The 57,671-nt window shown below is 39.4% G+C and carries 56 protein-coding genes (1 of these 56 running past the window's edge); 31 read left to right on the top strand and 25 right to left on the bottom strand.

What is annotated here, in order from left to right:
* Both EBF12_RS06990 and EBF12_RS06985 read right to left on the bottom strand, forming a co-directional pair.
* On the bottom strand, positions 1-163 hold the start of the coding sequence (locus EBF12_RS06990) for a response regulator (protein ID WP_121727019.1). It extends 737 nt beyond the left edge of the window; the window shows 163 of its 900 coding nt (coding positions 1-163); the start codon lies at positions 161-163; the stop codon falls past the left edge of the window.
* A gap of 49 nt (positions 164-212) precedes the next feature.
* On the bottom strand, positions 213-1,382 hold the full coding sequence (locus EBF12_RS06985) for a bifunctional 2-C-methyl-D-erythritol 4-phosphate cytidylyltransferase/2-C-methyl-D-erythritol 2,4-cyclodiphosphate synthase (protein ID WP_121727018.1): 1,170 nt from the start codon (positions 1,380-1,382) through the stop codon (positions 213-215).
* Positions 1,383-1,560: 178 nt separating this feature from the next.
* Between EBF12_RS06985 and thiC the strand changes: the two genes are divergently transcribed.
* The gene (gene thiC / locus EBF12_RS06980) at positions 1,561-2,940 is read left to right on the top strand and encodes a phosphomethylpyrimidine synthase ThiC (RefSeq protein ID WP_121727017.1); all 1,380 of its coding nucleotides are present in this window, start codon (positions 1,561-1,563) and stop codon (positions 2,938-2,940) included.
* 18 nt (positions 2,941-2,958) lie between these two features.
* Positions 2,959-3,255, top strand: a complete 297-nt coding sequence (locus EBF12_RS06975; RefSeq protein ID WP_121727016.1) for a YciI family protein — start codon at positions 2,959-2,961, stop codon at positions 3,253-3,255.
* Positions 3,256-3,297: 42 nt separating this feature from the next.
* Here EBF12_RS06975 and EBF12_RS06970 read toward each other — a convergent pair whose 3' ends face one another.
* From EBF12_RS06970 to EBF12_RS06940, 7 genes are all read right to left on the bottom strand, one after another.
* Positions 3,298-4,059, bottom strand: coding sequence for an energy transducer TonB (locus EBF12_RS06970; RefSeq protein WP_121727015.1), 762 nt, complete (start codon positions 4,057-4,059; stop codon positions 3,298-3,300).
* A gap of 3 nt (positions 4,060-4,062) precedes the next feature.
* A complete protein-coding gene (locus EBF12_RS06965; RefSeq protein ID WP_244196438.1) occupies positions 4,063-4,995 on the bottom strand; it encodes a flagellar biosynthetic protein FliO in 933 nt (310 codons plus the stop codon).
* A gap of 31 nt (positions 4,996-5,026) precedes the next feature.
* Positions 5,027-5,377 carry a flagellar motor switch protein FliN gene (fliN, locus tag EBF12_RS06960; protein WP_121727014.1) on the bottom strand — a complete coding sequence of 117 codons (351 nt, stop codon included), beginning with the start codon at positions 5,375-5,377 and terminating at the stop codon, positions 5,027-5,029.
* Positions 5,378-5,406: 29 nt separating this feature from the next.
* Positions 5,407-5,811: a chemotaxis protein CheX gene (locus tag EBF12_RS06955; RefSeq protein WP_121727013.1), complete on the bottom strand. Its 405-nt coding sequence runs from the start codon at positions 5,809-5,811 to the stop codon at positions 5,407-5,409.
* A 66-nt stretch (positions 5,812-5,877) separates the two neighbouring features.
* A complete protein-coding gene (gene nth / locus EBF12_RS06950; protein WP_121727012.1) occupies positions 5,878-6,543 on the bottom strand; it encodes an endonuclease III in 666 nt (221 codons plus the stop codon).
* A 4-nt stretch (positions 6,544-6,547) separates the two neighbouring features.
* Positions 6,548-6,796, bottom strand: a complete 249-nt coding sequence (locus tag EBF12_RS06945; protein WP_121727011.1) for a FeoA family protein — start codon at positions 6,794-6,796, stop codon at positions 6,548-6,550.
* Positions 6,797-6,915: 119 nt separating this feature from the next.
* A complete protein-coding gene (locus EBF12_RS06940; RefSeq protein ID WP_244196437.1) occupies positions 6,916-10,047 on the bottom strand; it encodes a DUF3971 domain-containing protein in 3,132 nt (1,043 codons plus the stop codon).
* Between EBF12_RS06940 and mltG the strand changes: the two genes are divergently transcribed.
* The 13 genes from mltG to EBF12_RS06875 all read left to right on the top strand — a co-directional run bounded on the left by mltG (position 9,995) and on the right by EBF12_RS06875 (position 22,254).
* Positions 9,995-10,924 carry an endolytic transglycosylase MltG gene (mltG, locus tag EBF12_RS06935; RefSeq protein WP_121727009.1) on the top strand — a complete coding sequence of 310 codons (930 nt, stop codon included), beginning with the start codon at positions 9,995-9,997 and terminating at the stop codon, positions 10,922-10,924. The genes EBF12_RS06940 and mltG overlap by 53 nt on opposite strands.
* A 116-nt stretch (positions 10,925-11,040) precedes the next feature.
* Complete coding sequence (locus EBF12_RS06930; RefSeq protein WP_121727008.1) at positions 11,041-11,988, top strand: malate dehydrogenase; 948 nt, start codon at positions 11,041-11,043, stop codon at positions 11,986-11,988.
* 49 nt (positions 11,989-12,037) lie between these two features.
* Positions 12,038-12,349: a 4Fe-4S dicluster domain-containing protein gene (locus EBF12_RS06925; RefSeq protein ID WP_121727007.1), complete on the top strand. Its 312-nt coding sequence runs from the start codon at positions 12,038-12,040 to the stop codon at positions 12,347-12,349.
* Positions 12,350-12,358: 9 nt separating this feature from the next.
* Entirely contained in the window at positions 12,359-13,483 is a 1,125-nt protein-coding gene (locus tag EBF12_RS06920; protein ID WP_121727006.1) for a 2-oxoglutarate synthase subunit alpha, read from the top strand.
* Between the two features lies 1 nt (position 13,484).
* Positions 13,485-14,312, top strand: a complete 828-nt coding sequence (locus EBF12_RS06915; protein ID WP_121727005.1) for a 2-oxoglutarate ferredoxin oxidoreductase subunit beta — start codon at positions 13,485-13,487, stop codon at positions 14,310-14,312.
* A gap of 1 nt (position 14,313) precedes the next feature.
* On the top strand, positions 14,314-14,868 hold the full coding sequence (locus EBF12_RS06910; protein ID WP_121727004.1) for a 2-oxoacid:acceptor oxidoreductase family protein: 555 nt from the start codon (positions 14,314-14,316) through the stop codon (positions 14,866-14,868).
* A gap of 212 nt (positions 14,869-15,080) precedes the next feature.
* Entirely contained in the window at positions 15,081-15,386 is a 306-nt protein-coding gene (locus EBF12_RS06905; RefSeq protein ID WP_121727003.1) for an ATP-dependent Clp protease adaptor ClpS, read from the top strand.
* Between the two features lie 10 nt (positions 15,387-15,396).
* The gene (locus tag EBF12_RS06900; RefSeq protein ID WP_121727002.1) at positions 15,397-17,667 is read left to right on the top strand and encodes an AAA family ATPase; all 2,271 of its coding nucleotides are present in this window, start codon (positions 15,397-15,399) and stop codon (positions 17,665-17,667) included.
* Positions 17,651-18,430, top strand: coding sequence for a DUF815 domain-containing protein (locus tag EBF12_RS06895; protein WP_121727001.1), 780 nt, complete (start codon positions 17,651-17,653; stop codon positions 18,428-18,430). The genes EBF12_RS06900 and EBF12_RS06895 overlap by 17 nt, the downstream gene beginning before the upstream one ends.
* Positions 18,431-18,516: 86 nt before the next feature.
* Positions 18,517-19,182 carry a DUF305 domain-containing protein gene (locus tag EBF12_RS06890; RefSeq protein WP_121727000.1) on the top strand — a complete coding sequence of 222 codons (666 nt, stop codon included), beginning with the start codon at positions 18,517-18,519 and terminating at the stop codon, positions 19,180-19,182.
* Positions 19,145-20,107: a S1-like domain-containing RNA-binding protein gene (locus tag EBF12_RS06885; protein WP_244196436.1), complete on the top strand. Its 963-nt coding sequence runs from the start codon at positions 19,145-19,147 to the stop codon at positions 20,105-20,107. Before EBF12_RS06890 ends, EBF12_RS06885 begins: the two co-directional genes overlap by 38 nt.
* Positions 20,104-20,859 carry an SDR family NAD(P)-dependent oxidoreductase gene (locus EBF12_RS06880; protein WP_121726998.1) on the top strand — a complete coding sequence of 252 codons (756 nt, stop codon included), beginning with the start codon at positions 20,104-20,106 and terminating at the stop codon, positions 20,857-20,859. The genes EBF12_RS06885 and EBF12_RS06880 overlap by 4 nt, the downstream gene beginning before the upstream one ends.
* A 54-nt stretch (positions 20,860-20,913) precedes the next feature.
* Entirely contained in the window at positions 20,914-22,254 is a 1,341-nt protein-coding gene (locus EBF12_RS06875; RefSeq protein WP_121726997.1) for a class II 3-deoxy-7-phosphoheptulonate synthase, read from the top strand.
* 254 nt (positions 22,255-22,508) lie between these two features.
* On the opposite strand, the gene EBF12_RS12205 is transcribed toward EBF12_RS06875, so the two are convergent.
* From EBF12_RS12205 to EBF12_RS06820, 11 genes are all read right to left on the bottom strand, one after another.
* Positions 22,509-24,605 (bottom strand): methyl-accepting chemotaxis protein, encoded by a 2,097-nt coding sequence (locus tag EBF12_RS12205; protein WP_279629424.1) that lies wholly within the window; start codon positions 24,603-24,605, stop codon positions 22,509-22,511.
* Between the two features lie 200 nt (positions 24,606-24,805).
* Positions 24,806-25,858 (bottom strand): Holliday junction branch migration DNA helicase RuvB, encoded by a 1,053-nt coding sequence (gene ruvB / locus EBF12_RS06865; RefSeq protein ID WP_121726995.1) that lies wholly within the window; start codon positions 25,856-25,858, stop codon positions 24,806-24,808.
* A gap of 8 nt (positions 25,859-25,866) precedes the next feature.
* Positions 25,867-26,661: a 3-methyl-2-oxobutanoate hydroxymethyltransferase gene (gene panB, locus EBF12_RS06860; RefSeq protein WP_121726994.1), complete on the bottom strand. Its 795-nt coding sequence runs from the start codon at positions 26,659-26,661 to the stop codon at positions 25,867-25,869.
* A 22-nt stretch (positions 26,662-26,683) separates the two neighbouring features.
* Positions 26,684-27,025, bottom strand: a complete 342-nt coding sequence (locus EBF12_RS06855; RefSeq protein ID WP_104716782.1) for a DMT family transporter — start codon at positions 27,023-27,025, stop codon at positions 26,684-26,686.
* Positions 27,022-27,447 carry a DMT family transporter gene (locus EBF12_RS06850; RefSeq protein WP_244196435.1) on the bottom strand — a complete coding sequence of 142 codons (426 nt, stop codon included), beginning with the start codon at positions 27,445-27,447 and terminating at the stop codon, positions 27,022-27,024. Before EBF12_RS06850 ends, EBF12_RS06855 begins: the two co-directional genes overlap by 4 nt.
* Complete coding sequence (gene lgt / locus EBF12_RS06845; protein WP_121726993.1) at positions 27,444-28,334, bottom strand: prolipoprotein diacylglyceryl transferase; 891 nt, start codon at positions 28,332-28,334, stop codon at positions 27,444-27,446. The genes EBF12_RS06850 and lgt overlap by 4 nt, the downstream gene beginning before the upstream one ends.
* Positions 28,334-28,654, bottom strand: a complete 321-nt coding sequence (locus EBF12_RS06840) for a hypothetical protein (protein ID WP_121726992.1) — start codon at positions 28,652-28,654, stop codon at positions 28,334-28,336. The genes lgt and EBF12_RS06840 overlap by 1 nt, the downstream gene beginning before the upstream one ends.
* Positions 28,655-28,816: 162 nt before the next feature.
* On the bottom strand, positions 28,817-29,383 hold the full coding sequence (locus tag EBF12_RS06835) for a hypothetical protein (protein WP_121726991.1): 567 nt from the start codon (positions 29,381-29,383) through the stop codon (positions 28,817-28,819).
* Positions 29,355-30,953, bottom strand: coding sequence for a methyl-accepting chemotaxis protein (locus EBF12_RS06830; RefSeq protein WP_121726990.1), 1,599 nt, complete (start codon positions 30,951-30,953; stop codon positions 29,355-29,357). Before EBF12_RS06830 ends, EBF12_RS06835 begins: the two co-directional genes overlap by 29 nt.
* 73 nt (positions 30,954-31,026) lie before the next feature.
* Positions 31,027-31,614: a Holliday junction branch migration protein RuvA gene (ruvA, locus tag EBF12_RS06825; RefSeq protein ID WP_002955504.1), complete on the bottom strand. Its 588-nt coding sequence runs from the start codon at positions 31,612-31,614 to the stop codon at positions 31,027-31,029.
* 36 nt (positions 31,615-31,650) lie between these two features.
* Entirely contained in the window at positions 31,651-33,498 is a 1,848-nt protein-coding gene (locus EBF12_RS06820; protein ID WP_121726989.1) for a hypothetical protein, read from the bottom strand.
* A 76-nt stretch (positions 33,499-33,574) separates the two neighbouring features.
* Between EBF12_RS06820 and murJ the strand changes: the two genes are divergently transcribed.
* Together murJ and cysS are read left to right on the top strand one after the other, a co-directional pair.
* The gene (gene murJ / locus EBF12_RS06815; protein WP_121727047.1) at positions 33,575-35,059 is read left to right on the top strand and encodes a murein biosynthesis integral membrane protein MurJ; all 1,485 of its coding nucleotides are present in this window, start codon (positions 33,575-33,577) and stop codon (positions 35,057-35,059) included.
* On the top strand, positions 35,059-36,531 hold the full coding sequence (cysS, locus tag EBF12_RS06810; protein WP_208630963.1) for a cysteine--tRNA ligase: 1,473 nt from the start codon (positions 35,059-35,061) through the stop codon (positions 36,529-36,531). Before murJ ends, cysS begins: the two co-directional genes overlap by 1 nt.
* Here the strand turns inward: cysS and EBF12_RS06805 are convergent, their stop codons facing one another.
* From EBF12_RS06805 to EBF12_RS06795, 3 genes are read right to left on the bottom strand one after another with little or no spacing between them, the layout of a single operon-like run.
* Positions 36,532-37,398, bottom strand: coding sequence for a bifunctional riboflavin kinase/FAD synthetase (locus tag EBF12_RS06805; RefSeq protein WP_121726987.1), 867 nt, complete (start codon positions 37,396-37,398; stop codon positions 36,532-36,534). It abuts the gene before it with no gap.
* Positions 37,367-38,089, bottom strand: coding sequence for a 23S rRNA (cytidine-2'-O)-methyltransferase TlyA (tlyA, locus tag EBF12_RS06800; protein ID WP_121726986.1), 723 nt, complete (start codon positions 38,087-38,089; stop codon positions 37,367-37,369). The genes EBF12_RS06805 and tlyA overlap by 32 nt, the downstream gene beginning before the upstream one ends.
* Complete coding sequence (locus EBF12_RS06795; protein ID WP_121726985.1) at positions 38,089-38,631, bottom strand: hypothetical protein; 543 nt, start codon at positions 38,629-38,631, stop codon at positions 38,089-38,091. Before EBF12_RS06795 ends, tlyA begins: the two co-directional genes overlap by 1 nt.
* Before the next feature lie 81 nt (positions 38,632-38,712).
* Between EBF12_RS06795 and EBF12_RS06790 the strand changes: the two genes are divergently transcribed.
* From EBF12_RS06790 to EBF12_RS06760, 8 genes are all read left to right on the top strand, one after another.
* A complete protein-coding gene (locus EBF12_RS06790; protein ID WP_110558438.1) occupies positions 38,713-39,615 on the top strand; it encodes an aspartate carbamoyltransferase catalytic subunit in 903 nt (300 codons plus the stop codon).
* Between the two features lie 446 nt (positions 39,616-40,061).
* Positions 40,062-41,375 carry an outer membrane family protein gene (locus EBF12_RS06785; RefSeq protein WP_121726984.1) on the top strand — a complete coding sequence of 438 codons (1,314 nt, stop codon included), beginning with the start codon at positions 40,062-40,064 and terminating at the stop codon, positions 41,373-41,375.
* A gap of 130 nt (positions 41,376-41,505) precedes the next feature.
* Complete coding sequence (locus EBF12_RS06780) at positions 41,506-42,480, top strand: phosphatidate cytidylyltransferase (RefSeq protein WP_121726983.1); 975 nt, start codon at positions 41,506-41,508, stop codon at positions 42,478-42,480.
* Positions 42,481-42,489: 9 nt separating this feature from the next.
* A complete protein-coding gene (dxr, locus tag EBF12_RS06775; protein ID WP_121726982.1) occupies positions 42,490-43,596 on the top strand; it encodes a 1-deoxy-D-xylulose-5-phosphate reductoisomerase in 1,107 nt (368 codons plus the stop codon).
* Between the two features lie 10 nt (positions 43,597-43,606).
* Positions 43,607-44,797 (top strand): M20 metallopeptidase family protein, encoded by a 1,191-nt coding sequence (locus EBF12_RS06770; RefSeq protein WP_121726981.1) that lies wholly within the window; start codon positions 43,607-43,609, stop codon positions 44,795-44,797.
* Positions 44,798-44,906: 109 nt separating this feature from the next.
* A complete protein-coding gene (locus EBF12_RS11875) occupies positions 44,907-45,173 on the top strand; it encodes a hypothetical protein (RefSeq protein ID WP_244196434.1) in 267 nt (88 codons plus the stop codon).
* A 204-nt stretch (positions 45,174-45,377) separates the two neighbouring features.
* Positions 45,378-45,734 carry a hypothetical protein gene (locus EBF12_RS11870; protein WP_244196433.1) on the top strand — a complete coding sequence of 119 codons (357 nt, stop codon included), beginning with the start codon at positions 45,378-45,380 and terminating at the stop codon, positions 45,732-45,734.
* A 544-nt stretch (positions 45,735-46,278) separates the two neighbouring features.
* Positions 46,279-48,456 carry a TonB-dependent receptor gene (locus EBF12_RS06760; RefSeq protein WP_121726980.1) on the top strand — a complete coding sequence of 726 codons (2,178 nt, stop codon included), beginning with the start codon at positions 46,279-46,281 and terminating at the stop codon, positions 48,454-48,456.
* A gap of 209 nt (positions 48,457-48,665) precedes the next feature.
* Here EBF12_RS06760 and msrA read toward each other — a convergent pair whose 3' ends face one another.
* Positions 48,666-49,172, bottom strand: a complete 507-nt coding sequence (msrA, locus tag EBF12_RS06755) for a peptide-methionine (S)-S-oxide reductase MsrA (RefSeq protein WP_121726979.1) — start codon at positions 49,170-49,172, stop codon at positions 48,666-48,668.
* A gap of 117 nt (positions 49,173-49,289) precedes the next feature.
* Between msrA and selA the strand changes: the two genes are divergently transcribed.
* From selA to traF, 6 genes are read left to right on the top strand one after another with little or no spacing between them, the layout of a single operon-like run.
* A complete protein-coding gene (gene selA, locus EBF12_RS06750; RefSeq protein WP_121726978.1) occupies positions 49,290-50,705 on the top strand; it encodes an L-seryl-tRNA(Sec) selenium transferase in 1,416 nt (471 codons plus the stop codon).
* Positions 50,698-52,707 carry a selenocysteine-specific translation elongation factor gene (gene selB / locus EBF12_RS06745; protein WP_121726977.1) on the top strand — a complete coding sequence of 670 codons (2,010 nt, stop codon included), beginning with the start codon at positions 50,698-50,700 and terminating at the stop codon, positions 52,705-52,707. The genes selA and selB overlap by 8 nt, the downstream gene beginning before the upstream one ends.
* A 2-nt stretch (positions 52,708-52,709) precedes the next feature.
* Positions 52,710-53,798: a cysteine desulfurase gene (locus EBF12_RS06740; protein WP_121726976.1), complete on the top strand. Its 1,089-nt coding sequence runs from the start codon at positions 52,710-52,712 to the stop codon at positions 53,796-53,798.
* Positions 53,799-53,828: 30 nt separating this feature from the next.
* A complete protein-coding gene (locus EBF12_RS06735; RefSeq protein WP_121726975.1) occupies positions 53,829-55,064 on the top strand; it encodes a molybdopterin molybdotransferase MoeA in 1,236 nt (411 codons plus the stop codon).
* Between the two features lie 31 nt (positions 55,065-55,095).
* On the top strand, positions 55,096-55,512 hold the full coding sequence (locus EBF12_RS06730; protein ID WP_002955572.1) for a universal stress protein: 417 nt from the start codon (positions 55,096-55,098) through the stop codon (positions 55,510-55,512).
* A gap of 50 nt (positions 55,513-55,562) precedes the next feature.
* A complete protein-coding gene (gene traF / locus EBF12_RS06725) occupies positions 55,563-57,212 on the top strand; it encodes a conjugal transfer protein TraF (protein ID WP_121726974.1) in 1,650 nt (549 codons plus the stop codon).
* A gap of 40 nt (positions 57,213-57,252) precedes the next feature.
* Here traF and EBF12_RS06720 read toward each other — a convergent pair.
* A partial coding sequence (locus tag EBF12_RS06720) for a glycosyltransferase family 9 protein (protein WP_279629423.1) occupies positions 57,253-57,671 on the bottom strand: 419 nt, incomplete at its 5' end.

Here is a 57,671-nt window from a genome sequence, read left to right as displayed (position 1 = left end):
AGCCCTCATTAATTGTCCCAAATGAAGCTAAAATCACATCATAATTATCTTTTTGCACTTCTTTGAGCGAGTGTGCGATAACGCACTCTAGGCGTGAATCGCTTAACTTATTGGCGATGCTTTGAGCCAAATAAATTTCATTTTCAATGATTAAAACTTTCATTCTTTCTCCCTTTTAAGATATTTTTGCTCATTTTTCTCCCTTTTATTGATTAGTGCCTTGCTGAATGTGTGAAAAGATTCTGCCAATCCATAAAGCCCATACTTACACTTGCCTGAACACACACGCCCTCTTTTCTCCCCACAAAGCCAAGAGATTCAGTCGTGGTAGCCTTGATATTTACACGCGATTTTGGCAAATGCAAAATTGTAGCAATACATTCACGCATTTGCGATTTATATGGGGCAATCTTAGGTGTTTGTGCCATAATGCTTATATCCACATTATGTAGCTCATAGCCCACACTCAAGGCAAAATTATAAATTTGTTGCAGAAGTTTTTTAGAATCTGCATTTTTATATGCCTGATTAGAATCTGGAAACCACTGCCCTATATCGCCCCCGCCAATAGCACCCAAAATCGCATCACTTAACGCGTGAAGTGCCACATCGCCATCACTATGGGCTTTAAACCCAAATGAAGATTCTATTTTTACTCCACCAAGCCACATTTCTTTATCATTTTCAAAACTATGCACATCAATCCCATTACCGACAAAAACACGCTTTAAAGGAACTTTAAGAAAAGGTATATGGGCAAGTAAATCACTTTTAAAAGTGAGTTTATTCATAAGGGGGCTACCCTCCACAAAAGCCACCTTTTTACCGAGTCTATGAAGCGCGGAGCTTTCATCACTAGAATCTGGATACGATTCTAAAGCGAGTCTTAACTCCTTTGTTCTACTCATCTGCGGCGTTTGGATGAGCTTAATTTCATCGCGGTTAAGATACTCTCCATTATAAAAACTTGTATCACTTACCTTAATATAAGGCACAATACAAGCCGTGCTTTCATCAATCTCATTTAATTTAGCAAACAACGCTCTAAGCACAGAATCTTGAGCATTCCACCTTGCTACATCACTCACAAGCACAAAAGGCGTATCTACATATTCTAAGGCATTACGCAGGGATTGACTTCGGCTTTTCCCACCCTGCACAACTTTGAAAGGACTCATATCCTCCATATAGGCAAAATCACTTTGCGAGGCAGTGATAAGAATATTTCTAAAAGAAAAATGCTGTGTCATCTTGCGAGTAGCCACAAGCCATAAAGGCTCTTCATCAATGCGAATCCACTGCTTTTTACAAACAAAATCATCGCAAAATCGCGTAGAATCCCCAGCTGCCATCATAATGAGTGAAATATTATCTAAAACCAAAATCTTTCCTAAAAAATGCGTAATTTATTTTTGAAAGTCGGCATTCTACCATAAAAAACAAAAAATAAACTAAAAATTGTTACTTAAATTCCCATATTGTTTAACTATTTTTTAAAGAATCAAGGTATATTTTGCAATTTTAGATAGCGTAAGCACAAAAAATAAAAAAGGATTTTCTATGAGAACACAATGGGTGCAAGAAAGATTGATGGAGGAACGCACCAAAGATTCAATTCGCACACAACTTCACTACGCCAAAAAGGGCATTATCACTAAAGAAATGGAATATGTCGCAAATATTGAGAATCTAAGCCCAGAGCTTATCCGCCAAGAGATTGAACGAGGACGACTTATTATTCCAGCAAATATTAATCACACCAATCTTGAGCCTATGGGTATTGGCATAGCCACACGCACCAAAATCAATTCAAACATCGGTAGCTCCTCTCTTGCAAGCTCCATTGAAGAAGAAGTTGAAAAGGTTAAGGTTTCTATCAAATATGGTGCGGATACGATTATGGATCTAAGCACGGGCGGGGATTTGGACGAGATAAGAGAGGTGGTTATTAACGCATCAAGCGTGCCTATTGGAACGGTGCCTATGTATCAGATTCTCTATGATGTAAAAAATGATATATTAAAGCTTGATATTGACACTATGCTTGATGTGTTAAGAAAACAAGCCAAGCAAGGGGTAAGCTATTTTACTATCCATTGTGGATTTTTACTCTCACATATGCCATTTGTGGCTAAACGAAAGATGGGAATTGTCTCGCGCGGTGGAAGCCTTATGGCAAGCTGGATGATGCACTATCACAAAGAGAATCCTTTCTATGAATATTTTGATGAGATTCTAAAAATCTGCCAAGAATATGATGTGAGTTTGTCTTTAGGGGATTCTTTGCGTCCGGGCTGCTTGTATGATGCAAGTGATGAAGCACAATTTGCTGAACTCAAAGTGCTAGGGGAGTTAGCAAAAAGGGCGTGGGAAGCTGATGTGCAAGTAATGATAGAAGGTCCCGGACATGTGCCGCTTAATCAAATTGAACGCAATGTAGAGTTACAAAAGCAATACTGCAATCAAGCACCCTTTTATGTGCTAGGACCGCTTGTTACAGATATTGCTGCTGGGTATGATCACATCGCAAGTGCCATTGGTGCGTGTGTGGCAGCGTGGAAAGGTGTAGCAATGCTCTGCTATGTAACGCCAAAGGAGCATTTGGGACTACCTAATGCCAAAGATGTAAGAGAGGGAATCTTAGCTTATAAAATCGCCGCACACGCCGCAGATATTGCTAGAGGACGCGTAGGGGCAAGAGATAGAGATGATGCGATGAGTGATGCAAGATATAGTTTTGATTGGAACAAGCAATTTGAACTCGCTCTTGACCCTGATAGAGCAAGAGAATACCACGATGAAGCCCTGCCACAAGAGGTTTTTAAAGATGCGGAGTTTTGCTCTATGTGTGGTCCAAAGTTTTGTAGCTATAAAATCTCGCAAGATATTTTCAAAGCCCACAAACAAGATGAAAAAGAGCCTATGGCAGTAAATGAATAAAATAATAAAGGAGAGAAAATGACACTTTTTGTTTGTCTCGTGCATTACACAAAGCCTTTAGGGCAGGTTACAGAGCATTTACAAGAACATAGGGAGTATCTTAAAAAAGGGTATGAAAAGGGTATTTTACTCGCCTCTGGTCCTAGAATCCCAAAAGATGGCGGCATTATCATCGGCAAGTTTGCAAGCAAAGATGAAGCCTTGCAGTTTGCAGCAAATGATCCCTACACGCATTATGATTTAGCCAAGTATGAAATATTAGAATTTGAGCCCGTGCTACACGCAGAGATTTTAAAGGATTTTTTAAGCCACTAAGAGAATGTTTTAATTCCTTGATCTTAACGCAAAATTTAGAATCTAATAACCATAATAATAAATACCATAAGTTACAAAAATGCGTATCTTAGTTTTCGTGATAGGGCGAGGGTAGTCTTTATAGGCAATTTCAATCGTGCGTTCGCTATTGCGATCCAAAAGCATATAATTTGATGAAACAATAATCTTTAGTCCGCTAATATCACCATTTGGGTGTAGGTAAAACTCCACTGCACTAAGCCCCTCTTGCCCTAGCCGTATGGCACTTGCTGGATATTCTAAATATTTTTTTGTAATGCGTCCAATATCCCGTAAATTATTGACTAAAAATTCCTGTTCCGCTATACCATAATCCCCAAATTCAGCCCCATAAAGCTCCTCTATATCTCTCCTTGTAACCTCATCAACACCCGGGAACTTCGCAAGAGCCTTTACCCTGCTTCTCTGCCTTGTAGTTTGCTGCTGCTTGCCCATGCCATCATAGAGACTTAAAGATGAGAGGTCAAATTGACTAGGATTACTTTGAGCTTTTGTATTTTGTGTTTGCTTGGGCGTTGGCGGAGTGGAGCTAAATTTGGGAGCGGCAAGTTGATTATGCGTATTTTGCTTAGATTCCATCTCTCCACCACCTAGAATCTGAAAGCCTGCCACCTTCATTTGTGGATTTATTGAAGTGCCTTTTTTAAATTGCATTTGCCCAAAACGCACAAACAAAATGCCAAGAATCACACAATGGATAAGAAAAGATATAAGTAACCACGCCCAAAGGTGAGATTTATCCTGCGATTCAAGCGGATTTTTCATTCTTTAGGGCTTCTCATCGTGGAGATATCTAGAAAGTCGCTCTTGCTTTTGCTCTAAGAGTTTGGCAAATTGATCATCAAAATGCAACTGCTCTTGGGGAGTAATGCTTTGCGGGATAGGATAGCGGTCAATGAGCGTTGTGCTTGTAGAGCCAATGAGTATTAAATACCGATAGCCATTAGATTCTATGGTTAAGATTCTATGCTTTGAATCTAGATTTTTCTGTGAGATAACCTCAATCTTTGCAGGATCAAAAACCTCCTGTTTTGGGGCAAAAGATGAAAAATATCCGCCAAAATTTCTCTTACCACTAGCTTTAGCACCCCCTTTGCTGACAATATAACGCTTCACATAAAATAGAACAAGCACAAGGACTGCCATAACAAGCAATACTGCCACATACCGCCAAGTATCAATCCCCATATCAGTTTTAAAATCAAGGGGCGATTGCAAATCTTCTTGCCCCCTCTCCGTAATAGGCTTAGACTGCTTAGTGGCTTGAGATGTAGTCTCAAGATTTGGAATCTTATGGATTGTTTGAGGTGTCTGCAAAAGCGTGTCAAGCTCACTTTGAGGTGGAGTAACCTGACTGAAAAGAACCTTAATAGCATTGCTTGACTTACTGACATTTACCCCTATAATATGTGTATCACCTATACCTATAACATAAAGACTATCTTCTATATTAAAAATTTGCACCTCACTCACAAAAGAGGCTTTAAAACTTTGATTTTTAGACCTTGCTTGAAGATTTGGAAATATCACACCCTTATAGCCATTCTGCTCAGTCAAACGCGGAGAACCATCATAGGCAGATTCTATATGGAGCAAAATCTCAATACCATCTTGTTTTGGCATAATCTCAATGTCTCTAACCTCCCCACTTGCCCCAAATAAAGAAAGCACAAGCAACAACAAGAAAGCACAAACTCTCATCTTACCCCACTATCTCTTCACAGATTCTAGACTATTTCTCACGCGTCAAATAATACACAATCGCATTGGAATCTAAAATCTCATTAATACGAATAGCAAGGTTACGCTCATATACCATAACTTCACCCTTGCCAATCACACGACCATTAATAAAAGTCTCTATACTCTCCCCTGCTGGTTTGCCAAGATCTATAATAGAGCCTTTCTCAAAACGCAAAATCTCACCCAAAGCGATTTTTGTATTGCCAAGCTCAGCATTAAAAACCACCTCCATATCAAGCAAACCGGTATAATTTTTCATCATATCTTCAAGATATGTCGCAAGCTCAATTTCCTTTGCAGAGTGAATCCGCTGCTTATCTAAGATGCTCTCTCCCGCCATTTGCACTCCCTAATTTATTTGTATATGCCCTAATGCAAGCGTCTCATATAAATGCTGCATCGCCCTTGAGCTAGTCTAAAATGCAACCCGTGGTCGTAGTTTTTAACTAAACGATGCCCCAAATACTCGGGTGTTGAAATGTTAAAATGTTTTCCAAGCTCCTCAGTCATCACCTTTGCTCTACCTACAACAAGATTGGCAAGCTCCTTTGCCATATCTTCCAAAGCTTGTTCGCTTGGATTCTCTTCACCCAAAAAATCCACACAAAAAATCCGCAAAAACGCCTTGTTAAAAAGCAAAAATACATCATTGTGTGTGCCCACCATACTAATCCTGCTTAAATAGCCCCTTTTAAGTGGCATAATCGAATCGTGAGGGGTTTTGCTAATACTCTTTTGCACGATGTCAAAAAAGCTGTTATGAATAATATCCATTGCAATGCCTTTGTTTTGATTTTGGCGTATTATACTATATTTTTTGACTACACATTTTTAAACTTTTCAACTTGGCTTAAAATTAGCTTTGTTTTTGCAAAACTCACTCACAAAGCATTCCTCACAAAGCGGTTTTAAAGCTTTACAAGTATATCGTCCAAAAAGCACAAAAGCTTGATGCAAGGTAGAAAGCTCACTTTTGAGCAAAGTTGTTAGCTCCTTTTCGGTCTCAATAGCACTCTTAGCCCCGCTTAATCCCAAGCGGTGAGATACACGAAATACATGCGTATCAACTGCCATATAATTTTGCTCAAAAAACTCTATCAGCACAACATTAGCTGTCTTTTGTCCTACACCAGAGAGCGTTTTAAGCTCTTCTTGCGTGGTTGGAATCTCCCCATTAAACTCACTCATCACTTGATTTGCCATATTGATAAGATGTTTGGCTTTATTATTAAAAAACGAAACGGATTGAATAAGTTTTTTTACATCTGCAAGGGAAGCTTGGGCTAAACTTTTTACATCTGGATACGCCCTAAAAAGAGCGGGAGTTACAAGATTTACGCGTTTGTCCGTGCATTGAGCTGAAAGCATAACGCACACAAGCAACTCATACAAATTATGATAAACAAGCTCTGTTTTGGCATTTTTGTAATGCTCCAAAAATAGAGCTTTAATAATGGGAACATCTTTCTTTTTTATCTTTTTAAAGCTTGAGTTGGGTTTTGACATCGCACTATGCTTTAGAATCTACAGATTCTAAAGGCTCAACAATAATGCTTTTTGCCTCCGAATCTCGCAGGGCTATTTGTGTATCTCCCACCATTACCGCCACTGCCAAACGCCTGATAGAATGGCTCACCACGCAACACACTCTATCTTTCACAATTCCAAAAGACATAAACCTATCTTTTAGAGCATAATCTTGTGTCTCAAAACGCACAATCTTGCACTGCTTACCCACATCACAATCATAAAGTGTCATTTCTTATAATCCTTTTTTGGTTTAATTATGTGGGCGATTATAGCTCAAATTTAGATAACAAGACTGATTTTTATCTTGAATCTAGCCCTGCAAAGATTCTGCTTTATTAAACTTTGGACCTACTCATCTTCTTTAGGCTCTTGCTGCGGGAGATTTGGCTCTATATCCCCATCATTAGAATCTTCACTCTCCTCTTGTTTTACATCTCTTGTATTTTGTCCCTCTTCCTCCATCTTAGGATTCAGGTTAGAATCTTGCGTATTTTGCTGTGTTTGCAAATCTTTTGGCTTTTGTGGGGTAACACTCTTATCAATAGCTTCAGTCAAACCACTCAAAAGATTATCTACTGGCTCTAAGATTCTGCCCACCATCTCAAATGGACTAAGCAAAATATCCTTTGCCACGCTCACTTCACTTTTTGGCTTCTCAAGTGTGCCTTTCATCACAATACCGGTTGTAAATTTTCCATCACTCCCCAAAATTACATAATCAACAAGCGGAATCTTATCAATGATAGATGCTAAAGTTTTAAGTGTTGAAGCCTTAAGCACAATATCAAGGGCTTGATTTTTAAGATTCACAAGTCCCCCACCCTCCACATCAATGGAACTTCCAACCAAATCAATATTTTCAAGCACCAAGAATTGATCATTAATCACAAAATCCACCCTGCCATTTTTCACCTCATAGCCCTCTACGCCAAGTCCGGGCTTACGGAAAGTCAGCAATGCTGGGATTGTATCAATAAGAGCAAGGACATTTTGCACAATGGCTAAATCTCTGTAAATCGTATTTTGCATACTGATTTCACCCTTTAATGCTCCCTCGTCATATATGCCCTTAAAGTTAAACAACCCGCCTTTAAAAATCTCTCTCCCCCACACGCGATTTAAAAACGCTGCACTAAAATTACTCAAACGCAAATTCGCACGAGAATACGCCATATCCACATTTGCCACACCATTACCATAAGTAACATCAGCCCGAATCACGCCATCGCGTATAGATACAGACGCCACATCTGAAGGGATAACATAACCACTCAAATAAAAATCCATATCCTTTGCTTCAAGGTATGTGATATGAGGTGAAATCTTATGCTCCCTTTCATATCGCTGCTTGGCTTTGATAAATGCCTCTTGTTCAGCCCTCTGTGCTGGAGTGAGTTTTTCTGTAGATTCACTTTCTTTATTAAGCTCCGCAAGGATAGGAATCTTACTTAAAAACACCTCATCAATCCGCAAGTTATAGCCATCAAGAATAATTTTACTAATGTTGCCATCTTTGACAAATAAAAACTTCTTGTTTTTTGAGCTTATGCGGATTCCTTTTTTATCAATCACACCTTCTAAAAAATACCGACTAAGTTTTTTAGCGTCTTTATCATACAGCGGATACTCAAGGTTACTCACCTCGCCACTTAAACTAAAGCTTTCAAAATCACTACTTTGGAGCTTAAGATTCCCACTTGGGATTCCAAAATACTGCAAAATAGGTGAGTAGGGATAAATCTTTGCAATATCACTAAGTTCAAAGACATTGAGCTTATCATTAAGAATAATATTAATGGCAAAATCGGGCAAAGTGATGATTTTTTCCTTGCCACCAAGATATCCATCTATTGTAATTTTTGGCATTTGTTTGGGATTTATTTTTACAATCTCTTCGCTAAAGCCTTTTTGAGATTCCTCATAAATGGCTTGAATAATGCGTTTTGTCAGCTCATCGCTATCTTTTGGGATAACAGGTGGTGTGGAGCTTTGCGACAGGGCTTGTGAAGTCAATGCAAATGCGTCAATAGCTAAATCCCCTTGGAGTTTAGAGCTTTTAAGATTCCACATCGCATTCAATGTGCCTTTAACACTCTTGGCATAATTTACCTTTGTGTTTAGAATCTGTATATAGGCTTTTTCAGGCGTATTTGTGAGATTAAGATTAAGATTATTCACAACAAGTGGGAAGCTTCCTAGATTCAAAGTTGTCTGCGGAGCATTGATATTACCATTAAGAGAGACTTGCGTGTGTTTATTTTTATTCTCTATATTTATATCAAGATTCACACGCAGTTTAGAATCCGCACTCCGTAGTGGCACACTCACACCATACACCTGCAACAAATCATTTAAATCATCACTCATCATCGCATTTTGAGAGCGGATAGCTATTTTGACACTAAGAGGTGGGGTGAAAACATTGCTGATTTTGACTTCCGAGCCATCAAGCTTGATATTTGTAAAAAATGGATCTTTAAGCAAAAAGGTAAGATTCTCATCTCGCATATATAAAATGATACGCGTCGCTTCAATAGGCTTAATATGCGGAGCGAGATAGACTTTTGGTGCTTCTATGGCTAAATCAAGTGCGAGTGTTTTTTGAAGTTTGGCAAAAAACTGCCCATCAAGCGTGCTTTGAAACCTAAGAGAATGCAGCTTTAACACATCATATTTAATATTTTTAAAAAGCCAATCATTGAGTGCCTGAATCTTTAGCTTCTCCACATAGGGCTTAATGGTATCAAGGTTGTAAAGATGAGAGGTTGAAGCTTCTAAATCAATTTTATAAAAATCCGTAATGCTCCGAACATATAATGTCGGTTGATCTAGTGGCGGCTCCACTTCTTCATCGCTTGTTTGAGTATCACTTATTTGATTTGGAGCTTTTGGCTTTTTAGGCTTTGGTGTGGGCTGCTTGATTGGCTCTTTTGGCGAGATAGCTATATCCATTTCAAGTGTTTTTTTCAAAGATTGATATACAAATTTCCCTTGCACCTGCAAACCAAGACTTAAAATCTCAAGCTCGTGAATGAGCAATTCTGTATCCTTGTTACTTTCCTCCACATCAAAATACGCAAAAAACTCCGGGGCGTTGATTCTGTATTCGTGTCCATCATAATGCACACTCCGCTTTTGTTCATCGGCAAAAACGACATTTTCAATATCAAGCTTCTCAAAATACGAGATAACAAACAAAAACTTTTTAATCCACCCAAGTATATCTTGAGGATCTAAAGGCATATCATCTGTCTTTTGTTTATCTTGTTTCTGCAAGGCGGATATATCAAGTTTTTCAATATTAAGAACAAGCTTGTTGTTTAATCTAAGATACAATCCTTCAATTTGAATCTGTCCAAAACTGATATGGGGGCTGTAAATGCCATTGGATAGAGTTTTATATCCCATTAGAGAAAGTGTGAGCAAAATGCCTAAAAAAACAATAATACTTACAATATGTTTTGATCTTTTTTTCATCATTGCCATAACCATTTTATTTTATTTGCTTCAGCCTGTGCAAACTAAACGCATCTTGAATCTACCTAAAGGCTCGTTACCCAAAATTATAACATACTTAAATGACAATGGAGGGCATTATAACAAGCTAGATTCTATTTTTATCCGTTTTTTAGGGCAACCACAAAGCGGATTTATTGATGTAAAAGCAGAAGTGTTACCTAAAGGGGCATTTTTTAAAGCTCTTGTGAGTTCAAAGGCTGCGACAAAAGATGTTACGCTTATTCCGGGTGAGACAATGTATTTTTTCATTCGCATTCTTTCACCAACTTTTAATCTCCCAGCAGAATCTCTTCAAATAGCCTATGATAAGTATTTTCCCTATCCTGATGGTATGATTTTCCCAGATACTTATAGTCTGCCCATTGGTATAGATTCTGATGAGATGATGAAATTGCTTTATGACATCTCCATAAAACGACACGAACAAAATGCCATAAGGCTACTTGGGACATATAATCAGGAGGAGTGGTTTAAAAATGTCAGTATTGCTTCAGTAGTGCAAAAAGAGGCAGCAAACAATCAAGAAATGCCTATTGTTGCAGCAGTTGTATTTAATCGCTTAGAAAAAAATATGCCATTGCAAATGGATGGTTCGCTCAATTACGGGCAGTATTCACACTCTAAAGTTACGCCCGAACGCATACGCAACGATGATACGCCCTACAATACCTATCGCAATAAAGGTGTGCCGCCCTACCCTGCAGGAAGTGTGAGTCTCCAAGCCATAGAAGCCGTGCTTAATCCTGCCAAGGTAGATTATCTGTATTTTGTGCGAGATAGAAGCACAGGCACACATAAATTCAGCAAAACCTACGAAGAACATCGCAGTCATTTTTAATTTTAATTTACTTTTAAGTTATTTTATCCCATAGTTAGCAAGTTAAAATTTTTTTTTAACTTTTTGTGCTAAAGTTAAAAATCTCAACACAGGCAAACTCTTAGTCAAGGAAAAAGATGTTTAATAAAATTGCTATTATCGGCGGTTCTGGCAATGTCGGCTCTCATATCGCATTTTTAGGTGCAATAAGAGGCATCGCGCGTGAAATTGCACTTTTTAGCATTGATACTCCTCGTTGTAAGGGTGTAGGACTTGACATATCTCAAGCTGCAGCTGTGTTTAATCTCCCCACACATATCAAAGGCTATGAATCTTATGAGGGACTAAGTGAAAGTGAAGTAGTCATTATTACTGCTGGAATCCCTCGCACCCCAAATATGACACGCGATGATTTGTTGCTTAAAAATGCCTCTATCGTGCGAGAAATCAGCCAAAATATCGCCAAAATCGCACCCGATGCCTTACTTCTTATCGTCTCAAACCCTCTTGATGCAATGTGTCTTGTCGCAAAACACGCAAGTGGATTTGATAGCCAAAGGGTTGTTGGTATGGCAGGTGTGCTTGATGGAGCAAGGCTAAATTATGAAAGCAAGGTCGTATTAAATGATTTTCAAACACCTATTAAGCCCTATGTGTTAGGGGCTCATAGCGATGATATGCTACCCCTACTTAGATTCTCACTCTATGGGGACAAACCTCTTGCAGCAATACTGGATTCAGATATGCAGCAGTATCTTATCAAAGAAACAAAAAATGGTGGAGCAAAAATTGTAAGCTACTATCAGCAAGGTTCGGCATATTTTGCCCCAGCGAGTGCAGCCATTAAAATGCTTGAGCTTGTTACAAATCCACAAGATGAAGACATTGTATGTAGCGTATATGTGCAAGGCGAGTATGATTTGCACGACATATACATTGGGCTTCCCGTTAAACTTGGTAAAAAAGGAGTAGAAAAGATTGTAAATTTGACACTAAATAAGCAAGAACAAGAGATGTTAAAAATCTCCGCACAAGGCATCAAAAAACAAGTTGAGATTCTCAAAAATAACGGATTGTTAAATTAGAGAATCTAAGATTATATTTATTCCAAAAAACAAGAAAGGAAAGGAAAAAATGGGTATCAAACAAGCACCAGAAAATGTGCCGGTATGGGTTGATGAGACACGCTGCAAAGCGTGTGATGTATGCGTATCGCTTTGTCCAAGCGGTGTTTTGGGTATGAAAAAAGATGAACACAAGATTCTAGGGAAAATCATCTCTGTTGCTTATCCAGAAAGCTGTATTGGGTGCAGGGAGTGTGAGTTGCATTGCCCTGATTTTGCTATCTTTGTAGCAGACAAAGATGAGTATAAATTTGCTAAAGTCAGCAAGGAAGCACAAGAGCGTGCAGCAAAAATCAAAGAAAACAAATTTATGGTGATATAAGGAGAAAAGATGCGTGAGTTAATTACAGGAGGAAACGAGCTTGTCGCGTTAGCTGCGATAGAATCAGGTTGTCGATTTTTTGGTGGCTATCCCATCACGCCATCAAGTGAAATTGCACACGAAATGAGCGTGGAGCTTCCAAAAATTGGTGGGAAATTTATCCAGATGGAAGATGAGATTAGCGGTATTGCCGTTGCTTTAGGTGCATCAATGACGGGTGTTAAGGCAATGACAGCTACTTCTGGACCGGGTATCTCGCTCAAATCTGAACAAATCGGCTATGGCTTTATGGCGGAGATTCCGCTTGTTGTGGTTGATGTTATGCGTGGGGGACCTTCTACGGGGCTTCCTACACGCGTCTCACAAGGCGATATTAATCAAGCTAAATCACCAACTCACGGGGATTTTTGCTCCATTGCACTTTGTGTTGGGAATCTACAAGAAGCCTACACACAAACTATCCGTGCTTTCAATCTTGCGGAAAAGTATATGACACCTGTTTTCTTACTGCTTGATGAAACCATAGGGCATATGCACGGGAAAACTTTAATCCCAGATTTTGAAGAGATTAAACCTACAATCTGCAATAGAGAGGAATTTAAGAGCGATCCTAAAGATTATCAGCCCTATGGTGTGCCACAAGATAAACCTGCCGTGCTTAATCCTTTCTTCAAAGGCTACAAATACCATATCACAGGACTTCATCACGGAGCAAGTGGATTCCCAACAGAAGATGAAAAGCTCTCCCAAAACCTTATTGACAGGCTTTTTAACAAAATAGAATCTCATATTGATGATATTGTTGAGTTTGAAGAATATGAGATGAATGATGCAGAGATTCTCATTATTGCTTATGGCTCTGTTTCACTCTCTGTTAAAGAGGCGATTAAGGATTTACGCAAAAATGGCATAAAGGTTGGTTTATTCCGTCCTATCACATTGTGGCCTAGCCCTACAAAACAGCTTAAAGCTCTTGGCAAGAAATTTGACAAGATTCTTATGATTGAGTTAAACAAGGGGCAGTATAAACAAGAGGTAGAACGCCTTATGCAAAAAGATGTTACTTTCTTAGGCAAGGCGAATGGACGCACAATCTCACCTGCTGAAATTATCACAAAAATCAAGGAGATGTAAGATGGCTTTTAATTACGAAGAATATCTACGAATGGATAAAATGCCAACCCTTTGGTGTTGGGGCTGTGGCGATGGTGTTATCTTAAAAAGTGTCATTCGTGCTATTGATGCACTTGGTTGGAATATGAATGATGTTTGTATTGTTAGCGGGATTGGCTGCTCTGGTCGCTTTAGCTCATATGTAAATTGCAACACCGTGCATACAACTCACGGGCGGACAATGGCGTATGCTACAGGTATCAAACTTGCCAACCCAGACAAAAAGGTCATTGTAATTTCAGGTGATGGAGATTCTATGGCAATCGGCGGGAATCACACAATTCACGCTTGTAGAAGAAATATTGACTTGAATCTTGTAATGATTAATAACTTTATCTATGGGCTTACAAACTCTCAAACCTCTCCCACAACGCCAAAGGATTTTTGGACCGTTACGGCACAATATGGCAATATTGATCCAAACTTTGATCCTTGTGAAGTGGCAAGTGCCGCAGGAGCAAGTTTTGTGGCAAGAGAGAGTGTGCTTACACCCAAAAAACTTGAAAAGGTGCTTATGGAGGGCTTTACTCATAAAGGCTTTAGCTTTTTTGATATTCATAGCAACTGCCATATTAACCTTGGACGAAAAAATAAAATGGGCGAGGCGACATCTATGCTTAAATGGATAGAATCTCGCCTTGTAAGCAAAAGCAAATTTGACACGCTTTCACCAGAAGAACGAGTGGGTAAATTCCCAACCGGTGTGCTTAAACATCAAACAGATAGAATGGAATATTGTGAAGCCTATGAGGGCGTGATTCAAAAAGCTCAAGCTAAAGGGGGGCACTAAAATGCATCAGTTGCGATTTACAGGTGTAGGCGGACAAGGGGTGCTTTTGGCAGGAGAGATTCTAGCAGAAGCACAAATCAAGGACAAAGGCTATGGCGTCAAGGCTGCGACTTATACAAGTCAGGTGCGTGGCGGACCAACAAAGGTTGATATTTTGCTTAGTGAAGAAGAGATTCTCTATCCTTATGCACATGAGGGCGAAATTGAGTTTATGCTCTCCACTGCACAGGTGAGCTATGATTCCTTTAAGGGTGGCGTGAAAGAAGGAGGCGTGATTGTTGTTGAACCAAATCTCGTGCGACCAAGTGATGAGGATAGAAAAAAGTTTAAAATTTATGAGATTCCAATCATTACCATTGCCAAAGAAGAAGTGGGCAATGTCGTTACACAATCCGTTGTTGCTCTAGCCATTACGACAACTTTCACACAATGTGTGGATAGGAATCTTGTATTTCAAACAATGATAGAAAAAGTCCCAGCCAAAGTCCAAGAAGCCAATAAAAAAGCTTTTGAGTTAGGTGAAAAATACGCCAAAGAAGCGATGGTAAAAGCCTAAAGTTACTGAAGCCTAGTTGATAAAGCTAGGCTTTCTCCCCTTATAGCCAAAAAAACATTTGCAGATTCTACATCTCACAGGCATTTTACTCTACATTTTATCATAACCAAGCCCTGATAATTGTGCAGCATTTCTCATTCATCAATTAAACCGCATTGTATTATTTCTGCTAGAATCTACCCATCTTAATTTTTCATTCTCAAAGGATTTGCGTGGCATTTTCATCTTTTGAAACACAAACACATACAGAAACAATACTAGAAGAGCCTAGGCTCTATCGGGTTTCACTCTTAAATGATGATTGGACAGCTATGGATTTTGTCGTACAGATTCTTATGGAAGTCTTTGATAAAACAAGTCAAGAAGCCAGAGCTATAACGCTTAAAGTCCATAATGAAGGCAAAGGGATTTGTGGAATCTATCCCTATGATATTGCCGAGCTTAAAACTCAACTTGTCAGCCAAAAAGCAAAAGAGCAGGGTTATCCTTTGCGAGCAATCACAGAGGAACTACACTAAAGGATTAATAATGATAGGACAGAATCTTACACTTATTTTCAATGAATCTATAGATATTGCGCGCGAAATGCACCACAATATCCTTACAACCGAGCATTTATTCCTTGCTACGCTCAATAACGCTCAAGGTGCTTCAATCCTCCAAAAATGTGGAGGCAATATCCAAGAAATGCGGCGTATGACGAATTTGTATCTCAAAAAATATGTGCCACACTCACAAGAAGTAAGCAAAAATCCAAAACAAACCCCCGCTCTTGATAGGATTATAGAATCTATGGTCAATCACGCCCAAAGTAGCAACCGCCAAAGCATTGATGTAAGCGACTTACTTGCTTCAATAATGGAAGAAAATCAAAGCTTTAGCACACAGATTCTAAAATCTCAAGGTATTGATAGACTAAGTGTGCTAGAGGTCATCACACAACAAGAGCAAGATTCGCAACCAAATGGGCAAGACAACCACGGAAAAAGCTATCTTGAGCAATACACAAAGAATCTTACACTTTTAGCTAAGGAGGGTAAAATTGACCCCGTTATCGGTAGAGAACAGGAAATTTGGCGTGTAAGTGAGATTCTAGCTAGGCGAAAAAAAAATAATCCTATTCTTGTTGGGGAGCCCGGTGTTGGCAAAACGGCAATTGCTGAAGGCTTGGCACTAGAGATTTATCATAAAAAGCTACCCAAAGCCTTACATAACGCACAAATTTTCGCCCTTGATGTAGGCAGTATGATTTCAGGGAGTAAATATCGGGGCGATTTTGAAAAGCGACTTAAAGGTGTGCTAGAAGAAATGGCACTTATCAAAAATGCTGTGCTTTTTATTGATGAGATTCACACGATTGTGGGTGCAGGGGCGACTTCTGGCTCAAGTCTTGATGCCTCAAATCTCCTTAAACCCGCTCTTGCTAATGGCACTTTGCGTTGTATTGGTGCGACAACATTTGCCGAGTTTAAAATACACTTTGATAAAGACAAAGCCCTATCCCGCCGCTTTAGCAAAGTAGAAGTCAAAGAGCCAAGTTTGCAAGACTGCTATACTATCATTGAAGGATTAGCTCCAATTTATGAAAAATATCATCAAGTCAGTTACACAAAAAATGCACTCAAAGCCTGTGTGGATTTATCCGCACGATATGTGAGTGATAAATTTTTACCCGATAAAGCCATAGATTTGCTTGATGAAGTGGGAGCAAATACACGAATCTATCACACTAATAAGCCAAAGATTCAGGTCAAAGACATAGAATCTATTTTAAGCAAAAGTGTGCATATCCCAAAAAGCACCATTAGCACCGATGAAAGCAAAATGATAAAATCTCTCTCACATAACTTAAAAAAGAGAATCTTCTCCCAAGACAAAGCCATTATGGAGCTAACACGCGTGATTAAGGCAAATAAGGCAGGGCTAGGGGAAAGCAATAAGCCCATTGGTAGCTTTGTATTTGCAGGACCAAGTGGCGTTGGCAAAACGGAGCTAAGCAAAGAGCTCGCTCATCTTTTGGGAATTGAGTTTATCAAATTTGATATGAGTGAATATATGGAGCCACACTCCATCTCAAGACTCATTGGTGCGCCTGCTGGTTATGTTGGCTTTGAGCAAGGGGGATTACTTGTAGATGCGGTGCGTAAGAATCCATATTGCGTGTTGCTACTTGATGAAATAGAAAAAGCCCATAGCGATATTTATAATATTTTATTGCAGATTCTAGATTCTGCAAGTTTGACTGATAATCTAGGCAATAGGGCGGATTTTAAAAATGTCATTGTCATTATGACAAGCAATGCTGGAAGCAAGGATAGTAACACGCTTGGCTTTAATGCCAACTTACAAAATAAAAATGATGCCGCAATCAAGCTTTTATTCTCGCCTGAATTGCGAAGTCGCATTGATAGCATTATTCACTTTAATCCTCTAGGATTGAAAGAATATTTGCTTATTGCCAAAAAATATATTGATGAGCTTGCTATCTCTCTCAAATCGCGTCATATCACCCTTGAGATAGATTCTAAGGCATTGCATTTTCTTGCTTCACAAAGTGTGGAAAGTGCGCTTGGAGCAAGGGAGATTAAAAAAATCATTGATAATGAAATCAAAAACAAACTAAGTGATGAAATACTTTTTGGCTCACTAAAAAAAAGGGGAGAATGTCTCATTTCACTTGCTTCAAAGCCCAAAGAGCATATCATTCTTAGTTGTCAAAAAAGTCAAAACCTCATTGAAAATTTAATCAAATCAAACACCAAAACGACAAAGAAAAAGAAAAATGCCCCCGCTTTATAATCTCTCTCATTTTTCTAGCTTTCCGTGGGAAAGTGAATTTGCCTGTATTTATCGCCATATCCCAAGCCAAGAATATGGATATTTCAAAGCAATTAAAGATTTTTATAAAGAATCTACGCTCATTGGGCTAGATAGTCAGCTCAATGCCCTTACAAAAAATACTCAAGCCTTCATAGATGGCAAAAAGTCATCACACGCTTTGCTTTGGGGAGCTAGAGGCTGTGGCAAAAGCTCGTGTTTGCAGGTTGTTTTAAGCTCATTTTCGCACAAAGATTATCCTCTGCGTGTTATAGAGCTTCCTATGGAATGTCTCTATCTTGTAGGATTTGTGCAAGATATTGTGCGAGAACTACCTTATAAATTTATTATACTTTGTGATGATTTGAGCCTTTCACCCAATGAAAATAGCTATAAATCCCTAAAAAGTGTGCTTGAAGGCTCATTTGAAAATAAACCAACAAACATACTTTTTTACACCACTTCAAACCAACGCCACCTTATTGCTGAATCTTACCTACAAGATACTTTGCATCTTAATGATGCTAAAGATGAGATTCTCTCCCTTAGCGACAGGTTTGGGCTGACCTTGGGATTCTACACGCTTGGGAAGGTAGAGTTTTTAAATCTTGTAGCCAAACTTTTAGATACGCCATTAGATGAGGATACAAAACGCAAAGCAGTGCAATTTAGCACTCTTAAGGGTTCAAACTCTCCGCGTATCGCACAAGAATTTTGCACCCTCTACCATAATAAAATAATATAAAATAAAATAATATAAAAATTTTATCGTTTAGAAAAAATACAATTTTTTTAGCTAAGATTAAAGCACATAAACCTAAAGGAGATGAAATGAGAGTTTTTATCGCTGTGATTATGCTTTTAACCCTAGCCTATACCAAAGATGACACCCACACAGGCTCTTCCGCCCCAGCACATACTATGCAACATCATCAAGAAATGCTAGAAGCACAAGCTCCTATTGCCCTCTCCAAGAAAATGCTCAATCTTATGCACGAACCGATGATGGAAGAGCCTTTTTTAGAAGATGATAATTTAGATTTAAATTTTCTTGTTAATATGATTCCTCATCATCAAGGTGCTATTGATTCTGCGGAATTTCTTTTAAAACATTCTAAAAACAAGCAGCTCCGCACTATTGCCACACAAATTATTCAAACACAAAAGGCTGAAATTGAAGAGTTTAAAGCCCTTATCCCAGAGCTTGAAAAACAAAAAAAGCTTTATAGCCCAAAGGAAGTAACACTCTACAACCAACAAGCCAAGCAGGATATGGAAACTATGCACCAAGAAATGTCAGAACTTGCTTTGACAGAGCGTCTTAATCACGATTTTCTTTTAAGTATGATTCCTCATCACGAAGCTGCCATCAAAGCTTCAAAGCAGATTCTCATCTATACGCAAAATGAAGACATTAAAGCTATCGCACAAAAAATTATCCAAACCCAAGAGCAAGAAGTTGAAGACTTTAAGACCCTACTCCAAAAAATCCACTAAAACCGCAGAATCTACTGCTACACAATCAACCCCTGCAGAGTCTGCCTCCATTCTTATGGGGAGGGTGCAGAAATTACGCATTGTGCGTTTTAGTAAAAATGGGGCATATCTTAGCCCTATATCTTCTTACCCACAAGATTCATACTCTACCAAACCAAACAGCCCTAGCCTTTCACCCAAAGAAGTGCTTTTGCCAAATAAATTTTTAACACCACAAAATGCTATAGATGACATCATAGAAGTTTTTGTTTTAACAGATTCACAAGATCGCCCCGTAGCGACAACGCAACGACCAAAAGCACAATATGGCGATATTGCTTTGCTTAATGTTATAAGCCACTCGCCATTTGGTTGCTTTTTAGACTTGGGCGTGGATAAGCATATTTTTATGCCTTGCAAGAATCCACAAAGTTTTAAGCCTAATCAACAAGTGCTTGTCGCTATCACACTTGATAAGCAATCTCGTCTTATTGCAAAACAAGGCATTAAAAAATATCTCAAGCCCACGCTAAACTTTCACGCAGATTCTAAGATACCACTTCAGGCTTATATATTTGAACAAACACCGCTAGGCTTTGGCTGTGTGGTAGAAAATGCTTATTTTGGTTTGCTTTATGCTAATGAGCTTCCCCTCTCTTTCACCCCAAGCTTTTATACACCCATTGAAGTGTATGCCAAAGGGATAAATCGTGGTAAGTTTGACCTTACCCTTTATCCCCCACTCCAAAAAAATCACAAGCAAATCCTACTTGATTCTATGCCTTTAGAGCTAAATTTTTCACACTCGCCAGAAAGTATTTTTGAATCTTTTCATATAAGCAAAAAGCTTTTTAAGCGACTTATTAATGAGCTTGTAAGAGAAGGTAAAATATATTTTGAAGAAAAAGAACAAGTTTTTAAACTCACACAAAAAGGAGTAATATGACAGCACTCATCACAGGGGCATCTTCGGGCTTTGGTGTAGCAATAGCTAGAATCTTTGCTCAAAACAACCACAAAGTCATCATTCTTGCACGAAGAAAAGAAAGACTAGATTCCTTGCAAAAAGAGTTAGGAAGCTTGGCTCAAAGTATAGTGTGCGATGTTTGCGATACACAATCTATCGCAAAAGCCTTATCACATCTCCCTAAAGATTTTCAAAATATAGATGTGCTTATTAATAATGCCGGATTAGCCCTTGGGCTAAGCAGTGCAGATAAAGCTGAAATTACCGATTGGGAGCGTATGGTGGAAGTTAATGTCATAGCTCTTATGAGGCTTACACATCTACTTTTACCCAAAATGGTAGCACAAGGCTTTGGGCATATTGTCAATATTGGTTCTATTGCAGGGAGTTATTCCTATCCGGGTGGAAATGTCTATGGGGCAACAAAAGCATTTGTGAAGCAATTTAGTTTGAATCTCCGTGCAGATTTGTATGATAAAAATATCCGTGTGAGCGATATTGAACCCGGACTTTGCGGTGGGAGTGAGTTTTCTTATGTGCGATTTAAAGGCGATAAACAAAAGGCTCAAAGTGTGTATAAAGGCACAACGCCACTTATGCCTGAAGATATCGCAGAGAGTGTATTTTGGGTAGCTTCCCTACCACAGCATATAAACATTAATCGCTTAGAGCTAATGCCAACCACACAAGCTCCAGCAGCCCTTAATGTGTATAAAAATGCTAAAGTTTAATAAGTTTAATCCGCTTAGCTACAATGCGATTTTAATTTAAACAAGGAGAATCCTATGCAATGGCATACAAAAAGTTGGCGTGATAAGCCAATCAAACAACACCCAACCTACAAAGACACAAAACTTTTAGAATCTGTGGAATCTCAGCTCAAATCCTATCCACCACTTGTGTTTGCCGGGGAAGCTAGGGCATTGCAAGAGCGATTAGCTCAAGTTTGCAAAGGGGAGGCATTTTTATTACAAGGGGGGGATTGTGCGGAGAGTTTTTCGCAGTTTAATGCAATAAATATCCGCGATTTATTTAAAGTCATTATCCAAATGGGGGCGATTCTAACCTTTGGTGCGTCCTGCCCTATTATCAAAGTAGGACGCATAGCCGGGCAGTTTGCTAAACCCCGCTCAAGTGATTATGAGATTCAAGGTGAGATGAGTCTGCCAAGCTACCGCGGCGATATGATTAATGGTATGGAGTTTGATTCTAAAGCAAGAGAACACGACCCAAATCGCTTGATTCAAGCCTATAATCAAAGTGCGGCGACACTCAATCTTTTGCGTGCATTTGCACAAGGGGGCTTTGCTGATTTAAATCAAGTGCATAAATGGAATCTTAGCTTTGTGAAAAACAATGCCTTTGGGCAGAAGTATGAAGAACTTGCCTGTGCTATTACACAAGCCCTTGATTTTATGAAAGCCTGTGGGATTAATTCTAAAGATTTGCCTACCTTGCGTGAGACGGAGTTTTACACCTCGCACGAAGCCCTTGTGTTAAATTATGAAGAACAACTCTGCCGTGAAGATTCTCTAAGCGGAGAGTGGTATGACTGCTCGGCACATATGCTGTGGATTGGCGAACGCACAAGGGGGCTTGATGAGGCGCATATTGAGTTTTTGCGAGGTGTTAAGAATCCTGTGGGTGTGAAAATTGGACCAAGTGCGACTAAGGAAGACATTATGGGAATCTGCGATAAGCTCAATCCGCAAAATCAAAGCGGTAGGCTTAATCTCATCGTGCGTATGGGAGCTGAAACTATTAAGAAAAACTTCCCTACCCTGCTTGAATCTATCAATAAAGAAGGGCGTGAGATTCTATGGAGTTGCGATCCAATGCACGGCAATACAATCAAAGCAAATAATGGCTATAAAACGCGCGTGTTTGATAGTGTGCTTAGTGAAGTTAAAAGCTTTTTTGAGATTCACAAAGCCTGTGGAAGCTATGCAGGTGGGGTGCATTTGGAGATGACGGGAGCTGATGTTACAGAATGTGTGGGCGGCTCACAAGCTATCACTGAAGATGGACTAGCGTGTAACTATAATACGCAGTGCGACCCACGGCTCAATGCTACACAAGCCATTGAAATGGCATTTCTCATAGCCGATATGATTAAAAATCGCTAATGCTTTTCTCTTTTTAGAATCTGCCCTATGGATTCTAAAAATGGGGCATAATATCTCACAATAATCACAAAATAATGCTTGAAAGATAATACTTCAAAATTTCCAAAGATTCTAGGAAAATACTTTTAACTTTAATATGTCAATTTGCAGTTGGTTTGTAAGGTTTTATTTTGCGGGGCTAAAGACTCTAGGCAAAAGTAGAATCTTGATAAGGCATTTTAACAAGCAAGAGTGTATCTTGCTTGTTAGTGGCTTTAAAATTTCTTCTTTTTCACATCTTCTAGGATTTGTCCAGCTATATCATCAACAGCCTTAGAAATCCTCTCAGCGTGTTGAGTAACCTCAACATTCTTTTGTGTTACACCCTCAAGGCTAATGACTGCCTCATTAATTTGTGTAATACCAAGCGTTTGCTCATTAATAGAATCTGCCATCTCATTAATGCTTTGCACCAAGAGGTTTGTATTTGCCTCAATCTCACCTAAAGACTTTTGTGTCCTTTCAGCGAGTTTCCTTACTTCATCGGCAACGACTGCAAAGCCTCTGCCGTGTTCCCCAGCTCTTGCTGCTTCAATAGCAGCATTGAGTGCAAGGAGATTGATTTGATCAGCAATATCACGGATAATGCCAATGACATTTTTAATATCATCACCTTGTGAAACCACTTCAGATGTTCGCTCACGCATACTTTGCATTGATGAAGTAATCTCTTCAATTGCACTTGCTGTTTGCTCCAAGCTACTAGCCTGTGAAGTAGAACCTTGTGCAAGGTGTGAAACCGCCTCTTCTAGCTCACTTGCCCTTTGTGCAAGTGTTTGAGCAAAGCCACTTGATACACGCAGCATTTGTGCAATCTCTTGCCCCAATACATTTGCTGTAACCTCAACATTACCCTTAGCATTTGGGATAGAGTTTGTAAAATCAAGCGTTTTATATTGCTCAAAAATATCGTGGATAAGATTCATATCTGTCCCCACTCGTCTTTGTAATACATCAAGGAGTTCATTAAGAATCTCTTGAAGCTTGATAAGCTGAGGGTTATTTGGCTTAGCATCAAGCCTTACGCTCAAATCACCCATCTCAACTTTATGCACAGATTCTATGGCTTGTTCAATAGCGATATTATCAATACGCGTATGTTCCTTAATGTCTTCAACAGCGTCATTAATGTGTTTTGCCATTTGCCCTAATTCATCGGCTTTATTTATGTCAATACGCACAACATCGTTTGTTTCGCTTTTTAAGAATCTAAAGAATCCTTTCAATCCTTCATAGATTCTCTCAATATCTCTTTGAATATAAAGTTTCACATAGCCAATCACAACGACATTCACAAGCACCATAGCAATAAGCAGCACAATAATGATACTTTTCTCAACAAAATGCAATTCAGAAAGTAGCTCATCATAAGGAGCAAAGTTAAACATCGTCCAATATACGCCATCCCAAATTTCAAAATTGTAAATGGCAGCCATTCCCTTATATCCAGCCCTTGAAGTCGTCTCAACAATATCACTTCCTATCTTGCCTGTAGCTTGAAGCTCAACAGCCTTTTTCATACCCTCTGTATTATTAATATCTAACAGCTTTGTACCTATCTTATCTTCCTCATAATACATTGTCAAAAGCCCATCATCTCCAAGAAACAGTCGCACGGAGTGTTCAAATGGATTCGTATTTTTTGCTAGAATCTCATCGCTAAGCTCACTCATATTAATGACAGCTCCCATGACACCTACGCGTTTTCCTTCGTCATACACAGGAAAAGCAATGCTAATGACTTTGATTTCTTGCTTATCATATATAATTGTCGTAGGGCGAGAAAACATAATCTCCTCTGTCCCTTTCTTTGTTACAGGCACATCTGCAAAACCATCAACAAGATTTTTGCCATCTTTTGTTTTTATATCATTGATCGAAGCCATTCTTATGCCAGAATCGTGCTCATCAGGGTCATCATCAACCAGCACAAAACCTGCACGAGTGCGTTCATCATACGCAGGATGGTCAATCTTAATATATGTAGCCACTATAGTTGGGTCATAATCTACAACATATCCAAGCAGTTTGCTTAATACTATATAATACATCGCATTTGTATTCTGCCTCAAGTTTGCACTTGCTGCTTTTGCTACCGCTTCAAGCCCAGCTCCAACTACGCTAAAACGAGCCTCCACAGCACGAGCATCATTAAACGCACTTGCATACAAAAATTTCTTTGCTTCCTTTACCATACTCTCTTCAATATTAGTTGAAACAAGCACAGCCACACCGATATTACCCACCAATAAAATGAGTGTCAAAAGCGCACTAATTTTATTCCCAATACTTAAATTACGAATATAAGACAAAATAAACCTCCTAAAAAAAATATGGATACTCCATTTTATTAAAGCATTAAAAGCAATATTTTCAACTTTACAATAAACTTCTGCATATTATAATGTTTTTTTTGGCAAAATCAAGCTAAAGCCCATTACAAAAAAAAAAAAAAAACGCCTTTTTTTACACACAAAACGAAACTTTTAGTTGTAGGAATGATTATTCCACCCTAAAACAGCCCTTTTTGCTCAATAAATGGAATCTTTAATAGCTCATAAGTCTTAGGTGTGGCGATTCTGCCTTTTGCGGTGCGTTCAAAATACCCATTTGCCAATAAATATGGCTCTATGACATCTTCAATAGTCGCTTCATCTTCGCTCATCGCCGCAGCTATGGTATTTAGCCCAATTGCCCTACCCCTAGATTCAGCTAAAATGGCTAAATAATGCAAATCTAGCTCATCAAAGCCTAGCTCATTAACGCCTAGCTCATTTAACGCATAATGCACACACTCTACATCTATCTCGCTTTGTGAATCTCTCACATCAGCAAAGTCCCTCACTCGCCTTAAAAGCCGCAGAGCAATACGCGGAGTGCCTCTAGAGCGTCTAGCAATCTCATTAGCCCCCTCTTTAGATAAGCTTTTTGAGAGCTTTTTTGCCGCAGTCTGCACGATAAGAGCGAGTTCCTTTGGCTCATAAAATTGCAGTCTAAAGCTCATACCAAACCTATCACGCAAAGGGTTTGAAAGCATACCCGCACGCGTTGTCGCGCCAATGAGCGTAAAAGGGGCTAAATCAATCTTAAGCGTTTGAGCAGCAGGACCAGAGCCGATAATAATATCAAGCCTAAAATCCTCCATTGCCGGATAGAGAATCTCTTCAATAGCAGGGCTAAGGCGGTGAATCTCATCAATAAATAAAATATCCCCCTCATTGAGATTTGTTAAAATTGCTGCTAAATCGCCGGATTTTTCAATCATCGGTGCGGCACTCACCTTGATATTACAGTCCATTTCATAGGCGATAATGTGGCTTAGTGTCGTTTTGCCAAGCCCGGGCGGACCAAAAAAAAGAATATGATCTAAGCATTCATTGCGTTTTTTACTTGCTTCTATAAACACTTTGAGATTCTTTTTTATCTTTTCCTGCCCGACATATTCTTCCCAAACACTTGGGCGTAAAGACAGCTCTTGGCTAGATTCAAAGCTGAATTTTTCAACTTCCACAATACGATTTATTTCAGTGGTTTCTTTTGACTTTTCTAGCGTGATTTTCTCCATTTTCACCCTTAATAGCTTTCATTTTCACTAGGAAACTGCAATGACTTCACATCTTTAGCATACGCCCTTATAGCATCTTTTAGCATTGCCTTGCCATCACAATATGTCCGCACAAATTTTGGCTTAAAGGCTGAAAAAAAGCCAAAAGCATCACTCCATACTAGAATCTGCCCATCACACGCATTCCCCGCCCCTATGCCAATGGTAGGCACGGATAAAGCTTTTGTGATTTTTTCTGCCACTTGTGATTTTACCCCTTCAATCAGCACGGAGCAAACCCCCGCTTCCTGCATTGCTAAAGCACACTCTAGTAGCTCTTGAGCTTCTTTTTCACTCTTGCCTTTGACTTTGAATCCCCCATCAAAACGAGCAAACTGCGGCTTTAACCCAATATGTGCTACAACGGCAATGCCCTCTTCACATAACGCCCTAACAATAGGCAATTTTTGTATATCCACTTCAAGTTTAATCGCGTTAGCAGCGGTGTTTTTATAAAACTTAAGCGCATTTTTAAGAGCGAGTTTTTGCGTAGCATAGCTCCCAAAGGGCATATCCGCTAGGATAAAGGAATGCTTCACGCCCCTGCAAACCGCCTTTGTATGATAGAGCATTTCTTCTATACTCGCCCCCAATGTCTCATTCTCCCCACCAAAGCTAAACTTCAAACTATCGCCCACCAAAATAACATCAACTTCAGCATCAAAAATCCCTGCCATTAACGCGTCATAAGCCGTAATTGCCGTAATTTTCTCCACACCTTTTTTTGCTTGTAAATCTGTAATACTCATCTTTTTTTCTAGCATTTTTTATCCTTTTTGGTAGATTCTAATCACCCCAATTTAATAGCACCACCGCACATACAACCATAGCAATGCCTATGTAGCCAAGTGTGCCGAGATTCTCTTTAAAAAATATATAGCCTCCAAGAGCCGTGCCAATAATGCCAATAGCCCCCCAAGTCGCATACGCTGTGCTTAAAGGCAGAATCTGTATCGCCACAGCCAACGCACTAAAAGCCACCCACACCATCACTACACACGCAATCGCATAGCCTTTATGTGTGAAGCTATTTGACTTTTTCAAAAATAAATTTGCCACAATATCAAGCAGTGCTGCTACAAGCACAAACACCAACGCACCCTCTTTTGTGCTAAAAAGCCAAGTCATTTTTCACCCCCATTATCTTGTGAATCTCTAGCCGTTGTAGAATCTTTAGCAGCCACAGAATCTGTAGAATCTTCGTGAGCTTTGGCATTTTTTAGCTCCGCGATATTAATCAGTGCAATACCACATAGTGAAAGACAGATACCCAAATACTCTTGCCATCTTAAGCTTTCACCAAAATAAAATATCCCTATACATACCACGCACAATACACCCAAAACTTCCCACAACGCATATGCCACACTAATAGATAATCGCTTAAGTGAGAGAGCCATAAAGTAATATGAAAGCACAAGCAGTGCATACATCGCTACAAAGCCAAAGATTCTATTGTCAGATTCATCTCCGGCTTTCATAAAGCTAGTGGCTAAGACTTCGGTTAAAATCGCAAATGTCAGTAAAATATAGGCTTTTTTGAAACTCATTTTTTTCTCCTTTTATGCTTATTGAGTGTAGCGGTAGTGAGTTTAGAACCTGTATTTTGAGCAAACACTACAAAGGCTAAAATCACACTGACAAGGAGCATTACACCGCTTAGAATCTGCCCCATTGACAAGCCAAAAGCATAATAGCCAAGCTGTGAATCTGCCTCTCTGTAATACTCACATACAAATCGTGCTATGGCATAGAAAAATCCATACGCTACAATCAAACTGCCCGGCTTTTTAGCATATCGCCAAACTATAAGCAAAAGCATAAAGACAACAATGCCCTCCATAAATGCTTCAAAAAGCTGACTAGGGTAACGCAACTCGCCATTCACAAGTATGCCTATACTTCTGCCAAACTCACTCTCATCTACCAAACGCCCAAACAACTCGTGATTAAAAAAATTACCCAAGCGTCCAAACACATAGCCTAGCGGAATGGAAATAGCTGATAAATCCATAAATATCCAAAATGAAAGCTTTTTAACATAACAAAACAGCAAAGCAGCAAGTAAAAATCCAAACATCGCTCCGTGATAGCTAAAACCGCTAATGCCGACAAAAACGCCATTGTAGTAGGGGTTAAAAATCTCCCAAGGTTGCAGGAGGTATTCCCACCTTTGCGGAGAATAGATGAGCACATAGCCTAACCGTCCGCCCAAAATCACGCCAATCTCTACCCAAATAAAAAATGAATCTAAGCTCTCTTGCGTAATAGGAAAGCGTGTATTGTTATACTTCACAAATGCCTTAGCAATAAGCAAAGCTATAAGCATTGCCCCAACATACATAATGCCATACCAATGCACATTTATGCCAAAAAGCTCAAAGGCTATGGGATCAATATACTCATAGATTCTATTCCAAGTGCTATACTCTTGCATTACACCTCCATAATCTTAATTTTAAACTCATCAACCATATGAATCTCTTCAAAAAACATAAACAATCGCAAATCATCAACAACAATTTCTATGGGTATCCTATCAACACTTCTAAGTTTAAACAAAAACCCAAGCACATAAGAATTAATCGGGTAAGCTTGAACAAAATAGATTCTTAAAATGCTTGTAGAATCTACAAGAATCCGTGGCAGAAGGCTTTCAAGCTCAATTTTAAAGCTCAAAAACGCATCATAAGTTTTTAGCTTCCCTGTGCTACGCACCATTTGTAAGTCATTGATTGTTTCAAGATTTAATGCCATATCACTCCTTTTTTACAAGGCGTGATTATAGCAAAGTTTGTTTTAGGAGATTAAACACGCCCTAAGGATACATATCTCAAAGCCATATGACTATGTATTTTCCACGCCACTTTAGACTCTCCTACAATAAGATTCCAAAAATTCTGCATTGTTACAAAGCTCTTAGCTTGTTTTCACAAGCAAACTAGAGCACACAAGCGGTGTTTTTAAACGCTTAATGATAGAATGCTCCCTAGCCCCCATAAGACTTAGAATCTTTTTGCCCTTTTTACCTATTTTTAGTTCATCTCTTTTGTAGCAAGACTTTGGCGTAAACGGATAGCAAGATTCCAAAATAAAATGTGTCGCTCTAACTTTTAGCACACATTCTATATATTTTTTTCTGGCTTTCATATTGTTTTTATATCCATTATAAAGCTGTGTTTTAGATAAGCACAAAATACTATGCTCTATAATATTCCCCACATACTCACATAGCACAAGGGCGATTTTATCCCTGCCTTTTCCTAGAATCTTTATCCTATTTGCTTTAGAATCCCCTGCTAAATCTAGATTCAATCCCCGTCCAACCCATTGCACCTGATGATATAGCTTGGATTCTCTTACAATAATATGAGATTCCACCCACGATATGATTTTATCAATACTGCTAAAATCCGCTTCAAATCTCGCCCTATACTCATTTTTATGGATTATCAATCTATGTCCTAAACTTCGCCATCGCCCCATCTAACTCTTCTGCTTTTTGCGACATATCATTGACAACCTTTTGGATATTATGCCCCACACTTTGCGTAGATTCAGAAGATTTAGCAATATCTTGCATCATACTTGCTAACTGTTTTGTGCTTTGTGCAATAGAAGTGCTAATCTCATTTAAACGAATAGAGTTTTGTTTTGTGAGTCTTAGTCTCTCGTGCGTATGATGTGCCTCATCAATAAGCGGTGAAGTCTTTTCGGTAATATGTATCATATCTGCCGCACTCTCTTTAATGGTTTGCCCCATATCATCAATACTTTGGGTTACAAGATTCACATTTGCAGTTATCTCATTGAGAGACTTTTGCGTTCTTTCAGCTAGCTTTCTCACTTCATCAGCTACAACAGCAAAGCCCCGTCCGTGTTCCCCAGCTCTTGCTGCTTCAATAGCGGCATTAAGTGCTAAAAGATTAGTTTGGTCAGCTATATCATTGATGATTGAAAGCACAGATTTAATCTGCTCTGCGTGATTTGTAAGCTCCTCTACACTCTCTAAAATATTTTGCTGACTTTGGGCAGAAGTGGTGATAAGCTCAATAGAATCGCTAAGGTTCTTCACAAACTCTTCTAAAATACTCTCCGTTTGGTTAATGTCATCAGTAGTTGCATTTGCCGAATCTTGAGCAACTTCAAGATTCTCACTCACATTTTGTGCAAGTGAATTTACCTTATCTACAAGCTCAAACTGCTCATCAGAATTGCGTGAAAGCACATTTGACATATCAAGCAATTCTTTGCAAGTATCTGTATTTTCCAAACTCACGCGTTTGCTTAGGGAAATAGTCTCTTGTATGGTTTGGATAAATTTATTGACATAATTTGAGGTAAGCCCTACTTCATCTTTGCTTTTAATCGCTAGTCGCTTTGTCAAATCCCCGCTACCGCCATCTGTCAAGTCTTTTGCCATATCTCGCAAACGATTAAGTGGTCTCACAAGCTCTCTTTCAAAAAACACATATAATCCAAAAAGTGCCAAAGCCCCTGCTATAAGCATTGTAAGTAAAAGATAATTTTCACTTTCATTCATTTGATCATAAAAACTCTGCGTTGAGATTTTAAGCTCAAGCACACCTAGCACATCACCTTCTTTAACCTTGCCATCTTGATGACACGCCATACAACCTTCATCTGCAATTAAAGGCTTTTGAAACAAAACGCTATGCTGATTGTTTTCATTGAGTTCATCAAGTTTGGCAAGTTTATTTGCAAAAACTTCTTGAATCTTAGGATCATCACTCACAGAATCAGGCAAGTTAAATAAATCAATCACGCTTTGAGATTTATAAATCTGCACAGACTGAATCCCCGGGATCTTCCCTGCATCAGCTAGACCCGCATCAATCATCTCTCTAATCCCCATATTCATGCTCATACGCACGGTTTGAAAAATAGAATCTCCAAGCATTTGCACACTTCTTTTTCCCTCTTTTACCGCCATACTCTCATATCCAGATGAGATGATTTGATACAACACGCCAAAGCCAATGATAATGAAAACAAAAAGAGTGAAAAGCACTTTAGAGCGAAATGATTGTAGCATTACAACCCCCTTTTATTTTGTGAGATTCTAGGTATCTGTCTTAATTTTGCTCGGCATATTGTAGCACATTTATTTAAGCTAATTTTTTTAATGCCAACTTCACAAGCTCTGATACACTTTGTGCCTCTATGCCTTGAAGTGCCTTTTGAGCATCTGTGTTTTTAAAGCCAAGTGATTGCAAAGCTAGAAGTGCTTCATTCTTTAAGCTATTTTCTTGAGAAAGTTTTCCATCAGCAAGACTTGTATCACTGATAAGACCAGCAAAGAATCCCGCCACATCAACCATAATCTTCCCCGCTCCCTTTGCCCCAATACCCGGGACTTTTTTCAACGCATCGACATCTTTATTGCTAATGATTTTGGCAAACTCCATTGGCGTATAGGTAGATAAAATGGCAAGGGCGACCTTTGGACCCACACCATTAATCTTAATAAGCCGCTCAAAAGTCTGCTTTTCTATCTCCTCTACAAAACCAAAAAGCAAATGTGAATCTTCGCGGATAATTTGTGTGCAGATAATCTTTACTTCCTTGCCACCCTCTCCCCTAAGCTTTGAAGTAGCATTAAGCGACATTTGCACTCCATAAATCACACCACCTACATCAATATCTATCATCATAGGCTCACTTCTTATAATCACTCCCCGCAATCCAACAATCATACTTTTTTCTCTCCTAATAAGAATCTTTGCCCAAATCTATGAGCGAACTTCCCGCACAAGCTTCAAACTCTCTTTGTCAATCCCAATATCCACTTCCTCGCCGTGGCTTAAAAGCATAATGTCCTTTACTTCTGGGAAAAAGCTCTCATAGACAATCTCATTGTCATTTTGCCAAGGGGCATCACTTGTGATTTTGGCATTTTGCGTTTGCAAGTCAAGATTCTCTAAAGCCGAGCTAAAATCCTTGCTTTGAGCTTGTAATGTCAGCAAACGCTCTTTTAAATATTTTGTCCTGCGTAAAAGCACAACATATTGAGCCACACTCTCTGTAATATTGCGTTCATTAGGCTTATTATTTTTCTTATTTTCTTCCATAATAACCTTTATTTTTTCCACAACAGGCTTTGTTTTACGCACCCTTGATAAATCTTTATTCAGCACGGCTAGAAGCATATTCATCTCTTTGATGTTATGTTCAATTTGTGCGTTAAAATGCTCCACCTCTTCACTGGCTTTAAGCGAAGCACGAGAATTTATACTGATGTGATTTTCTCCACCATTCATAGCCTTGATGTATAAATGCTGCGAGAGGGCTATTTTTGTATGAGAATGTAAAGAAGCGATAGTAATCTTTTTTGCTTCAATATTTCCACCATTAGCTTGTTCAATACTCACCTCCTCACCCTTGACACTGCCAAGCTCCAAACGATTAATGCGAATCTTCTCTCCAACCGCACTGCCCTTATGTATATCAATACTCATCTCATCTGCTTGAATCACAGCACTTTGGTGTGTTTGCCCATTAATCTCAAGCTTTTTTGCCACCACTTTGGCATTTTCTGCCACAGAGCCATAAATTTTTATATCTTGTGCTTCAAGCACAATACTCGCTCCAATCGCATCTTGATTAGGATCAGCACAGGTTACTTCAACAACAAAGCCCTTTTTGTCCCCACCTAGCAATGAACCACTTTTACGCAAACTCACTTCGGGGAAATTAAAATCAAGTAAAATCCGTAGCTCCCCCTCACCCACAGACACATAGCCATCTTGTGTTGCATAATATAGCACCTCATCTTCTTTCTCTTCTATGTTAAACTCGCTATCCTTGAATCTTAGCTTTTGTATCTTATCATCGCTTCCACTCTCTTGCTTTTTGACATTGATAAAATCTCCCTTAAGATTCCGCCCACTCATTCCAGCTTGATGTTTTAAGCTTATACCCACAAGCTCACCGCTTTTTGCCGCATATGAAGCAAACTCAACATTCTCACTATGAGTTTTACTCCACTCTTCTTGCAAGATGAATCTAAAACTCGCCTCCGTTTCCGGGATAAAACTCGCCTTTGCAATCACAAAACTCTGCGTAGATTCTAGCACACCACTTATTTGTAGCTGTGAAAAAAGCTCCTTAAGGTTTGCTATCTCTTGCTTCACTCCGCTATCAAACAACCTAATAACGACATTGTGCATAATCTTTTTTCGTGTAATCTCCTCATAAAGTGCCTGAAAAAAGCTCTCATCATTTTTTACCTTTAGCCCTGCCTTAAGCTCTAAGCTCAACTCATAGCAATGTGAATCTAGCCTAAGATCAACAAAAGGAGCTAAGTCGTTTTTCCTTAATCCACGCAATGTAATATCATACACCTGCCGTATTTCAAAATCATTTTTATTATATTCGGCATCATTACTTAGAATCTTGTCTCTTTCTTCAATGCTAGGAGATGTAAAGTCTTTCTTTTTCTCGCCACGAAAAAAGGTGCTAATCTGCAAAATATCAAAGCTAATCATTTTTTCTTCAAGTGCGTAAAGCTCACTGATTTTTTTAATCTCCGCACTCACATCAGCACAGCCCTTGACTGATACAGGCTCAAATAATTGCATAACAACCCCCCGTAGCTTAAAGTTTGTTTATTGTAGCTATAATTTTACACTTTCAATCTTTAAAAAGGCAAAAAAATTGATTAAAAAAGCATTTTTAACAAATAGCAGTGGCATTTTGCTTTCACGCGTGGCTGGTTTGGTGCGTGATTTATGCACGGCAAAGATTCTAGGAGCTGGTGTGTATAGTGATATATTTTTTGCCGCCTTTAAACTCCCAAATCTCTTTAGACGCGTATTTGGAGAAGGGGCTTTCACGCAAAGTTTTTTGCCAAATTTTATTCGTAGCCGAAAAAAAGGTATGTTTGCTTTAATCACCTTGCTTATATTTGCTTTTGTTATTCTACTTCTATCACTTTTTGTCGTATTTTTTAGTGGTGTGGTTACAAAGCTTTTGGCGTGGGGATTTGATGAAGAGACAATAGAGCTTGCAAAGCCCATTGTGGTGATTAACTTTTGGTATTTGGAGCTTGTGTTTATCGTTACTTTTCTTTCCTCACTCTTGCAATACAAAAATTGCTTTTGGGTAAATGCCTACAACACCGCACTTTTAAATATCGCTATGATAGCTACTCTCCTTCTTGCTCACGATAAGCAATCTATGCAAGTCGTGTATATGCTAAGCTATGGTGTAGTATGTGGTGGAATCTTGCAGATTCTGCTTCATTTTTATCCACTGTATCGTTTGAGATTCTTTAAGCTTTTGTGGGTGGGCGTGATTGAGTTATGGCAATGGTGCAAAACAAAAAATCCAGATTCTAAACTCAAAGCAAAAATCACTCAAATAAAGAGCGAGTTAAAAACTTTTTTTAAGCAGTTTTTCCCTGCTATGCTTGGTAGCTCAACAGCCCAGCTTGTCACCTTTACTGATACGCTTTTAGCCTCATTCTTAGCTGCTGGAAGCATTAGCTCTTTGTATTATGCAAATAGAATCTTTCAATTCCCCCTAGCTATTTTTGCCATTGCTATATCCACAGCCCTTTTCCCCCTTGTAGCAAAGGCGATTAAAAACAACGAACAAACAAAGGCTTTACAAGCCTTAAAAAAGTCATTTTGGTTTTTATGTATCATTTTATGTGTTTGTGTCGTTGGTGGGGTGATGCTAAGTGAAGAAATCATCAGCCTTTTGTATGAGTGGGGGAATTTCACAAAAGAAAATACCATTATCGTAGCAGGAGTGTTTAGTGCCTATATGATAGGACTTGTGCCTTTTGGATTAAGTAGAATCTTTTCCCTTTGGCTTTATTCTCATCAAATGCAGGGCAAAGCAGCTAAAATATCGGCTATATCCTTACTATGTGGCATTGGCTTTTCACTCATACTTATGCACCCATTTGGAGCTATGGGCTTGGCATTTTCAGGCAGTTTAAGCGGATTTGTGCTTTTTGTGCTGACAATTAGAATCTTTGGCTTCAAACAATTCTTAGCTATAATAGCCAACACAAAAGCGTGGTTACTGCTTGTGGCAATTTTAAGCGTTGAAGTGCTGATTCTATGGTTTCTTAAGCCTTATGTTAGCGATTTAGTCAATGCCATTCATCTTTTTGTAAGGAATATAGTATGATTACCCTTTTTGATAGTATCAAGAAGCAAAAGCTCCATTTTGAGCCTATCTTACCAAAACAGGTGCGAATCTATGTCTGCGGACCAACCGTGTATGATGACGCACATTTAGGACACGCGCGAAGTTCTATTGCGTTTGATTTATGGCGGAGATTATTTTTATTCCTTGATTTTGAAGTGATATTTGCCAAAAATTTCACTGATATTGATGACAAAATCGTTAAAAAATCCTTGCAAAATGGCATAAGTGTAGCAGAAGTGAGTGAGCGATACATTGAGCTTTACTTAAATGATATGCACACTTTAGGAATCTTGCGTCCAGACCTTGAGCCAAAAGCTACAAGCAACCTTCCTCAAATGCACGAAATGATAGAACATCTTTTGCAAAAGGGCTATGCCTATATGGGCGAAAACAACGATGTGTATTTAAGTATCACAAAAGATAAAGCCTATGGCTCACTCTCTCAACGCACCACACACGAGCAGAATCAAAGTCGTATTACTAATGCCAATGACAAGCAAGAAGAAAGTGATTTTGCACTATGGAAAGGCTACAAAGGGGAAAATGACATCGCCTATGATAGTCCTTTTGGTAAAGGGCGTCCGGGTTGGCATATTGAATGTTCAGCAATGATTGAAAAGCACCTTGCATATAAGGAGCAAGACTTTGCTATTGATATACACGCAGGTGGAGCGGACTTACTCTTCCCCCATCACGAAAATGAAGCCTCCCAAACCCGCTGTGCCACGGGACGAGAACTTGCCAAATATTGGCTACACAACGGCTTTGTCAATATCAATGGTGAAAAAATGAGTAAAAGCCTTGGTAATAGCTTTTTTATCAAAGATGCACTCAAAATCTATGATGGCGAGATTCTAAGAAACTATCTACTTGGGGTGCATTATCGCTTGGCACTCAATTTTAACGAAGAAGATTTGCTACAAAGCAAAAAGAGGCTTGATAAAATCTATCGCTTAAAAAAACGCATTCTAGATTCTATCCCACATAAACAATCTCCAAATCCAAGCGAGTTACCTCAACAACTAGAATCTTTGAACAATCTCAAAGCCCACGCCAAAAACGCTCAAGATTCTTTTATTCAGCCCCTGCTTGAAGCCTTGAGTGATGATTATAACATCTCAAAAGCTCTAAGCATTATTGAAGAAATGCTCTCTTTAAGCAATGAATACCTTGATAAGAATCCAAAAGACAAAGCCTATAAACTCGCCATTAGTGGCAATCTTGCGTGTATAGAATATTTACTTGGACTTGGGGGAAAAGATCCTATTGCATATTTTCAGCTTGGGCTAACAGAGCAAGAAAAGCAAGATATTGAATCTAAGCTCAAACTCCGCACAGAAGCCAAAGCACAAAAAAACTATGCCCTTGCTGATAGCATACGCAACGAGCTACACAATCAAGGTATTGAAATTATGGACACTCCTCAAGGCAGCACTTGGGAAAAAGTCTAGCTACATCGCCACAAACGCCAAAGAAGCAGAATCTAAAATGCTGTGAGCTTGTGAAATATCTTTGCCAATGCGGGATTTTAGCTCACTTAAATCGCTAAAAGTGCGATTGTCACGGATTTTTTCAACAAAGCATACACTTATAGAATCTGCACTCACTCTATCCTGTGCCACAAAATCCTTATCAATAATATGCGTCTCTATACTAAAAGCCCCATCTGTGCTAAGACGATGTCCCACAAAACATACACTTTTATAGATTCTATTTTGTAGCTTTGTGAAACTTGCATATACGCCATTTTGGGGCAAAACATATCCGATAGTCTCCAAATTTATCGTTGCATATAGCTGCTTTGAGCCAAGATTCTGCCCGGAGATAACCTTGCCATAAATCTCATAATACCGCCCAAGCATAGCCCTTGCATTTTTCATATCACCTTGCTTGATAGATTCTTTTATAACACTTGAATGCACCCCTTGCCCATTAACGCAAAATTCTTTGACAATCACCACTTCCCCATCAAATAAATCTACCAAATCCGCCGCACTCCACGCCCTATTTTTTCCAAAGCAAAAGTCATAGCCCACCACAAGTTTTTGCAATGCCCTAAATTTATCTTTTAAAACTTTTACAAAATATTCTCCGCTCCATTCCCCAATATCACTAAAATCCACAAAAATCATCTCTTTATCGCAATATAGTTCTTTATTTGGTGTGAGTAGCTCCCCATTGCTTTCAATGCAAAACACCGCTCCATTTTCTCCCAAATGCTTAAAAAGCTCTCTATGAGCTAAGTGCATACCATCAAATTTGCCCAACGCAATATGAGTAATACGCCTATCTTCTTGCATAGACAAAAAACTCTTCATTCCCTTCCTTTCCACTCATTACACTTTTTTCACTTGCTAAAATGCTAAAATTCCGCTTTTTTAGATATTCACAAAACGCTTTTAACGCCCCTTCACCCAAACTTTTATCTTTTAATACACCTTTTTTATTGCGTTTTGCCTCTATTCCCACTTCAAATTGTGGTTTAAAAAGCCAAATGTATTCTTTCACTCTAAGCCTTTCAAAACTCTCCATAAGCTTATATAGCGAGATAAAGCTCACATCACACACCATTATGTCAAATTCCCCCTCATAGCTAAAATCTCGTATATCACATTCTTCAAACACCCTTATGCGTTCATCTTGCACAATGCTACTATGGAGTTGATTTTTCCCTACATCTACACACACCACAGAATCTATACCAGATTCTAAAAGCACTTGGGTAAAGCCACCTGTGCTTGCTCCAATGTCAATGGCTCTTTTGTGGAAAAGATACTCCCTATCCCACAACCCTTTTTGCACCAAAGATTCTATGAAACCTCTTAGCTTATAGCCCGCACGCGAAAGTAACAAATCTTTAGAATCCACACTCACCCTATCATTTTCTTCAAGTAAAAATGAGCCTTTTTTCACCACAATACCATTGACTTTAACGCAACCAGATTCTATGGCTTCTTTTGCCTTTGTGCGTGAGCTACACAAAGATTTCACATACACATCAAGTCGCATTATTGTGTCAGCTTGCTTTCACGCTTTGCATAGCCAAAATCAAAGCTCATACGCCCCACACCCTTTATCTCCGCAAAAAGCTTGAGTGTATCTTTACCGCGTTTGCCAATTCCTTCAAAGGCAACAAAATACACATCATTATAAGTAATATCAGGGCTAAAATTGCCTAGATTTTTAGAATCTAGCTTTTCTATCTTGCTAGATTCTAGGCTATTGTAGGCGGTTTTTAAGCTAAATTTCATATTTTTTTCACTCACCACATCAAGCTTATCATACACTTCTATCAAAAATACTTCACCGCTCTCCGCACCAATCCATTTTTTGTCAATCTCATTGATATATCGTGCTATCATCAAAATCTGCGTATGATTATCTTGCAGGATTTGAGATTTCCTCATTGCTTGAATTTCACGCTCTTTTATAGATTTTTCATCTTGTGACTTATAATGAGCTGAAGCAATATGCACAAATTTTTTTTTATAAAAATCACTACACCCCATAAGCATAAACGCCACACCCACGCACACCGCAAAAAACTTCACATTGTTCCTTTATCCTTTTATTTAAATATTGTATCACAAACTTTGCTACAATGCCTAAACCCAAAAAGTAAAAGGATTTATATGCAAATGCCCACTCCCGCCCCAAAACACCTACTCCGAACAAGCGATCTTAGCCTTTCACAAATTGAATCTATTCTTAGTAAAGCCCAAACCTACAAAGATATGCACCACAGGGAGATTCTCAAAAACAAGACCATCATTACCATTTTTTTTGAAAACTCCACCCGCACACTTTCTAGCTTTGAGATTGCCGCTAAACGCTTGGGGGCTGATGTTATCCGCCTTGATGTGAGTAAAAGCTCCACGGCTAAGGGGGAGAGTATGTCAGATACCGCGGCAAACTTAAATGCAATGAAGCCAAATGCCATTATTATCCGTCATAAAAATGCCGGGGCTGGATATTATCTCAAATCTCAGGTGAGTTGTCCTATCATCAATGGTGGCGATGGTGCGCACGCCCACCCTACTCAAGCCCTACTTGATTTACTCACGCTCAAAGAGCATTTTGGCAATGACTTAAAGAATCTTAAGGGTAAAAAAATCGCCATTATCGGTGATATAAAAAATTCGCGTGTTGCAAATAGTAATATTGAGCTACTCTCTCTTTTTGGTATGGAAGTGATTTTAGTTGCCCCACCGCATTTTCTCCCACCTACAAACTTACGCACCACGCATAATCTCCGTGAGATAGCTAAAGAGGTTGATGTATTTATGAGCTTACGCACACAAACAGAGCGACACGATAAGCAAATCTATGGCTCACTCAAAGACTACGCCTCGCAATATTGCTTGACTTTGGAGATTCTAGGTGATACAAATGCCATAGTTTTGCACCCCGGACCTGTGCATAGGAATATTGATATTGATGATGAAGTGCTGAAAGATTCTCGTTGCAAGGTGTTAGAGCAGGTAACAAACGGGGTATGTGTAAGAATGGCGGTGCTAGAATTTTGCTGTGCTTGAGAGCATTAGAAAAAACTGATATAAATCAAGTAGAGAGTAGGATAAGACTAACGCGACCCCTTGAAAAAGTCGCGTTATGGCTAAATCTTAGCTACACTTGACTAGTATTATACAGAGTAGTATAATGGCAGCCAAGATTTTCTGGTAAATCTTATCCATTGTAACCTCCTTTGCAAAAGTAGGTTACGCTAAGAGAGGTTGGCACTCTCTTAGGCAACCTCTAAGCCACATTATATCACATTCCTAGATTTTACTTTAAGCATTTTATCAGTCTTAATTTTTGTGTTATTTTCGGCTGCGTCTTATCTCCGCACTTATGATTAAAAGAGAATTAATTAATTTTTGATTAAGTTTTTATTTTTTACAATGTCGCCCTTGTATTGTAAAAAATACATTTACTTTGTGTTAAATCTAGCACAATATCCATAAACAAAATAAGGAAAAAAATGAGAAAGATTCTATACTCAAGCGTGGTTTTAGGGCTTGTAGCTTCAAGTGCAAGTGCCTTTGACTACAAAGTAAGCGGCTCGGCGGAAAGCTTCACAAAATGGGGTTTTAACAATCAAAAGCTTAATAAAGAAAGTGGTGCAGCTCCTACTGAAAGCTTTACAACAATCTTTTCACAGCTCAATCTCAACCTTGATTTAGGTGCTGGGTTTAAAGCGGGATTTAGTGGGGCGATTGGTGGTTTGGCTTTTGACTCCACAGATGGTAAAGACCCAAATCAGCCTTTTAGTGCTGTGCGTAATGCGTATTATGGCGTCTCTTGGGATAGAATGGGTGGCAAGGGCAAGATTCAAAACTATATGTTTCAAAATGCTTTTGTAGAATATGATAATAACACATTTTATATCAAAGCTGGTCGCTATGAATCTGGCAAGGTTGGGGAGTGGTTTAGCGGATACAATCAAGGTGCAGAAGCCGCTCTTAATATCAATGTGTTAAAACTATGGGGATTCTTCTCAAATCGCCGTGCATTTGCATATGATCAATGGTTTAATGATTTCTACCGCGTTCACGGATACTATAATGACAGCATTGCTACGCGAAACACTTATGCAGCCGGGCTTGATTTGAACTTTGGTGGATTAACTATTGGTGCATTCTCTTACTTCACACCGGGCGTTTATACAGCACCGGGTGCAAATGTAACCTTTAAGTCAAATCCTAGCTTTGAAGGGCAAGGATTCAACGCCACGACAAAAATCCGCTTCCTTGCACCTATTGCTGATGAAAACAAGGTTGGCACACAAAGCGGTAGAAATTGGGGCGAGATTGGCAAATACTCCTACACACTCTACATTGACCAACGCTTTGATGTAGATAATTTCTTCTTTGGTGTAGGCTATTACCAAAACTTTGGCAATGCTAATGAACTTATCGGTCGCTGGGGGAATCCTATCGGTATAGATATTTGGACAGCAGGGGCATATGACATAGGCAGCGCGCTCAATGATATTATAGGCAAAAATGCTGTAACAGGCTTTGGATACCTTGGAGCAAATTATGGTAGCTTTGATTGGAAGTTTATCGGGCGTGGGACAAACAGCCCACGAAGTGCGGAACAAAGTGTAGCTTTGCTTCTTAACTATCAAATTAGAGAGGACATTGCCATTGGTGGTAAGCTAGAGTGGTTTAGTGATACGACTAAGGCTGGATACACACCAATCGTATTTGGCGATAGTGCAGAAACAAAGCTTGACAAAAAACGCACAGATGATAGAAGCCACGCATTCTTCTATATCCACCACGCTTTCTAAACCTTTGCGGTTAGCCTAAGCTAACCGCACTTTTACAACAACTCTTTTCAATACTTTTTAAAATCTACAAACTTATGCTACAATGCACCCCCACAAACATAAAAGGTTACAAATGCACAAAAGGATACAAATGAAAGAAAATACCACGCAAACAGAATCTACACAGATAGAATCTACCACGGAGCAAAGCCTAGCCAAACAGAATCCTGCTCACACAGAGCAAGATTCAAACTCTAAAGATTTCAATACACAAGATTCAATTCACACTTCTAGCACAGAGCAATCCCACGCTTTGCAAGATAAGCTTAAAGCAAAATTCCTAGCCGATAAGGCACGATTTATCACAGCTTTTATCCTAATTGGGATCTTAGCCCTTGTGCTGATTATAGATTCTCCACTGCTTACTTGCGTGGTGCTTGGAGTGTTGTGCCTTGTAGGTGTGCAAGAATCTTTGAGCTTATACAAGCTAGAATCTGCCTTGCATTATTATGTTTTTACAGCACTTGCTTGGGTTTTGGCATATATCAATGAACGCGTTGTAGAATCGGCTTTTATCGTGCTTGTGATGTATGCGTCATTTTTAGCCTATTCTAAAAAAATCTCGCCTAAAACAATGCTGCCTTTTATCTACCCTATCATTCCATTTTTGAGTATTTATGCCCTATATAAAGACGCTGGGGGAGCTGGAATCTGGGTGATTGTGTGGCTTATTATCATCGTGGCATTTACTGATACAGGTGCGTATTTTGGCGGTAAAGCCCTTGGCAAAACGCCCTTTTGTGAAACTTCGCCTAAAAAAACCATAGAAGGCGTGATTTGCGGCGTGGTATGCGGTGTGATATTTGGCTCACTTGTGGGGATTGGCACTTGTGGGAGCTTTTTATACTCTATGATGATTACTTTTGTTGTCTCAATCGCTTCCGTCTTTGGCGATTTGTTTGAAAGCTATTTAAAACGCGAAGCTGGGGTAAAGGATAGTGGCTCTTTGCTGCCCGGACACGGCGGCGTGCTTGATAGGCTTGATGCAGTGCTTTTTGGGGCGGTAGTTATGCACTTTTTGCTATATTTTCTACCCGGTTACAAAGAAATGGCGATTATTTTATAAAAGAATCTTATGATACTCCTTGGTAGCACAGGAAGCATAGGCACAAACACGCTTGAAGTCGCAAAGGCTTTTGACTACACAATAGAATCTCTATGTGCTGGAAAAAATATCGCTCTTTTAAATGCTCAAATCAACACCTTTAAGCCAAAAAATGTCTGCATAGCCGATAAAAATGACGCACACAAGCTTGTGTGTGGGGATTACAAACTCTTTTTTGGAGAAGAGGGGATTATAGAGCTTATAGAGTATTCAAAATCGCCCCTTGTTGTCAATGCCCTTGTTGGCTTTGCAGGATTAAAACCAAGCCTAAAAGCGTTAGAATGTGGCAAAAAACTCGCCCTTGCTAATAAAGAAAGTCTTGTTAATGCGGGGTGGCTTTTTAAAAATGCCCATCTCACGCCCATTGATAGCGAACATTTTAGCCTATGGTATCTCTCTCACACTCGCCCTATTGCAAAGCTCTACATCACCGCAAGTGGCGGGGCATTCCGCGATTATCCGCTAGATTCTATCCCCACAGCTTCCATAGCGGACGCACTCAAACACCCAAATTGGCAAATGGGGCATAAAATCACCATAGATTCCGCCACAATGGCAAATAAACTTTTTGAGATTTTAGAAGCAAGGTGGCTTTTTGACACAAACGATATTAATGCCTTTATAGAATCTAGCTCCACAACCCACGCCCTTGTAAGCTTTAAAGATGGCAGCCTTACAATGCACTTAAGCCGCCCTGATATGAAGCTCCCCATTGCCTATGCCCTAGATTCTACTCTCGCCCCGCTCACGCCCTTTGTCCCAGAGCTTGACCCACTATCTCTGCATTTAGAGTTTAAACCCATTTGTGAGAAAAGGTATCCGCTTTGGGCGTTAAAGAGTGAGATTCTAAACACACCACAAAAAGGCATTATCTTAAATGCAAGTAATGAAGTAGCAGTGAGTGCGTTTCTGCAAAGTCAAATCAATTTTGGCAAAATAAGTGAGCTGGTATTAAAGCTTATGAATGCGTTTGTGGATTTTGACTTTTCTAAGCTGACAGATATAGAATCTATTACCGCGCTAGATAAAGAAGTGAGGGCAAAATCACAAGAATGGATACAACAACACAAAGGCTAAAAGGAGTGTTATGCAAGATTTTGTTATAGATTCTAAACTTTTGGCTATGCAAGAGCTTGGCGAATCCTTCCGCCATAGTTTGCATAAAATCCCTGAAGTCTCTGGGGCGGAGTTTAAAACAAGTGCATTTTGCCAAGATGTGCTAAAAAAAGCAGGATTTACAATCACTACATTTGAAGGCTACACGGGCTTTTTGGCGGATTTAGATTCACAGAGTGAAAATACCCCACGCATTGCCATTCGTGCGGATATGGACGCGCTAGAGATGAGCGATTTAACCCAAAATGAGCATACCTCCACGCATAAAGGCTTGGCACATAACTGCGGACACGACTTGCATATGGCAATCGCCCTTTTAAGCGGATGCTTTATCGCTAAACACAAAGAGAAGCTACCCTGCAATGTGCGTTTTATCTTTCAAATGGCAGAGGAAAAAGCCCATATACCCGGAGCAAACAAAATGGTAGAGCTTGGCTGTATGGAGGGTGTAGATGAAGTGTATGCCCTGCATAATGACGCTTCCCTAGAATATGGCAGTGTGAAAATTAATAATGGCATTATGAGTTCTTTTGGCACGATTTGGAGCTTAAGCATTCAAGGTAAAGCCGCGCATAGCTCCACGCCACAAAAAGGCTTAGATGCCATTCGTGAAGGAGCTAGAATCTTAGCAGATATGGATTATATCGTAGCCAAAAAGACTGATCCTTTTTCTGTGGCGGTGTTTTCTTGCGGTATGTTTCAAGGCGGCTCTATCCCCAATGGTGTGGCTGAATCTGCCCTACTTAAAGGCACGATTCGTGCTATGGATAGTAAAACTGATGAGATTTTAAAAAATGCGTTCAAAGAGATAGAGGAGCAAAGTGCATTACGGGGATTTAAGACAAAATTTAGCTATGATGGGTATTTGGCGATTTTTAATCACACTAAATGTGTGAAACGCCTTGTAGAATCTGCTCAAAAAGTGCTGAAAAAAGATGAAATGCTTATACAGGAATGTGAGCCAATGAGTGCGAGTGAAGACTTTAGCGAGATGATAAATGCGTGCAAAGACAAAAAGGGGGCGATGTATTTTCTAGGTAGTGGGAATAAGGCAAAAGGCATTTGCAACTATCTGCATTCAAACCCCTACTATGTGGAGGATAAAGCCATCCTTGTTGGCGCACAAATATGGATAAATCTTATTTTGAGCTTTGGCAAATAGAGGGGTTGGTAGATTCTAGTGGGCTTTTGGGGACTCTCGTGGATTGTGATGGGCTTTGGCGGTAGATTCTAGTAAATTTTGATAGGCTATGTAGGCGGTAAATATAAAGATGATATTGCTTGTTATCCTTGGTAGCGTTATTTTATTCTATGTTGCCCTGCCTTTGCTTGTGCTATTCATACTCTATTTTCTTATTTCTAAACTCAATAAGCATTGTTTCAAGGCTGGGCAAAAGTGTTTAGATTCTACTCATTTAGCACAAAGAAGCCAAATGCCCCTACATATGAGAATCTTTGGCACAAAGCTATGGAGTAAGAGCAAAAACAATCGCCTATTGTTTGGTATTAGAATATGCTTTAGCACTTGGGCTTTTTAGCCTAGATTCTATGCTAAGGGTGCAGTAGCATAGTGGCTATGAGCGGTATAAGGAGCTTTGCCAAATTGCTGAGGGGCAAATGGATTTCCCCTTGCAAGATTCTCCGCAAAAATACAGCCAAATTTTTAAGCTAAAACATCTCTTTTACTCCACGCAGTTTGAGAGATTAGATAAAGATGAAAAAGAAGCCTTTACTTAGGACGCTTGAAGTTTAGTCCAAAAACGATAACAGAGAAGGAGTTTTTAAGCTATCTTGACCCAAATACGCCAACATACCCGCCTAGAGGCAATCCAACGCTATATAGCTGGGAATTTACAGGCAGCGAAAGTGAGCTGAAAACAGAATCTAGCGTGTTGCAAAGGCTTTCATTTGGAAGCTTTAGCATTTCTTATACGCTTTATGTCTTCTCACATTCGCCAAATATAAGCAGTATGCGGAATATTAAGACAATGCGTTTTGGTGTAAAGTGGGAGTATAGGACTTTGCTACACACTTATTTTGTAGGCATTTTAAGCAACGCTAATAAAGGTGTGCAAACCTGTGGCAAACTTATACAGTAAGGGGAGAGTGCAAAATTGGCTCTATACTTATAAAACAACTAAGAATAACACAAGGATTAAGTGAGTTTTAGGAATATGATATAATCGCGTTAGAGGTTGCCTAAGAGAGTGCGACCTCTCTTAGAGTAACCTACTTCTTTGTAAAAAGGAGGTTACGATGAGTAAGATTTTATCCAGAATCTTAGCCGACATTATACTGCTATGTCTCATAATAGTCAAGTGCTACTAGGATAATCCATAGCCTACCTTGTCGTTAAGGGGGTAGGCTAGTCTTACTCACTCTCTTACTTAACTTTTACTTTTTTTTGTTTTTATTTAAGTAGCTTCATAGGGTTCTAGAATCCAAGTCATAAATTTAGTGGTTTTTCTCACACCTTGATAGCTCCTTTTCATATACTTTAGCTTTTTCATTTTCCCCTACACTTTTATTTATAAAATAAAAATAATTCTTATATTTTTTATTTAACTTTAAATTTAGAATCTTATACTTCCACTCCATAAATCTATACAAAAGATTTATAAACCATACTACAAAGGAACTACAATGAAAAAATATCTCTTGTTTTTTGCCGCATTGTCTTCTTTGGCACATTATGCTTTCAGTGATGATTTTGATTCTCAAAATAAAACACAAGATGAAGTTCAAAAAAAGGTTAAACTTGACACTTCCATTGTCAAAGCCTCTATGATGAACTCCAAGCTTGATGAGCTTAATCGCAATGTGTATGAGATAGATAAAGAAAGTATCGCTGATAAGGGCTATCGCTCAACTGAAGATATTTTCCGCTACACGCCATTTGTGGGGCTAAGCAATGTGGGCTTAGGAAGTAACCTTGACTTACGCGGACAGGGTAATCGTGCCAATACCTCCGTGCAGGTGCTGATAAATGGAATCTACTCCAATATGCTAGATTCTAGCCACGGCGTTACTCCGCTTAATACCCTATCCCCCTCAAGTATAGAATCTATTGAGATTCTGCCCGGTGGCGGGGCAGTGATGTATGGGAATGGCACACGCGGCGGAGTAGTCAATATCATCACGCAAAAACGCTACGAGCAGCCCTTTTTTACAGCAGGGCTAAGCTATGGCAACACAATAGCTTCAACTGGACATAGCTACAATGCCGATGCGAAGTTTGGCACAAAACTTGGAGATAGGACTTATATTTCACTAGGAGCAGCCTATATCAATCGTGGCGGACCTAGAAGTGGGGATAAAACAAGTGGTGCTCAAGCAAATATGGGGCTAATATATGATATTACACAGGGGGGGGGGGAGCATAGTGTGAGCTTTGATGTGGATTATTTTAATGGCATTATCCGCACAAGCCCGAATAATTCCTTTATGGATATTAAAAACCCAAGCAAAGATGACAGAAAAACGCCCGGCAATGGTAGTTTGCATAATACGCAACAACGCCTTGATGTGAGCCTTGGCTACAAGGGTGAGCTAAGCGAAAACTCAAAGCTTGATATAAAAGCTTTCTATCATCTTAATCACATAAACTATGTAGATTCTCTTACAAGGCTAAGTTCATTTAGGGCTATGGGTAATCAAGCGTCTTCCAATGCTTCAGCGGATCAAAGTGGCTCTCTCTTTGATGATCAAAAAGCTGGAATCACCGCAAAATACGATCTCAAACACACAAATGGGCTTTTTATCCTAGGAGTAGAATCTATTTGGAATCACGGCAAACGCACGATGGATCAAATGATACAAGCTACAGGCTACAAACATAGAATCCTTGTGCCATTTGTTGGCACAAAATGGAGCAATGCCCTTTATGCTTTAGAAAAATACGACTTTAGCAAAAGCTTCTCGCTCACAGGCGGGGCGAGATATGAATACGCGTATTATGATATAGATGTAAGCTATTTTAGTGATATGACTATATCTAATACTACTAATACTACTAATACTACTAATACTACTAATGGCTCACTTACAGACTCACTTCATAACTACGCCCTAGAGCTAACGCCCAATTATCGCTATTCAGATTCTGGAAATATGTATGCCAAATATGAGAAAGGCTACTTCTCCCCTAGCCCAAATTCTATGCTTAAACGCAGTAGAAGCGGGAGCAGAAGCACATACACCGCCACAAATCTCAAAAAAGAAACCTATGATACCTTTGAGCTAGGGCTAAAAGACTTTTTGGGAGATTCTGTAATGTTTAGTGCAAGTGCGTTCTACACATTAACGCATAATGAATTTTACACGCAGGGCAACGCCCACTCTATAAGCGGTGTAACTTATGGTAACTATGATAAGACACAAAGAGCTGGCTTAGAGCTATTCGCTGAACAATATCTCTTTGGTGGGGGCTTAAGTTTGAGTGAAAGCTTCACCTATATAGATGCAAGAATCTTACAAAACAATGGGACAAGTGCAAATCTCAAAATCCCCTATGTGAGCAACTATAAAGGCACAATCGGTGCAAATTTAGCCCTTGGCAGAATCTTTAGCATTTGGAGCCAAAATACATTTTTTGGCACAAGCTATGACATTACGCAAGAAAAGATAAAGCCTTATAGCCTTACAGATATTGGGCTAAATGCGAAGTTTGGCGATTTATCTTTGAGTGCTGGGGTGAGAAATGTCTTTGATACTTTCTATTATAGCTACTATAACCACGATTCTAAAGACCAAATCGCCGGATATGCTTTCCTTATCGGGCAAGGGCGAAGTGCGTTTATTGAGGGGCGATATACATTTTAAGGCTTTAGTAGAAACTAGATTCTACTAAAATTCCACAACGCTGACTGCGGAAGTATCTTGCGATGATTTTGCGGGTTGTCAAAGTGGAGGCGAAGGGAGTAGCTCAAACGCATACAGTTGCGAAGCAACAAATCCATACTTGCAAAATGACCGAGCCGACACTGCAGACTCCCGCAAAAGTCCGCAAGAGACAACGCAGAATCTAGATTCTACTTATCAAAGCCTTGAAAGGAATGCAGGGCGGATTCTATATCAATATGACAATAGCCATTTGGATTTTTCTCTAAATATTTTTGATGATAATCCTCCGCAGCATAGAAATTCGCTAAAGGCAGTATCTCTGTAACTGCTTTGAGATTATGCCTTTGCTCCCATTTTTTAAGACACTCTCTTATCACACACTCACTCTTAGAATCCTCATAATACACGCCGTTGCGATATTGTGTGCCTTTGTCATTGCCTTGATAATTTAACGCACAAGGATCAATAATGGATAAAAACCGCTCTATAATCTCACGCAGGGGCAGAGCAGATTCATCATACTTTAACTTCAAAGTCTCTACCGCCCCGCTTCTCCCACTACATACAAGCTCATAGCTTGGATTAGCAATCTTAGAGTTCGCATAACCAACAACAGAATCTAACACACCTTTAAGCCTATCAAAATAGCCCTGCATTCCCCAAAAGCAACCACCAGCAAGATAAATCACCGCCATTTTTGCCCCTTTATTCTACTTTTTTGCCATATTTGCAAACGCGATTTTAAGCATATTTAAGCTAGAATCCTACTCATATTGTTTGCACAAAGCACAAACAGGTTCAAAGGATTTTCATTGCAACACACACCAAAAGACACACGACAAGACATATTACAACCCACGCAAAAAGCCCTATTGCGTTCTATCCCTAAAGTTGATACGCTTCTTACTCACGCTGATTTACAAGACTTTGATAAGGCTCTTATCCTGCCCTTAATCTATGAGTATTTACAAGCATTGCGAGATTCTATTTTGCAAGGAGCAGTGCCGCATACTGACATAAACACCCACGCCGCAAAAATAAAAGCCAAACTCAAGCAAAGCCAAATCCCCACAATGCAAAGTGTGATAAACGCCACAGGAGTGGTGATTCACACAAACCTTGGACGCAGTGTGTTTTCCAAAGAAATTTTAGATGAAATTACCCCGCTTTTATCCACATACAATACGCTAGAATACGATTTACACAAGGGTAAAAGGGGGGAGCGATATATCCACGCTACACAGATTCTAGCTCAAATGTTTGGCGTAGAATCCGCCCTGCTAGTGAATAACAACGCCGCAAGTGTGCTTTTAATCCTAAATACCTTCGCTCAAGGTAAAGAAGTCATCATCTCGCGTGGGGAGCTTGTAGAGATTGGCGGGAGCTTTAGAATCCCAGAAGTAATGAAAAGTGCTTCAAGCATTTTATGCGAAGTGGGAGCGACAAATAAGACGCATTTACGCGATTATGAAAATGCTATAAATGAAAAAACAGCGATGATTATGAAAGCTCACCAAAGCAATTTTAAGCAAATTGGCTTTACCAAAGACTGCCATATCAAAGATATTATTGCCCTTGCCAAAAAATATAATCTTATTGATTATTTTGACTTAGGCAGCGGACATTGTGGAATCTTAAGCCTTAAAGATGAGCCAAGTGTGAGTGAAATTTGTAAATATAAACCATCACTGCTTAGCTTCAGTGGCGATAAGCTTTTTGGCGGACCGCAGCTTGGCATTATCCTTGGCAAAAAAAAGCTTATAGACAAGCTCAAAGCTAATCAACTTTTGCGTGCATTAAGAGTGGATAAGTTCAGCATTCTTGCCCTTATTGCGACACTTCAAGCCTATATTGACAAAGCCTATCACAAAATCCCAACCCTTAATATGCTTTCAATTCCGCTAGAAAAACTAGAATCTAGGGCAAAAGTTTTACAAAGCTTAATTACACAATCTCACATTAGCCAACAAGTGCAGGTTGAAATGCTAAAGCTCTCTTCACTCGCAGGGGGCGGAAGTGTGCCGCATATTGAGTTTGAATCTTGGGGAGTGAGTTTGCAAAGCAAGATTCTAAATGCTAAGGCGTTTGAAGAAAAGCTGCGCTTAAAAGGGCTTATCACCTGCATACAAAAAGATAAAATCCTGCTAGATACGCGGACTTTGCTCCCACACGATGAAGAAAAGATTGTGATGATTTTAGAATCTATTTTGGAGCAAAACAATGACTAAGCAGCCCATAGAGCAAAATCACAATGAGATTCACAACGATATTATAGTAGGACTTGCTGGGCATATAGACCACGGCAAGACTACGCTTATAAAGACACTAAATGGCTTTGATGGCGATAGCTTAGAGCAGGAAAAGCAAAGGGGCATTACGCTAGATTTGAGCTTTTCAAACCTTGAGTTTAGAGTCCGCAATGTTGCTTTTATTGATGTCCCCGGACATAGTAAGCTTGTGAAAAATATGATTGCTGGGGTGTTTGGCATTGATGTGCTTTTGCTTGTGATTGCAGCAAATGAGGGCATTATGCCTCAAAGCAAGGAGCATATACATATCGCAAACTTATTAGGTGTAAAAAGTTGCATTTGCGTGATAACCAAAATTGATAAGCTTGAAAACAAAGATAAAGACTTAGCAGAGCTAGAATCTACAATCAAAGATTTTTTTAAGCCCCTTGATATGAGCTTAGATTCTATCTTTGCCTTAAGCTTGTATCCTTCGCCTAGCACACAAGAGATTGAAAGATTAAAGCAGAGATTAGAATCTATCCCTAGAGTGCCAAAAAATGATTATGGAGTGTTTGTGTATTATGTAGATAGGAGCTTTGCTATTCAGGGGGCGGGCTGCGTGGTAACAGGTAGTGTGCTAAGTGGGGAATGCCATATTGATGAAAAGCTCTATATTTATAATAAGGCTAAAGAAGTAAGCCTAAAAAGCATTCAAGTGCATAAGCAAAAAGCCCTCAAAGCATCACATTCTCAACGCGTAGCCCTAAATCTTGCTGGGATAAGTCATAATGAACTCAAAAGAGGTTATCTTATTTCAAAAAAAGGCTTTTTGCGTGGGTTTGATAGCATTGATGTAGGGATTTTTGGTGAAGTCAAACACAATGCCACTTATACGCTTCATATCGGTAGCTTTAAACTCAAGGCTAAAGTTTGTGTGCTTACCACGCATAAAGATTCAAAGTTTGCGGATTCAAACGCCACAAATTTAACAAATATGGATTCAAAAGTTATAGTTTCACACGCCTTTGGTAAAGCCCCGCTTACCCTTGCTACACTCAAAACCGATACCCCCATTTTTGGCATCTACTCCCAACGCTTTATCTTACGCAATGATAATGACACACTTTGTGGCGGCGTGATTTTAAATCCCATTGCCGACCCCATTAAAAAGCACACTCGCATAGCTCTTTTAGAATCCCTAGCAAAAAAAGACTTCAAACAAAGCTTTTATCTCTTAACGCAGATTCACAAAAAGGGCTTTGGACTTGTTAGCTCCACGCAAAGATTCTGTCTAAGCCACGCTCAAAGCCTAAATATTGCCCTAAGCCTCAATGTATTCCTTGATGAAAAAGCCCTAACGCTCTATCCACCCTCCCAAGTTGAAGCACTCAAAACCCACATTTTAGAGATTTTCTCACGGAATAAAAACGCCCTTATATCCGCTCAAAGCTTAAATGCGAAGCTCAAATGGGCGTCCCTTGCTTTATGTCAAAAGGCATTAGATGAGCTTTTATCTCAAGGGCAGATTAAGAGCCAAAATGGCTTGTATCTTGCCAAATGGTGTCAAATACAAAATATTCACACCTACGCAGAGCAAAGCATTTTAGAATCTTTGACAAATCAAGGCTACGCACCCCTAGCACCTTATAATCTCTATGAAGAGCTAGAGCTTGATAAAACACTTGGGGATAATGCCCTAAAAGCCCTAACTCACGCTCAAAAAGTCGTGCGTATCACGCATAATCTTTTTATCACTACAACCGCACTGCAAAAGATTGTGAGCTTAATGCGTGAGATTTTACAGACAAATGGCTATATTGATGTGAATGCGTTACGAAACCACACACAATTAAGTCGAAAATACCTTATTGCCTACTTAGAATACCTTGATAAATTTGATGACATTGTGTGTAAAGATAATAAACGCAGTTTAAAATACGCCCCACAAAACCGATCCTACAAAGATTCTAGTAAAGATTCCAACCAACCAAAAGGATAACAATGAAACAAGAAAAAGAAATCCGCCTTGATTTTTTAGCCAACTTCCCACAAAATCACAAAGCAAATGCCTTGCTTCATTCACAAAATGTCCCTAATCCAAACACGCTTGATAGCGCATATCTCTCACAATTAAGCCAAGATTCTAAAAACCTTGCTTCACTTTTTGGCAAAACCCACGCTCATAGTTTCAACTACACAAGCAGTGATTTTTTCACGCTTTTTTCGCTTTTACACAAGCATAATTTTCATACTATTCTTAGCACTACTCTTCATCAGCAAAGCCTCTATGCCACTAGAATCTGCCACAATATCACGCTTATTTCCCCAAACCAACAAGGCATTATACAGAGCATTCCGCCACTGCCAAATAAAAAGAATCTTGCTTTTTTCCTACCCTTTGTCAATCAAGATATTTTGACGCAAAATCCCATTGAATCCTTGCTTGAAGTGATTTTAAATGATTATCCAAATGCGTTAGTTTTCCTTGATATTTCACTCCTTGCAAGTGTGCTAGATTCTACACAGCTCAAGCGTTTAAGCACACTTAGCCACCCGCAGATTCTATTTTTATGTAACGCTGAAAGCATAGGCTTATCCCGCCCTAGCGGATTTATCTTAAGTGATTTTAATACGCTTAAAAATAGCCATATTTTAGATGAATTTTTACAGCTCCAGCTCCTGCGTCCTAATCTCTACAAAGCCGCATATATCGCATTACAAGACATACTTCAAAGCCTAAAGCCCAAAGATAGCAAAAACGAGTTTTACACAAAGCTTAAAAATCTTTTAGGAGAAAATCTCTCCCTTTTTGCCCCTTTAGAATCCACTCTGCCAAATGCCCTACCCTTAAGATTTTCTCATATCAAAGCACGGCTTCTCTTGCAGGTTTTGAGTGTGGAGGGCATTTTTGCCATTAATGGACAGGATTGCTTATTTGGTAATGCAAAACCATCTTTTGTGCTTGCTTCTCAAGGCTATGATGAGCCAAGCACACGAGAGCTTTTAAGCATAAGCTATAATGATGAAATTGAGCTAGATTCAATCGTTCAAAGCCTAAGTAATGCGTATTTGAATCTTGCGCAATTTTAAATCCACAGCATTTTTAAAAGGAGCAAAAAAATGATAAGTTTTACTCAAGCCCTAAAGCTTAGCACAGCACTGCCACAAATCAGCCGCACACAGAATCTTGAGCTTTTTCAAGCTCACAACGCCATTTTAAGCCAAGATATTTTTGCTTCCCGCCCATTGCCGCCTTTTGATAATTCCGCAATGGACGGCTATGCGATTTTACTGCAAGATTATGATAAAACTTGTATCAATCGCGGCAAGATTCTAGCCGGAGATGATAGCACGCATATCACGCTTACACAAGGGGAAACCTACAAAGTGATGACAGGCTCAATGCTCCCACAAAACACCCAAGCGGTTATCCAAATAGAAATGGCACAAGAGCAAAATGGCAAAGTCAGCTTCACACAAGCAAACTCTCCCATAAAACAAGGGCTAAATATCCGCTACAAAGGCGAAGAAATACAAGCAGATTCGCTCCTTTTACGCAAGGGAAAAAGGCTTAATCACCTTGATTTAAGTATCCTTGCTTCACAAGGCATAAGCGAAATAGAAAGCTTTGTGCCGCTCAAAATTGGAATCTTTTCAAGTGGCGATGAAGTCATTGAGCCACACCAACACGCTAAAGCGTATCAAATCTACAACACAAACGCCACAAGCCTTTATACACTTTTAGCTTCTCGTGGCTTTGCGTGTAGCTATCAAGGGATTTTACAAGATGACAAACTTGCTTTGCACAAAAAAATAGAATCTTTTCAAAGCTTTGATGTCGTCATTACAAGCGGTGGGGCGAGTGTGGGCGATGCGGATTTGATTAAACAAGCCTTGCTTGAGCTTGGGGCGAAATTTATATTTGATGGAGTAAATGTCAAGCCCGGACGACATCTTGGCTTGGCTACTTTGGGAGATACTATCATTATTTTACTACCGGGCAATCCCTTAGCCCTGCTTTTACACACACATACTTTAATCCTGCCGATTTTAGAATCTTTACAAGGGGGCAGTGCCTTTTACCCAAAAGCTTTTACTTTTGAGCTAGATTCAGATTTAAATCTTAAGGCGAACACCACTTCAGCCCTGCTAGGCATAATAGAATCTTCTCGCTTCCTGCCCTATAACAACGGCAAAATCGGCTCAAGCTCCCTTGCTACAATGTGGAAAAACAATGCCATTGCCCTTTTTGATAATCCTAGCCAAAAACCTATGAGCTACGCAAAGGGCAGTGCGATTAAGGTAATTATGTATAATGCCGATTTTTGTGATATAATGGATTTTTTCAATGATTAAAACCCCAAATTAAAACTTCAAAGGAGTGAATATGACAAAGCTATTGTTTGGAGTGAGCGACACACAAGAATGCAGGAGAGCTATTCAAACTATTATCCGCTTTTTTGGCAATAGAGATGAGATTGAGCTGACACTGCTTCATGTGAATCCTGAAATCATCGTCTATGCGGAAAGTGGGATTGTGGATTATGGCACGATTGAAAATATTGAGAATGAAAAGTCAAATGCAATGCTTGATGAGTTTGAAACGGAGTTTAATAAACAAGGCATTACTTGCCAAAAGATTCTAAAAACCGGTAATCCCGTTGATGTCGTGCTAGAAATCATCAATGAGTATGATTTGCTTGTGATTGGTGCGAGTGAATCTTCACTTTTACACAGAATCTTTAACTCCCATCAAAACAGCTTTATTAATTCTTCGCCTATCCCTGTTTTGGTGGCAAAATAAGTCAAAATTAAAATGAATCAAAATCAAATTTCAAAATAAGGTGTAGCTTTATGAAAAGACTCTTTGGGTTTATCCTACTTAGTAGCTTATTTGTAAGCCAACTTTGTGCCTTGGAATTTGGCTCAATGGGCAATACTTCTGCGGCAATGGGTGGAGCAGGAGTGGCACTCAAGCACTCCGCTTGGGGGCTATACTACAATCCCGCCCTTTTAAGCTCCGATCCAAAAGTCAAGCTTGGCTACTCGCTAGGTGTGGGCTTAAGGGAGCAGAATCTTGCTAAACTCACCACTATTGATATAAATAATATGACCGACACCGCAGAGCGACTTATAGCGACTTTTAGTGGTGGAAATATAGGCACGCCAAGTGCAGGAGAGATACAAAATGTTATTAAAGGTGGCTTAGGCACAGCACTCAAAGCAGAAGGGCTAAGCCCGACAGGCGATATACAAAAAGATTTAGAAAGCTATCTTCAAAAACACCCAGATGGCAATTATGGCAGTTTGATTCAAGGAATCTTGGGTGCTGTGCAAGGCAGTGGCTCACTCTCGCAGGATCAAAAAGATTTGCTTGATAATATTGTGGGAAACATTGATTATGGGAATCTTGACTTTAGCAATGGTGGTGGCACTGGAGCGATTCAAAATGCGTTGCAAAATATCACCATAAACAAAGGTGGCGATAAAGGCTTAGATAAAGCCGTAGAAGACATTAGCTCAATGCAGGAGATTTTAAAGGATAATAATCTTAATATCGTTAGCCAAAATGGCGTGATTTTGCAAATCTCAAGCAAAACGATGAATGAAAAGCTAGGCTCTTTGGGCGTGGCGTATTTCGCTTCAGCCTATTCTAGTATGTCTATCAACGCAGATTCTAGTAAAATGCGACTTATCATCAAAGGGGGAAATGGCTACTACGAGCTTGTAGATAATGGCGGGAGCTTTAGCTTCAAGGCTTCTAGTGAGGCTGATTACAATAAATACTCGCTTATTGCTTCACTAGAGGGCGGAAGTGATGCACACAAGCTTGTTACCACTGCCCTTATGCTCTCTGAAGTGCCAATCGGCTATGCAAGGACATTCTACCTTAAGCACGGCAATTTGAATCTTGGCATAACCGGTAAGCTAATGAATGCCATCAGCACACAAAAGCAGATTAATATCAATAAAAATACAGATTTTCAAAAAGAGCTTACAAGCCTTGCTTCACTTGAAAATACTATTTCATCAAATAATTTTGGCGTAGATGTGGGAATGCTCTATGAGCTTGATTTGCCAGAGTTTCGCTATCTCACTTTTGGGCTTGTGGCTAAGAATCTAAACTCGCCTACTTTTGAATCAAGTCTCAATAATATCACCATTAAGCCGCAATATCGTATGGGGCTAGGCTACAACTCTAAGTTTTTAAATGTCGCTTTTGACGCGGATCTAACTCCAAATGATTTACTTGCTTTTAGCAATGTCAAACAACAAAGCCAAATGATTGGCGGAGGCGTGGGCTTTGATCTTAAGGCTATGGATTTAAGGCTAGGTGCGATGAAAGACTTGCGACAAGATACCGGGCTTATTCTTACAGGTGGGCTAAATGTGCTGGGATTCTTAGATATTGCCTTGCAAGTAAGCACAAAGACTACTAAGCTTGATGGCATACCCATTCCGCAATACATTAACCTCCGCCTAGGCGGCAGCTTTAGTTTTTAAAGCTTTGAATGAGCTTTGCCAAAACAGCTAAGATAATCTTTTACTCTTGAATGGTGCTTAGATGAGCCTTTGGACTTGGGATAGGCACATAATCTCTACTATATGTCCCCCAACGCACCATATCAAACTTAGGATACAAGCCAATACTTGGGATTCTAAGATTAGAAGCAATGTGAATAGTTCCTGTGCTTGCTGAGATGACACAATCCATACACTCCACTAAAGCGACAAGATTTAAAATATCATCATTATTTCTTATCACAACAAGTTTTGATAATTCTTTTGATGTCTGCTCGTATTTCGCCTTATCCTGCATAAATCTCTCATACACTCTAGGGTAAGTTATCACTATGGGAGTCCAAATGGGATTTTGACAAACCTGCCCTATGAGATTAAACCACCCTTTTGTGCTAAGCGTGTATTGACAAGCATTGCTAAAAGGATTAATAAGAATATTAT

The organism is Helicobacter labetoulli (genome assembly GCF_003670275.1).
Taxonomy (GTDB): Bacteria; Campylobacterota; Campylobacteria; order Campylobacterales; family Helicobacteraceae; genus Helicobacter_C; species Helicobacter_C labetoulli.
Note: the sequence above shows the minus strand (reverse complement) of the source record. Positions and strands in the feature narration are given on the sequence as shown.

Bases quoted from the DNA above. Each gene is read 5' to 3' on its own strand.
- EBF12_RS06835 (WP_121726991.1), bottom strand. From the start codon at position 29,383: ATGGGGCGATGGCGAAGTTTAGGACATAGATTGATAATCCATAAAAAT.
- EBF12_RS06975 (WP_121727016.1), top strand. From the start codon at position 2,959: ATGACACTTTTTGTTTGTCTCGTGCATTACACAAAGCCTTTAGGGCAG.
- EBF12_RS06915 (WP_121727005.1), top strand. From the start codon at position 13,485: ATGGCTTTTAATTACGAAGAATATCTACGAATGGATAAAATGCCAACC.
- EBF12_RS06890 (WP_121727000.1), top strand. From the start codon at position 18,517: ATGAGAGTTTTTATCGCTGTGATTATGCTTTTAACCCTAGCCTATACC.
- EBF12_RS06820 (WP_121726989.1), bottom strand. From the start codon at position 33,498: ATGCAATTATTTGAGCCTGTATCAGTCAAGGGCTGTGCTGATGTGAGT.
- thiC (WP_121727017.1), top strand. From the start codon at position 1,561: ATGAGAACACAATGGGTGCAAGAAAGATTGATGGAGGAACGCACCAAA.
- EBF12_RS06940 (WP_244196437.1), bottom strand. From the start codon at position 10,047: ATGATGAAAAAAAGATCAAAACATATTGTAAGTATTATTGTTTTTTTA.
- EBF12_RS06855 (WP_104716782.1), bottom strand. From the start codon at position 27,025: ATGACTTGGCTTTTTAGCACAAAAGAGGGTGCGTTGGTGTTTGTGCTT.
- mltG (WP_121727009.1), top strand. From the start codon at position 9,995: ATGCCTAAAAAAACAATAATACTTACAATATGTTTTGATCTTTTTTTC.
- EBF12_RS06965 (WP_244196438.1), bottom strand. From the start codon at position 4,995: ATGAGAGTTTGTGCTTTCTTGTTGTTGCTTGTGCTTTCTTTATTTGGG.
- EBF12_RS06895 (WP_121727001.1), top strand. From the start codon at position 17,651: ATGCCCCCGCTTTATAATCTCTCTCATTTTTCTAGCTTTCCGTGGGAA.
- EBF12_RS06880 (WP_121726998.1), top strand. From the start codon at position 20,104: ATGACAGCACTCATCACAGGGGCATCTTCGGGCTTTGGTGTAGCAATA.
- EBF12_RS06780 (WP_121726983.1), top strand. From the start codon at position 41,506: ATGAAAGAAAATACCACGCAAACAGAATCTACACAGATAGAATCTACC.
- traF (WP_121726974.1), top strand. From the start codon at position 55,563: ATGAAAAGACTCTTTGGGTTTATCCTACTTAGTAGCTTATTTGTAAGC.
- ruvB (WP_121726995.1), bottom strand. From the start codon at position 25,858: ATGGAGAAAATCACGCTAGAAAAGTCAAAAGAAACCACTGAAATAAAT.
- nth (WP_121727012.1), bottom strand. From the start codon at position 6,543: ATGTCAAAACCCAACTCAAGCTTTAAAAAGATAAAAAAGAAAGATGTT.
- fliN (WP_121727014.1), bottom strand. From the start codon at position 5,377: ATGGCGGGAGAGAGCATCTTAGATAAGCAGCGGATTCACTCTGCAAAG.
- dxr (WP_121726982.1), top strand. From the start codon at position 42,490: ATGATACTCCTTGGTAGCACAGGAAGCATAGGCACAAACACGCTTGAA.
- EBF12_RS06930 (WP_121727008.1), top strand. From the start codon at position 11,041: ATGTTTAATAAAATTGCTATTATCGGCGGTTCTGGCAATGTCGGCTCT.
- panB (WP_121726994.1), bottom strand. From the start codon at position 26,661: ATGCTAGAAAAAAAGATGAGTATTACAGATTTACAAGCAAAAAAAGGT.
- EBF12_RS06730 (WP_002955572.1), top strand. From the start codon at position 55,096: ATGACAAAGCTATTGTTTGGAGTGAGCGACACACAAGAATGCAGGAGA.
- lgt (WP_121726993.1), bottom strand. From the start codon at position 28,334: ATGCAAGAGTATAGCACTTGGAATAGAATCTATGAGTATATTGATCCC.
- EBF12_RS06740 (WP_121726976.1), top strand. From the start codon at position 52,710: ATGAAACAAGAAAAAGAAATCCGCCTTGATTTTTTAGCCAACTTCCCA.
- EBF12_RS06840 (WP_121726992.1), bottom strand. From the start codon at position 28,654: ATGGCATTAAATCTTGAAACAATCAATGACTTACAAATGGTGCGTAGC.
- EBF12_RS06805 (WP_121726987.1), bottom strand. From the start codon at position 37,398: ATGAAGAGTTTTTTGTCTATGCAAGAAGATAGGCGTATTACTCATATT.
- EBF12_RS06785 (WP_121726984.1), top strand. From the start codon at position 40,062: ATGAGAAAGATTCTATACTCAAGCGTGGTTTTAGGGCTTGTAGCTTCA.
- EBF12_RS06900 (WP_121727002.1), top strand. From the start codon at position 15,397: ATGATAGGACAGAATCTTACACTTATTTTCAATGAATCTATAGATATT.
- EBF12_RS06790 (WP_110558438.1), top strand. From the start codon at position 38,713: ATGCAAATGCCCACTCCCGCCCCAAAACACCTACTCCGAACAAGCGAT.
- tlyA (WP_121726986.1), bottom strand. From the start codon at position 38,089: ATGCGACTTGATGTGTATGTGAAATCTTTGTGTAGCTCACGCACAAAG.
- EBF12_RS06920 (WP_121727006.1), top strand. From the start codon at position 12,359: ATGCGTGAGTTAATTACAGGAGGAAACGAGCTTGTCGCGTTAGCTGCG.
- EBF12_RS06910 (WP_121727004.1), top strand. From the start codon at position 14,314: ATGCATCAGTTGCGATTTACAGGTGTAGGCGGACAAGGGGTGCTTTTG.
- EBF12_RS06735 (WP_121726975.1), top strand. From the start codon at position 53,829: ATGATAAGTTTTACTCAAGCCCTAAAGCTTAGCACAGCACTGCCACAA.
- EBF12_RS06760 (WP_121726980.1), top strand. From the start codon at position 46,279: ATGAAAAAATATCTCTTGTTTTTTGCCGCATTGTCTTCTTTGGCACAT.
- selB (WP_121726977.1), top strand. From the start codon at position 50,698: ATGACTAAGCAGCCCATAGAGCAAAATCACAATGAGATTCACAACGAT.
- msrA (WP_121726979.1), bottom strand. From the start codon at position 49,172: ATGGCGGTGATTTATCTTGCTGGTGGTTGCTTTTGGGGAATGCAGGGC.
- EBF12_RS06925 (WP_121727007.1), top strand. From the start codon at position 12,038: ATGGGTATCAAACAAGCACCAGAAAATGTGCCGGTATGGGTTGATGAG.
- EBF12_RS06970 (WP_121727015.1), bottom strand. From the start codon at position 4,059: ATGAAAAATCCGCTTGAATCGCAGGATAAATCTCACCTTTGGGCGTGG.
- EBF12_RS06850 (WP_244196435.1), bottom strand. From the start codon at position 27,447: ATGAGTTTCAAAAAAGCCTATATTTTACTGACATTTGCGATTTTAACC.
- EBF12_RS11875 (WP_244196434.1), top strand. From the start codon at position 44,907: ATGATATTGCTTGTTATCCTTGGTAGCGTTATTTTATTCTATGTTGCC.
- ruvA (WP_002955504.1), bottom strand. From the start codon at position 31,614: ATGATTGTTGGATTGCGGGGAGTGATTATAAGAAGTGAGCCTATGATG.
- EBF12_RS06770 (WP_121726981.1), top strand. From the start codon at position 43,607: ATGCAAGATTTTGTTATAGATTCTAAACTTTTGGCTATGCAAGAGCTT.
- EBF12_RS06830 (WP_121726990.1), bottom strand. From the start codon at position 30,953: ATGCTACAATCATTTCGCTCTAAAGTGCTTTTCACTCTTTTTGTTTTC.
- EBF12_RS06875 (WP_121726997.1), top strand. From the start codon at position 20,914: ATGCAATGGCATACAAAAAGTTGGCGTGATAAGCCAATCAAACAACAC.
- EBF12_RS06945 (WP_121727011.1), bottom strand. From the start codon at position 6,796: ATGACACTTTATGATTGTGATGTGGGTAAGCAGTGCAAGATTGTGCGT.
- EBF12_RS06955 (WP_121727013.1), bottom strand. From the start codon at position 5,811: ATGGATATTATTCATAACAGCTTTTTTGACATCGTGCAAAAGAGTATT.